The organism is Ilumatobacter sp., from assembly GCF_030065885.1.
Lineage (GTDB): Bacteria > Actinomycetota > Acidimicrobiia > Acidimicrobiales > Ilumatobacteraceae > Ilumatobacter.
In genome coordinates this window covers 1-57,671 of sequence record NZ_JASJCS010000005.1, presented here as the reverse complement: position 1 = coordinate 57,671, position 57,671 = coordinate 1, and the positions used below count along the sequence as shown (strand labels likewise).

At 70.2% G+C, this 57,671-nt stretch carries 52 protein-coding genes (1 of these 52 running past the window's edge); 31 read left to right on the top strand and 21 right to left on the bottom strand.

Annotated elements, in window-relative coordinates; translation table 11 throughout:
* On the bottom strand, positions 1-856 hold the 5' portion of the coding sequence (locus QNJ12_RS02010; protein ID WP_300618209.1) for a cation:proton antiporter. Its footprint begins 386 nt before the window's first position; only the first 856 of its 1,242 coding nucleotides appear in the window; its start codon is at positions 854-856; its stop codon lies off the left edge, out of view.
* Between the two features lie 86 nt (positions 857-942).
* Here QNJ12_RS02010 and QNJ12_RS02005 point away from each other — a divergent pair, with 86 nt between their 5' ends.
* Positions 943-2,124, top strand: a complete 1,182-nt coding sequence (locus QNJ12_RS02005) for an alpha/beta hydrolase (protein WP_300618207.1) — start codon at positions 943-945, stop codon at positions 2,122-2,124.
* Between the two features lie 38 nt (positions 2,125-2,162).
* Here the strand turns inward: QNJ12_RS02005 and fabI are convergent, their stop codons facing one another.
* Positions 2,163-2,942: an enoyl-ACP reductase FabI gene (gene fabI / locus QNJ12_RS02000; protein WP_300618205.1), complete on the bottom strand. Its 780-nt coding sequence runs from the start codon at positions 2,940-2,942 to the stop codon at positions 2,163-2,165.
* Between the two features lie 124 nt (positions 2,943-3,066).
* Between fabI and npdG the strand changes: the two genes are divergently transcribed.
* The 3 genes from npdG to QNJ12_RS01985 all read left to right on the top strand — a co-directional run bounded on the left by npdG (position 3,067) and on the right by QNJ12_RS01985 (position 5,712).
* Positions 3,067-3,744, top strand: coding sequence for an NADPH-dependent F420 reductase (npdG, locus tag QNJ12_RS01995; protein WP_300618203.1), 678 nt, complete (start codon positions 3,067-3,069; stop codon positions 3,742-3,744).
* Between the two features lie 2 nt (positions 3,745-3,746).
* Positions 3,747-4,883, top strand: coding sequence for a cysteine--tRNA ligase (locus QNJ12_RS01990; RefSeq protein WP_300618201.1), 1,137 nt, complete (start codon positions 3,747-3,749; stop codon positions 4,881-4,883).
* Between the two features lie 70 nt (positions 4,884-4,953).
* Positions 4,954-5,712, top strand: coding sequence for a 1-acyl-sn-glycerol-3-phosphate acyltransferase (locus tag QNJ12_RS01985; RefSeq protein WP_300618199.1), 759 nt, complete (start codon positions 4,954-4,956; stop codon positions 5,710-5,712).
* A 10-nt stretch (positions 5,713-5,722) separates the two neighbouring features.
* Here QNJ12_RS01985 and QNJ12_RS01980 read toward each other — a convergent pair whose 3' ends face one another.
* Positions 5,723-6,109, bottom strand: a complete 387-nt coding sequence (locus QNJ12_RS01980; protein ID WP_300618197.1) for a hypothetical protein — start codon at positions 6,107-6,109, stop codon at positions 5,723-5,725.
* 148 nt (positions 6,110-6,257) lie between these two features.
* Between QNJ12_RS01980 and thrS the strand changes: the two genes are divergently transcribed.
* From thrS to QNJ12_RS01930, 10 genes are all read left to right on the top strand, one after another.
* The gene (thrS, locus tag QNJ12_RS01975) at positions 6,258-8,240 is read left to right on the top strand and encodes a threonine--tRNA ligase (RefSeq protein WP_300618195.1); all 1,983 of its coding nucleotides are present in this window, start codon (positions 6,258-6,260) and stop codon (positions 8,238-8,240) included.
* Entirely contained in the window at positions 8,240-8,746 is a 507-nt protein-coding gene (locus QNJ12_RS01970) for an HIT domain-containing protein (RefSeq protein WP_300618193.1), read from the top strand. Before thrS ends, QNJ12_RS01970 begins: the two co-directional genes overlap by 1 nt.
* 12 nt (positions 8,747-8,758) lie before the next feature.
* Positions 8,759-9,355, top strand: a complete 597-nt coding sequence (locus QNJ12_RS01965; RefSeq protein ID WP_300618191.1) for a hypothetical protein — start codon at positions 8,759-8,761, stop codon at positions 9,353-9,355.
* Positions 9,348-10,073 (top strand): CDP-alcohol phosphatidyltransferase family protein, encoded by a 726-nt coding sequence (locus QNJ12_RS01960; protein ID WP_300618189.1) that lies wholly within the window; start codon positions 9,348-9,350, stop codon positions 10,071-10,073. The genes QNJ12_RS01965 and QNJ12_RS01960 overlap by 8 nt, the downstream gene beginning before the upstream one ends.
* On the top strand, positions 10,070-10,999 hold the full coding sequence (locus QNJ12_RS01955; protein WP_300618187.1) for a phosphatidylinositol mannoside acyltransferase: 930 nt from the start codon (positions 10,070-10,072) through the stop codon (positions 10,997-10,999). The genes QNJ12_RS01960 and QNJ12_RS01955 overlap by 4 nt, the downstream gene beginning before the upstream one ends.
* Before the next feature lie 102 nt (positions 11,000-11,101).
* Positions 11,102-13,723 carry an EAL domain-containing protein gene (locus QNJ12_RS01950; protein WP_300618185.1) on the top strand — a complete coding sequence of 874 codons (2,622 nt, stop codon included), beginning with the start codon at positions 11,102-11,104 and terminating at the stop codon, positions 13,721-13,723.
* Between the two features lie 68 nt (positions 13,724-13,791).
* Positions 13,792-14,868 (top strand): glycosyltransferase family 4 protein, encoded by a 1,077-nt coding sequence (locus tag QNJ12_RS01945; RefSeq protein WP_300618183.1) that lies wholly within the window; start codon positions 13,792-13,794, stop codon positions 14,866-14,868.
* A gap of 61 nt (positions 14,869-14,929) precedes the next feature.
* Complete coding sequence (locus QNJ12_RS01940; protein WP_300618181.1) at positions 14,930-15,484, top strand: LemA family protein; 555 nt, start codon at positions 14,930-14,932, stop codon at positions 15,482-15,484.
* 20 nt (positions 15,485-15,504) lie between these two features.
* On the top strand, positions 15,505-16,410 hold the full coding sequence (locus QNJ12_RS01935; RefSeq protein WP_300618179.1) for a M48 family metallopeptidase: 906 nt from the start codon (positions 15,505-15,507) through the stop codon (positions 16,408-16,410).
* Entirely contained in the window at positions 16,407-17,513 is a 1,107-nt protein-coding gene (locus QNJ12_RS01930; RefSeq protein WP_300618177.1) for a DUF3048 domain-containing protein, read from the top strand. Before QNJ12_RS01935 ends, QNJ12_RS01930 begins: the two co-directional genes overlap by 4 nt.
* A gap of 302 nt (positions 17,514-17,815) precedes the next feature.
* Here the strand turns inward: QNJ12_RS01930 and udp are convergent, their stop codons facing one another.
* Positions 17,816-18,583 carry a uridine phosphorylase gene (gene udp, locus QNJ12_RS01925; RefSeq protein ID WP_300618175.1) on the bottom strand — a complete coding sequence of 256 codons (768 nt, stop codon included), beginning with the start codon at positions 18,581-18,583 and terminating at the stop codon, positions 17,816-17,818.
* Between the two features lie 51 nt (positions 18,584-18,634).
* Between udp and QNJ12_RS01920 the strand changes: the two genes are divergently transcribed.
* The 9 genes from QNJ12_RS01920 to QNJ12_RS01880 all read left to right on the top strand — a co-directional run bounded on the left by QNJ12_RS01920 (position 18,635) and on the right by QNJ12_RS01880 (position 28,811).
* Positions 18,635-19,078: a nitroreductase family deazaflavin-dependent oxidoreductase gene (locus QNJ12_RS01920; protein ID WP_300618173.1), complete on the top strand. Its 444-nt coding sequence runs from the start codon at positions 18,635-18,637 to the stop codon at positions 19,076-19,078.
* 86 nt (positions 19,079-19,164) lie between these two features.
* The gene (locus QNJ12_RS01915; protein ID WP_300618171.1) at positions 19,165-19,485 is read left to right on the top strand and encodes a hypothetical protein; all 321 of its coding nucleotides are present in this window, start codon (positions 19,165-19,167) and stop codon (positions 19,483-19,485) included.
* A gap of 138 nt (positions 19,486-19,623) precedes the next feature.
* On the top strand, positions 19,624-20,814 hold the full coding sequence (locus QNJ12_RS01910) for an aminotransferase class I/II-fold pyridoxal phosphate-dependent enzyme (protein WP_300618169.1): 1,191 nt from the start codon (positions 19,624-19,626) through the stop codon (positions 20,812-20,814).
* Entirely contained in the window at positions 20,811-21,770 is a 960-nt protein-coding gene (locus tag QNJ12_RS01905; RefSeq protein ID WP_300618167.1) for a D-glycerate dehydrogenase, read from the top strand. The genes QNJ12_RS01910 and QNJ12_RS01905 overlap by 4 nt, the downstream gene beginning before the upstream one ends.
* A 35-nt stretch (positions 21,771-21,805) precedes the next feature.
* A complete protein-coding gene (locus tag QNJ12_RS01900; protein WP_300618165.1) occupies positions 21,806-23,266 on the top strand; it encodes an FAD binding domain-containing protein in 1,461 nt (486 codons plus the stop codon).
* Positions 23,263-25,500: a xanthine dehydrogenase family protein molybdopterin-binding subunit gene (locus tag QNJ12_RS01895; RefSeq protein WP_300618163.1), complete on the top strand. Its 2,238-nt coding sequence runs from the start codon at positions 23,263-23,265 to the stop codon at positions 25,498-25,500. The genes QNJ12_RS01900 and QNJ12_RS01895 overlap by 4 nt, the downstream gene beginning before the upstream one ends.
* Complete coding sequence (locus QNJ12_RS01890) at positions 25,497-26,552, top strand: amidohydrolase family protein (RefSeq protein ID WP_300618161.1); 1,056 nt, start codon at positions 25,497-25,499, stop codon at positions 26,550-26,552. The genes QNJ12_RS01895 and QNJ12_RS01890 overlap by 4 nt, the downstream gene beginning before the upstream one ends.
* Positions 26,549-27,550: an LLM class flavin-dependent oxidoreductase gene (locus tag QNJ12_RS01885; RefSeq protein ID WP_300618159.1), complete on the top strand. Its 1,002-nt coding sequence runs from the start codon at positions 26,549-26,551 to the stop codon at positions 27,548-27,550. Before QNJ12_RS01890 ends, QNJ12_RS01885 begins: the two co-directional genes overlap by 4 nt.
* A 163-nt stretch (positions 27,551-27,713) precedes the next feature.
* Entirely contained in the window at positions 27,714-28,811 is a 1,098-nt protein-coding gene (locus tag QNJ12_RS01880) for a ferritin-like domain-containing protein (protein ID WP_300618157.1), read from the top strand.
* A 191-nt stretch (positions 28,812-29,002) separates the two neighbouring features.
* Here QNJ12_RS01880 and QNJ12_RS01875 read toward each other — a convergent pair whose 3' ends face one another.
* The 11 genes from QNJ12_RS01875 to QNJ12_RS01825 form a co-directional block, all read right to left on the bottom strand.
* Positions 29,003-30,235, bottom strand: coding sequence for an MFS transporter (locus tag QNJ12_RS01875; protein ID WP_300618155.1), 1,233 nt, complete (start codon positions 30,233-30,235; stop codon positions 29,003-29,005).
* Between the two features lie 24 nt (positions 30,236-30,259).
* Positions 30,260-32,482, bottom strand: a complete 2,223-nt coding sequence (locus tag QNJ12_RS01870) for an NADP-dependent isocitrate dehydrogenase (RefSeq protein ID WP_300618153.1) — start codon at positions 32,480-32,482, stop codon at positions 30,260-30,262.
* A 63-nt stretch (positions 32,483-32,545) separates the two neighbouring features.
* Positions 32,546-33,469: a DMT family transporter gene (locus QNJ12_RS01865; protein WP_300618151.1), complete on the bottom strand. Its 924-nt coding sequence runs from the start codon at positions 33,467-33,469 to the stop codon at positions 32,546-32,548.
* 86 nt (positions 33,470-33,555) lie between these two features.
* The gene (locus QNJ12_RS01860; RefSeq protein WP_300618149.1) at positions 33,556-34,890 is read right to left on the bottom strand and encodes an OFA family MFS transporter; all 1,335 of its coding nucleotides are present in this window, start codon (positions 34,888-34,890) and stop codon (positions 33,556-33,558) included.
* A gap of 92 nt (positions 34,891-34,982) precedes the next feature.
* Positions 34,983-35,819 (bottom strand): alpha/beta hydrolase, encoded by an 837-nt coding sequence (locus QNJ12_RS01855; protein WP_300618147.1) that lies wholly within the window; start codon positions 35,817-35,819, stop codon positions 34,983-34,985.
* Between the two features lie 54 nt (positions 35,820-35,873).
* Positions 35,874-37,019 (bottom strand): acyl-CoA dehydrogenase family protein, encoded by a 1,146-nt coding sequence (locus tag QNJ12_RS01850; protein WP_300618145.1) that lies wholly within the window; start codon positions 37,017-37,019, stop codon positions 35,874-35,876.
* A 59-nt stretch (positions 37,020-37,078) separates the two neighbouring features.
* Positions 37,079-37,951: a haloalkane dehalogenase gene (locus QNJ12_RS01845; RefSeq protein ID WP_300618143.1), complete on the bottom strand. Its 873-nt coding sequence runs from the start codon at positions 37,949-37,951 to the stop codon at positions 37,079-37,081.
* Positions 37,948-38,583, bottom strand: coding sequence for a bifunctional phosphoserine phosphatase/homoserine phosphotransferase ThrH (thrH, locus tag QNJ12_RS01840; RefSeq protein ID WP_300618141.1), 636 nt, complete (start codon positions 38,581-38,583; stop codon positions 37,948-37,950). Before thrH ends, QNJ12_RS01845 begins: the two co-directional genes overlap by 4 nt.
* 64 nt (positions 38,584-38,647) lie before the next feature.
* A complete protein-coding gene (locus QNJ12_RS01835) occupies positions 38,648-39,127 on the bottom strand; it encodes a VOC family protein (protein WP_300618139.1) in 480 nt (159 codons plus the stop codon).
* Positions 39,128-39,172: 45 nt separating this feature from the next.
* On the bottom strand, positions 39,173-40,654 hold the full coding sequence (locus QNJ12_RS01830) for a DUF2207 domain-containing protein (RefSeq protein WP_300618137.1): 1,482 nt from the start codon (positions 40,652-40,654) through the stop codon (positions 39,173-39,175).
* Positions 40,655-40,706: 52 nt separating this feature from the next.
* The gene (locus QNJ12_RS01825; protein WP_300618135.1) at positions 40,707-41,714 is read right to left on the bottom strand and encodes a mechanosensitive ion channel family protein; all 1,008 of its coding nucleotides are present in this window, start codon (positions 41,712-41,714) and stop codon (positions 40,707-40,709) included.
* Positions 41,715-41,863: 149 nt separating this feature from the next.
* Here QNJ12_RS01825 and QNJ12_RS01820 point away from each other — a divergent pair, with 149 nt between their 5' ends.
* The 3 genes from QNJ12_RS01820 to QNJ12_RS01810 all read left to right on the top strand — a co-directional run bounded on the left by QNJ12_RS01820 (position 41,864) and on the right by QNJ12_RS01810 (position 45,771).
* Complete coding sequence (locus QNJ12_RS01820) at positions 41,864-43,153, top strand: chloride channel protein (RefSeq protein WP_300618133.1); 1,290 nt, start codon at positions 41,864-41,866, stop codon at positions 43,151-43,153.
* A 251-nt stretch (positions 43,154-43,404) separates the two neighbouring features.
* Positions 43,405-43,770, top strand: a complete 366-nt coding sequence (locus QNJ12_RS01815; RefSeq protein WP_300618131.1) for a hypothetical protein — start codon at positions 43,405-43,407, stop codon at positions 43,768-43,770.
* Between the two features lie 156 nt (positions 43,771-43,926).
* A complete protein-coding gene (locus tag QNJ12_RS01810) occupies positions 43,927-45,771 on the top strand; it encodes a carboxyl transferase domain-containing protein (RefSeq protein WP_300618128.1) in 1,845 nt (614 codons plus the stop codon).
* 245 nt (positions 45,772-46,016) lie between these two features.
* Here QNJ12_RS01810 and QNJ12_RS01805 read toward each other — a convergent pair whose 3' ends face one another.
* Positions 46,017-46,733, bottom strand: a complete 717-nt coding sequence (locus QNJ12_RS01805; RefSeq protein ID WP_300618126.1) for an MBL fold metallo-hydrolase — start codon at positions 46,731-46,733, stop codon at positions 46,017-46,019.
* 24 nt (positions 46,734-46,757) lie between these two features.
* Here QNJ12_RS01805 and QNJ12_RS01800 point away from each other — a divergent pair, with 24 nt between their 5' ends.
* On the top strand, positions 46,758-48,281 hold the full coding sequence (locus QNJ12_RS01800; RefSeq protein ID WP_300618124.1) for an aldehyde dehydrogenase family protein: 1,524 nt from the start codon (positions 46,758-46,760) through the stop codon (positions 48,279-48,281).
* 50 nt (positions 48,282-48,331) lie between these two features.
* On the opposite strand, the gene QNJ12_RS01795 is transcribed toward QNJ12_RS01800, so the two are convergent.
* Entirely contained in the window at positions 48,332-50,305 is a 1,974-nt protein-coding gene (locus QNJ12_RS01795; RefSeq protein ID WP_300618122.1) for a CAP domain-containing protein, read from the bottom strand.
* Positions 50,306-50,522: 217 nt separating this feature from the next.
* Here QNJ12_RS01795 and QNJ12_RS01790 point away from each other — a divergent pair, with 217 nt between their 5' ends.
* Both QNJ12_RS01790 and QNJ12_RS01785 read left to right on the top strand, forming a co-directional pair.
* Entirely contained in the window at positions 50,523-52,103 is a 1,581-nt protein-coding gene (locus QNJ12_RS01790) for a M1 family metallopeptidase (protein ID WP_300618120.1), read from the top strand.
* Positions 52,104-52,191: 88 nt separating this feature from the next.
* A complete protein-coding gene (locus QNJ12_RS01785) occupies positions 52,192-53,127 on the top strand; it encodes a CPBP family glutamic-type intramembrane protease (protein WP_300618118.1) in 936 nt (311 codons plus the stop codon).
* Here QNJ12_RS01785 and panC read toward each other — a convergent pair.
* Together panC and QNJ12_RS01775 are read right to left on the bottom strand one after the other, a co-directional pair.
* On the bottom strand, positions 53,056-53,898 hold the full coding sequence (gene panC, locus QNJ12_RS01780) for a pantoate--beta-alanine ligase (RefSeq protein ID WP_300618116.1): 843 nt from the start codon (positions 53,896-53,898) through the stop codon (positions 53,056-53,058). The two genes, QNJ12_RS01785 and panC, sit on opposite strands and share 72 nt — an antisense overlap.
* Positions 53,899-53,970: 72 nt before the next feature.
* A complete protein-coding gene (locus QNJ12_RS01775; RefSeq protein WP_300618114.1) occupies positions 53,971-55,008 on the bottom strand; it encodes a P1 family peptidase in 1,038 nt (345 codons plus the stop codon).
* A gap of 33 nt (positions 55,009-55,041) precedes the next feature.
* Here QNJ12_RS01775 and QNJ12_RS01770 point away from each other — a divergent pair, with 33 nt between their 5' ends.
* Positions 55,042-55,689: a DapH/DapD/GlmU-related protein gene (locus QNJ12_RS01770; RefSeq protein ID WP_300618112.1), complete on the top strand. Its 648-nt coding sequence runs from the start codon at positions 55,042-55,044 to the stop codon at positions 55,687-55,689.
* Positions 55,690-55,746: 57 nt separating this feature from the next.
* Here QNJ12_RS01770 and QNJ12_RS01765 read toward each other — a convergent pair whose 3' ends face one another.
* Together QNJ12_RS01765 and QNJ12_RS01760 are read right to left on the bottom strand one after the other, a co-directional pair.
* Positions 55,747-56,298, bottom strand: coding sequence for a hypothetical protein (locus QNJ12_RS01765; protein WP_300618109.1), 552 nt, complete (start codon positions 56,296-56,298; stop codon positions 55,747-55,749).
* A gap of 38 nt (positions 56,299-56,336) precedes the next feature.
* Complete coding sequence (locus tag QNJ12_RS01760) at positions 56,337-57,092, bottom strand: DUF2510 domain-containing protein (protein ID WP_300618107.1); 756 nt, start codon at positions 57,090-57,092, stop codon at positions 56,337-56,339.
* 25 nt (positions 57,093-57,117) lie between these two features.
* Between QNJ12_RS01760 and QNJ12_RS01755 the strand changes: the two genes are divergently transcribed.
* Positions 57,118-57,671, top strand: a 554-nt coding sequence (locus QNJ12_RS01755; RefSeq protein WP_300618105.1) for a histidine phosphatase family protein, incomplete at its 3' end; no start/stop codon positions are given.

Genomic DNA, 57,671 nt, shown 5'->3' with positions numbered 1-57,671 from the left:
CGAACACGAAGAACGCCACCATCGCCAGCAGCGCGCCCGAGTCGGCGGTGTACTCGTCGAGGTGGTCGGCGGTCTCGTCGTCGAGGATCGTGCCGAAGGCGAGCCCCGCGACGAAGGCGGCGATGAACGCGTTGACGTCGAGCTCGGTGGCGGCGACGAACGTCGCGACGGCCAGCGCCAACGTGCCGACCTGCGAGTACACGCCCTCGGTCCACCCCGCCCGCATGGCGAGCCCCAGGACGTACGCGCCCAGACCGCCTGCGACCACACCCGCCACGAGGCCCCCGCCGACCTGGCGGATCACGAACTCGGCCCACTCGCTGCCGCTCCGGGTCTCGTCGAGTGTCAGCTCGGCGAACAGCACGAATGCCGGCACGATCAGACCGTCGTTGAGTCCGGCCTCGACGTTGAGCGCCTGCCGGATGCGTTGCGGCACGGACGGGTCGGCGACGACCGCCTCGCCCACGGCGGCGTCGGTCGGGGCGAGCACGGCCGCGATGAGCGCTGCGGCCCAGAAGGTCGTCCCGAGCAGCCACCACGTCATCACCGTCGACATCGCCACGGTGAGCGGCAGCCCGATCAGCAGCAGCCGCAGCGGCAGCTCGGCGCCGCGCCGCAGCTCGTTGACGTTCATCCGCACGGCGTCGGCGAACAGGATCACGGCGAGCGTGACCTCGGCGAGGATCGCCACCTCGTCGATCGCGATGTCGAGCTCGACGATCTCGAGGGCATCGGTGGCCACGCCCAGTGCGACGAAGACGATCGGCATCGTGACCCACCACGCCGAGACGCGACGGCAGATCAGCGCGTAGCCGACGATGCACACTGCGACCGTCAGGACGTCGGAGCCGGACACGTGGCGACCCTACGGCATGGCTGTGCGGAGGTGGCGAGAGCCAGCCCCGGTCGAGGAGTGGACGGTGGCCGTGTCAGCATGTGGTCATGTCGACGCTCGGCGCCATGGTGCTGCTGGCCGGCGCGCTCGTCGGCCTGCCGCTCACGTGGAACGCGGCCAAGCCGGTCGGCGACCCGACCCGGCGGTACTCGCCGATGTGGTTGCCGGCGATGGTGGTGGCCGAACTGGCGCCGCTGGTGCTCCTGATCCACGTCGCGGTGCTCTCGCTGGGCGTGGCGATGGGTGGCGCCGATCTCGCCGTCGGGCGGTTCGGGCGTGCCGTACTCGTCGCGTCGGCGTTGCTGCTGGTCTGGGCGATCGTCCGGGGCTGGATCGGCGTGTGGCGGCTCCGGCGTCGGGTCGTCGGCGGGGTCCCCCGTGGGCGCGGTCGGGCGTTGCTCACCGGCGTACCGATCACGACGCCCGACGGCGTCGACGAGCACCACCGCGTCGACCGCCCCGGCGCCCGCCCCGTCGACGTGATCCGTGCGAGTTCGGTGCGGTCCGAGCGCCCCGAGCGGCTGTTCGTCTACGTCCATGGCGGCGGCTGGACGGGCGGCGAGCCGCAACGCCAGGCACGCGACCTCTATCATGCGCTGGCGCTGGACGGGTGGGTCGTCGCGTCGGTGCGGTACCCGTTCACGCCGAAGGTCTCTGTCGAGCACCAGATCGAGACGATTCGCGACGCAGTGCGGTGGGCCCGGGCGGAGTTCCTCGGCGGGCCGGCGACTGCGTCGACCGTCGTGATCGGCGGCGGTTCGGCCGGAGGGCACCTGGCCGCAATGGCGGCGCTCACCGCCACCGACGAGGCGGAGCAGGTCGACGCGTGCGTCGGCATCTACGGCGTCTACGACATGGCGAACCGCAATCGCATGCGGGCGCACTGGCACAAGATCCGCGACGAGGTCATGCTCGAGACGGTCGACGACGCAGGGGACCGATACCGGGCCGTGTCACCCCTCGACCGGATCCACGACGAGAGCCCGCCGATGCTGCTCGTCCACGGCACGCACGACACGCTCGTGCCGATCGGGGAGGGGCAGCAGTTCGCGGACGCGCTGCGAGCGGCCGGCCGATCCGTCGAGCTCGTCCCGGTCTACGGCGCCCAGCACGCCTTCGACGCCGTCTCCTCGATCACCAGCCGCACCGCAGCAGCCGTGATCAGAGACTGGCTCCGCAGCACCGTTCTGGTGGGCTCGTACGCAAGCGAGGATCGCAGCGGCAGCTGAACTCGTCGGCTTGCGTGGCGTGTGAGTACCCGTCCGCCTCAGGCACCGACGGCGTGGTAGCCGCCGTCGACGTGGACGATCTCGCCGGTCGTGGCCGGGAACCAGTCCGACAGCAGCGCCACGCAGGCCCGGGCGACGGGCTCGGCGTTCTGGACGTCCCAGCCGAGCGGGGCCCGGCCGTCCCACGTGTCCTCGAAGAGCTGGAAGCCGGGGATCGACTTCGCCGCCATCGTCTTGATCGGGCCGGCTGCGACGAGATTGCACCGGATCTGTTGAGGGCCGAGCTCTTTCGCGAGGTACCTCGACAGGCTCTGCAGTGCCGACTTCGCGACGCCCATCCAGTTGTACGCGGGCCACGCCTGCTGGTTGTCGAAGTCGAGGCCGACGATCGATCCGCCCTGATCCATCAACGGCACGAAGGCGTCGGCCAGCGTCTTGAGCGAGTAGGTCGAGACGTGCATCGCGACCGCCACGTCCTCCCAGGGGGCGTCCATGAAGCCGTCACCCAGGCACGACTCGGGCGCGAACCCGATGGCGTGCAGCACGCCGTCGACGCGCCCCCACTTCGACGCGACGGCGTCGTGCACGCTCTGGACCTGGTCGGGCACGGTGACGTCGAACTCGAACACGTCGATGTCCTGGCCGTTCGACTGCCCGAGCTTGCGGGCGGTGCGGCGCGTGAGGCTGAGCGCACGGCCGGCACCGGTGAGCACGATGTCGGCACCTTCGTCGAGCGCGATCCGCGCCACGCCGAACGCCAGCGATGCATCCGTCAACACGCCGGTGATGACGATCTTCTTGCCGTCGAGCAATCCCATGCGTGCCGAACGTAGCCGCCCACGCGGGGTGCGGCGGCCTTCCCGTCCGGCCCCGTCGTTCCGGGCCGGGACCGTCCCGGCAGCGGGTGCGGACCTCCGCCGGGCGATGTGCAAGGCTCGACACATGCGCATCGGTGTGATCGGCGGCAGCGGACCGGCTGGGAGCGCGCTGGCCGCCCGGCTGGCCAGCGTGGGCTATGCGTCGATGATCGGGTCGCGCTCGAAGTACCGCGCGATGGAGCGTCGAGACGCATTCGTCGAGCAGTATCCCGAGATCGGCGAACTGCTCGGCTACGGCGACAACGCGGCTGCGGCGGAGTGCGAGATCGTCGTCATCGCCACCCCGTGGGACTCGGCGGCCACCATGGCACAGGACCACGAGGATGCGCTGCGCGGCAAGATCGTGGTCAGCATGGCCAACGCGCTCGTGCGGGTCGGCCGCGAGTTCCAGCCGCTCGTCCCGCCACGTGGCAGCGTGACCGCACATGTGCAGGCTGCGGTGCCCGGCAGCAACGTCGTCGCAGCGTTCCACCACCTGCCGGCGACCGAGCTCGGTCACATCGGCGAACCGATCGAGTCCGACGTCCTGATCTGCGGCGACGACCCGGCGGCCGTACGAACGATCAGCGAGATCGTGGCGCACATCCCCGGCTGCCGGCCGCTCGACGCCGGCGAGCTCTCCAACGCGACGGCGATCGAGGCGTTCACCGCCGTGCTCCTGCAGCTCAACGTCAGGTACAAGACGCGCGTCGCCCCCAAGCTCACGGGAATCAAACGCGACCCGCTCGCGGTTGACGCCTGAGCATGTCGACCCTGCGCCTGTACGACACCGCCCGGCGCGCCGTCGTCCCGTTCGAGGCCGGCGAGCTCGTGCACATGTACATCTGCGGGATCACGCCGTACGACGCCACGCACCTCGGGCACGCTGCGACGTTCATCTCCTACGACGTGCTCAAGCGGCACCTCATCGACAAGGGCCACGACGTGCTGTGCGTCCGCAACGTCACCGACGTCGACGACCCGCTGTTCGCCAAGGCACGCGAGCTCGGCGTGCACTACCTCGATCTCGCGGCGGCCGAGGAGGCGCGATTCGAGCGCGACATGGAGGCGCTCAACGCACTCCCCGTCGCGTCGACGCCTCGTGCGTCGTCCGCCATCGCCGACATCCGCGGGTTCATCGGCATGGTGCTCGACCGCGGCTACGCGTACGAGTCGGGCGGATCGGTCTACTTCGACGTGACGAAGTACGACTCGTTCGGCAGCCTGAGCAACTACACCGAGGCCGAGATGCTCGACTTCGCACGGCAGCGCGGCGGCAAGGTTGACGATCCCAACAAGCGCTCGCCGCTCGACTTCGTGCTCTGGCATCCCTCCGAGTCCGACGAGCCCTCCTGGGACACGATGTGGGGCCCCGGCCGGCCCGGCTGGCACATCGAGTGCAGCGCGCTGGCGCTGCGCGAGCTGGGAACGACCATCGACCTGCACGGCGGCGGCGCCGATCTGATCTTCCCGCATCACGAGTGCGAGCGCGCCCAGTCCGAGGCGGCGACCGGCGAACCCTTCGTCAAGCACTGGATGCACACCGCGCTGATCAGCATGGACGGCGAGAAGATGTCGAAGAGCCTCGGCAACCTCGTGTTCGTCGATCGCCTCCGAACCGAATGGGACCCGATGACCATCCGCCTCGGATTGATCGAGCACCACTACCGGACGGAATGGGAGTGGGACGACGGTCTGATGGCGCGCAATCAGGAGCGTCTCGCCGCGTGGCGAGCAGCGGCCGACGGAGCGCCGGTCGATCTCATCGACGAGGTACGCGAGCGGCTCGACGACGATCTCGACTCGCCCGGGGCCGTGGCGGCCGTCGACGCCGCGGCCGCACGCGGTGAGTCGACGCGTGCTGCGGCCGACCTGCTCGGGGTGGTGCTCGATCGGTCCTGAAACCGGCCGTTCACCGGATTTCCATGATTCGTCACCCACAGCCTCCCGGCCCTGCCGTACAGTTGCTTCCATGACGAGTGGTGCCGGCGCCAACAAGCTGCAGTCGCGCACCCGCGCCGTGGCCCGTCCTCTCGCGACGAAGCTGTGGACGATCGAGCAGTCGGGATACGAGCGGCTCCCCGACGACGGTCCGGCCATCCTCTGCCCGAACCACATCAGCTTCCTCGACTCGGCGTTCCTCATGCTGACGCTGCCGCGCAACATCAGCTTCGTCGGCAAGGCTGAGTACCTCGACGACTGGAAGACGAAGTACCTCTTCCCGGCGTTGGGCATGATCCCCATCGATCGCTCCGGGGGCAGCAAGAGCCAGGCCGCCCTCGACACCGCCGAACAGGTCCTCCGGCGCGGCGAGCTGTTCGGGATCTTCCCCGAGGGCACCCGCAGCCGTGACGGGTACCTGTACAAGGCGCGCACCGGAGCCGCACGGCTCGCCATGAAGATCGGCTGCCCCGTGTACCCGGTCGGCATCACCGGGACCGACGAGATCCAACCGCCCGATGCGAAGATGCCGAAGCTGAGGCGTTCGTGCACGATCGAGATCGGCCGCCCGATCCGGCCCGAGCGGTACGAGGGCCGCGGGCCCGAGCATCTGGCCTGGCGATCGATGATGGACGAGGTCATGTTCGAGATCCGCGAGATGACCGGCCAGATCTACAAGAACGTCTACGCCGGGCAATCCGAGGCCGAGGAGGTCGTCCACTCCCAGGTCGGCTCCGTCTCCGAGCACCACGACCCCGCGCCTGACCGGGCACTCGTCGCCGCGGGCTGACCCGTCTGCGTCACGCGCACTCGGCCGTGAGCTCGGCCAGCAACCGCTGTCCGCCGTCGCCCCCGGCACGGAGCTGTGCGATCTGCCGGCACCGAGGTTCGGCGCCGACCGACAGGGCCTCCTCGCAGTCGAACGCAGCGGCCTCGCGGCTGGCCTCGAGCAGCAGGGCGCCGAGTCGCACGCCGGCGTTCCGCACCGCATCGGACCCTGCCCCGAGCTCGGCCACGGACCGGTCGCCGACGTCGTCGAGGAACTGCTGCTGCGCGTCGAACCACGTGACCAGTGCAGGGCAGTCGGTCTCCTCGGCGGTGAGATCAGCGGCGTCACCGGCCCCGTTCCCGCCACACGACGATGCGACGAGCAACGCGAACAGAGCGAGCTCCGGGCGGATGTGCATGCGTCGACCGTAGTGAACCGACATCGACGCCGGCTCGCCGCTCGATCCGCAGCGGCCGGCGACCAGGCCGCGTGCTGCGAGCCGGGGCGGCCGTGCAGCGACAAACGTCGCGTCGGCACGGCGGTCGGCGTCGTAGACTTTTCGAGTCATGTCGAACATCTCCATCTCCCTCCCCGACGGATCCGAGCGCGAGCTGCCGTCGGGGTCGACGGCGCTCGATCTCGCGGCATCGATCGGCAAGCGGCTCGCGAAGGCCGCCGTCGCGGCCACCGTCGACGGCGAGGAGACCGACCTGACGCGTGAGCTGCCCGACGGCGGCACCGTGGCGATCATCACCGGTGACACCGATTCGGGCCGTCACGTGCTCCGTCACTCGACGGCGCACGTCATGGCGCAGGCGGTCACCAGGCTCTTTCCAGGTGCGAAGTTCTCGATCGGTCCGGCGATCGAGAACGGCTTCTACTACGACTTCGACCTGCCTGGCGGCGCGACCTTCAGCGACGACGACCTCGTCGCGATCGAGGCCGAGATGCGCGAGATCGTCAAGGCCAACCAGCCGTTCGTGCGCAGCGAGATGTCGATGGCCGAGGCCAAGGACGTGTTCGCCGACCAGCCCTACAAGGTCGAGATCATCGAACGCGTCGAGTCGGCCGACGCCGACGCCGAGGACGCGGGCGAAGTCGGCGACGGCGGCACCATCAGCGCCTACCGCAACACCGACGAGTTCATCGACATGTGCGTCGGGCCACACGTGCCCACCACCGGCCGCCTCGGTCACTTCAAGCTGCAGAAGGTGGCCGGGGCCTACTGGCGCGGCAACGAGCACGGCCCGATGCTGCAGCGCATCTACGGTACCGCGTGGGAGTCCAAGCAGGCCCTCGCGGAGCACCTCCACCGGCTCGAGGAAGCCGCGAAGCGCGATCACCGCAAGCTGGCGACCGAGCTCGACCTGCTCAGCTTCCCGAGCGAGCTCGGTGGCGGGCTCGCCGTCTGGCACCCGAAGGGCGCCATCGTGCGCAAGCTCATGGAGGACTACAGCCGCGACCGGCACGAGCACGGCGGCTACGAGTTCGTGTACACCCCACACCTCGCCAAGTCGGGCGTGTTCGAGACCTCCGGGCACCTCGACTGGTACGCCGACGGGATGTACCCACCGATGGAGATGGACAACGGCACCTACTACATGAAGCCGATGAACTGTCCGATCCACTGCCTGATCTTCAAGAGCCGGCAGCGCAGCTATCGCGAGCTGCCGCTGCGCTTGTTCGAGCTCGGCAACGTCTACCGCTACGAGCGGGCCGGCACGCTGCACGGGCTGATGCGGATCCGCGGCTTCACGCAGGACGACAGCCACATCTACTGCACCGAGGACCAGCTCGCGGACGAGATCGCCTCGCTGCTCGACTTCGTGCTGTCGGTGCTGCGGGCGTTCGGGTTCCAGGACTTCACCTTCAACCTCTCGACCAAGGATCCCGACAAGTACGTCGGGTCCGACCAGATCTGGGAGCGCGCGACCGCGGCGTTGGCCTCGGCGCTCGAGCGCCACGGGCTCGAGTACGACGTCAAGGAGGGCGACGCCGCGTTCTACGGCCCGAAGATCGACATCGACGTCCGCGACGCGATCGGGCGGTCGTGGCAGCTGTCGACCATCCAGGCCGACTTCCAGCTGCCCGAGCGCTTCGATCTCGAGTACGTCGGCGCCGACAACGACCGGCACCGGCCGATCATGCTGCACCGCGCGCTCTTCGGATCGATCGAACGGTTCTTCGGGGTGCTGATCGAGCACTACGCGGGCAACTTCCCCACGTGGCTGGCACCGCTGCAGGTACGCGTGCTACCGGTCGCCACCGCCCACGAGGAGTACGCCGAGAAGGTCGCCGAGCGGCTGGCCGACGCCGGTGCGCGCGTCGACGTGATCGGCGCCGGCGACGCGCTGGGCAAGCGGATCCGCGCGTCGAAGCTCGAGAAGCTGCCCTACATCCTCGTCGTCGGCGACGACGACGTCGCGGCCGACACCGTGGGGGTGAACCCGCGCGGAGGAGAGGTCGAGCGAGGCGTCGGGGTGGCCGACTTCATCGCCCGGTTCACCGACGAGCTCGCTGCGGCCCACAGCCAGGTCTTCGCTCCCTGATGCTCGAACGCCTCTGGAACGGCTGGCGTGCGAGCTACGTCAGCTCGATCGAGCCGACGCCGCCCGATCCGGACCAGGGGAGCGTCTTCAGCCGGATCCTCTCGTCGGGACTCAGCGACGACGAGGCCAACATCGTCCACCGCGGCCACCGTTGCTTCGCGATCCTCAACGCGTACCCGTACAGCACCGGCCACCTCCTCGTGCTGCCGTACCGCGAGATCGGCGACCTGGAGCAGCTCGACCACGACGAGGCGACAGAGCTGTGGGCGACCGTGACCGATGCCGTGCGCGCCATCAAGGCCACCTATCGGCCCGAAGGTGTCAACGTCGGGCTGAACCTCGGCCGTCCCGCCGGCGGGTCGGTGAGCGAGCACCTGCACGTGCACGTGGTGCCGCGCTGGACCGGCGACTCGAACTTCATGACCGCCATCGCGAACACGCGGACACTGCCGGAACCGCTGGACGACACCGCGCAACGGATTCGGAGTGCCTGGCCGGGCCAGTAGGCTGGCCGCGTCATGACTGCTCCCGATCCCGTCGCTCGTGACGACGTGTCGCCGTCCGACGACGTGTCGCCGTCCGACGGTGGCGCCTCGTCGGCCGACGAGGTCGTGTCATCGTCCGATGACATTCGCGACGAGCTCCCCGACGACCTGGTGCCCTCCGAGTTCGTCGGCGCCTACCAGTTCCCCGACAACTCCCGCCGTCGGATCCCCGGCGCGATCTACCTCGGCCTGGCGGCGATCTGCCTGCTCGTCTACCTGACGAGCCGCGACTCGTCGGCGCTCGTGAACGGTGGCACCGCGTGGGCTGCCGTGCTCCTCGGGGCCGCCGGAGCGATCAACATCTCGTCGGGTTGGCGCATGCGCGTCGACGAGAAGCAGGCACTGGTCGAGGCGCAGCGGGCGATCGGCTTCCCGGTGGGCCACGCGTCGGCTCAGCAGGTGTGGCACGGGCTCCGCAGCCGACCGACGTGGCGGGTGCTCTGCTACTCGGCCGACGAGCCGCCGACGCGCCGTGGGCTCGTCCTCGTCGACGCGGTCGACGGCCACGTCGTCCAGCACCTCGTCGAGGACAACCCCGAGCGGTGGGCCGGACGCCCACCGGGTGACTGACGTGTTCGACGGCAAGTTCAGGGCGCCGGTCGACGCTGCGGTCAAGCCCCTCGGTGCGGCCCTGCGCAAGACCAAGCTGACGCCCGACCATCTGACGGTCGTGGGCCTCGTCGTCGGGGCCGCCGCCGCTGTCGCCGTCGGCGCCGGCAGGCTCCGGCTCGGGCTCGTGCTGGTCATCCTCGCCGCGCTGCCCGACCTCCTCGACGGAGCCCTCGCCAAGGCCTCCGAGGCAGCGAGCCAGCGAGGTGCCTTCTTCGACTCGACGGTCGACCGGATCACTGACGCGCTGCTGCTCGGCGGCATCGCGTACTACTTCGCCGAGACCGAGGATCCGCGGCTCGCCGTGCTGCCGTTCGCCGTGTCCGCGGTGTCGTCGGTCATCTCCTATCAGCGCGCCAAGGCCGAATCGCTCGGTCTCGACGCGAAGGGCGGGTTGATGGAACGCGCCGAGCGCATCGTCGTCATCTGCGTCGGCCTGTTCATCGAGCCGTGGCTCGACGGCGCACTCGTGTGGATCATGTGGGGGATGTTGATCCTGATCTCGATCACGGCGATCCAGCGGTTCGTCAAGGTCTGGCGGCAGGCTGCGGTCGCGCCCGTGACCCAGGCGCGGATCGACCTCCGACGCGAGCGTCGTGAGACCCGGCGAGAGGCGCGCACCGAGCGCCGGCGCACGCGGGTGCCGTTGCGGGAGCGGGTGCCACGGCGCCAGGAGTGACGCCGTCGGCGGCGCCGCGGTCGCGAGGTCGTGACCTGACCGACGCCGTCACCATGGGTGGGTACCGTCTGGCTGCGCTCGCGGCACGGGGCCTGCCGGGATTCGCCGCGCAGGGGATCGCGCCGACGATCGGGCTCGGTGCCAACGTCGCCAGCCCCGAGCGCCGGGCCATGATCACGCGTCACCTCCGACGGGTCGACCCGACCCTCGGGGGGATCCGCCTCCGGCGGGCCGCGCAGGAGGCGTTCGATTCGTACACGCGCTATTGGCTCGAGAGCTTCCGCTTGCCGCACCTGCCGGTCCGCATGGTCGATCGGGGGATGCGCTCTGATGGCTACCAGCACGTGCTCGACGCGCTCGAGCTCGGCAACGGTGCGATCCTGGCGTTGCCCCACCTCGGGGGGTGGGAGTGGGCCGGCCGCTGGCTCGCCGATCGGGGCCACGGTCTCACGGTCGTGGTCGAGGAGATCGAACCACCCGAGCTGTTCGAGTGGTTCGCCGAGTTGCGAGCCGCCCTCGGCATGAACGTCGTCGCCCTCGGTCCCGACGCAGGCCGCGAGGTGCTGCGCGCACTTCGGCGCAACGACATCGTGTGCCTCCTGTGCGACCGTGACATCCAGCGAACGGGTGTCGAGGTCGAGTTCTTCGGGGAGGTGACGACGCTGCCCGCCGGGCCGGCGACGCTCGCTCTGCGGACGGGTGCGCCGCTGCTTCCGACGGCGGTCTACTTCACCGAGCGGACCGACGGGCACTTCGGGTTGGTCCGCCCCCCGGTCGCTGCCGAGCGGAGCGGTGAGGGGCTGCGGGCCGACGTCGCCCACGTCACCCAGGCGCTGGCGCGCGAGCTGGAGGGGCTGATCAGGCGGTCACCGCAGCAGTGGCACCTGTTCCAGCCCAACTGGCCGTCGGACCCCGGATACGAGTGAGCCGGTCGCCGGATCGGACCGACGGGTCGGGATCGGCCCGGGAGAACACGGGTCGAGCGGACCGAACTCAACCCGCATCGCCCGGGAGCCGATGAACAGCTGATGAACCGCTCACGGGTCGCGCCCCTGGGTGTCGCGCTGGTAGGCGCGGCACTCGTCGTGGCATACGTTCTCGCGCCCCCGAGCCGGGCGGCGGAATGGCTGCTCGCAGCTGCCCCGGCACTCGCCGCGCTCGCAGTCTTCACGATGATCGTGGTCAGCAAGCCGGTGCGGCCGGTGCCATGGGCCCTGGTCGCCGTCGGCTTCGTGCTGATGACCGCAGCCACAGCGGTCGGCTCCGCAGAGTGGTACGGGACCGAGCCCTGGTCGTTCCCAGGTGGGTTCCATGCGGTCGGGTTGCTCGCGTATCCTGCGCTCTTCGTCGGAGTCGCGAGCATCACGTCGGATCAGCGCCACTCCCGCGACCTGCTCGCCGGCTCCGAGCCGATCATCTACGCGATCGCCCTGACCGCCCTGATCTGGCTCGGCATCACGGGTCCCTGGATCGAGGACGAGGGATTCCCGCTCGAGGTCGCGGCGTGGATCTGGATCCTGCCGCTGCTGGACGGACTGCTCGCCTTCCTCGCCGCACGTCGCGTGTCGGCCGGCGACGGGAGCAGCCCGGTCTTCGAGATGATGACCTTGGCCTTCGCCTCGCTCGGCGCGGGGCACGCCGCGGCCGGTTGGGTCTCGTACGAGGGCGACTTCGAGCCGTCCTCGCTCGCGGCGGCCGCGCCGATGGTCGGGCCGATCCTGTTCGCCGTGCTCGTCACGCTGCCGTCGCTGCGGGTCGTGATCGTCGACACCGGCGGTCCGGTCCGGGTCCATTGGTCGCAGATCTTCGGGCTCCTCGTCGCGGCGCTGGTGCCACTCGGGGCTTTGATCCTGATGTTGGCGACCGGCCTGTCGTCGACGTCGTCGTTCCTCGTCGTCTCGCTCGCGACGGTGAGCGTCATCGTGCTGGCGCTGGCCCGTATGTGGCGACTCGTCGATCAGGTCCGCCTGCTCACCGAGCAGCGGGGCCACGATCGCCTGGCGGCGATGGTCGAGCACTCGAGCGACGTCGTGCTGCTGACCGACCAGGACGGCCGGGTGAGCTATGCGAGCCCGGGTCTCCGCGCCACGCTCGGCTACGACCCCGAGAGTTGGGCCGGACGCCACCTCGTCGAGATCATCACGCCGGACGAGCGCGACAGCGCCGGCCGGCAACTCGCCCGCCTCGTCGACTTCGGTCACGGCGGCACCGTCGAGTTCGAGGCCACCGTGGTGCACGCCGACGGCCAGGAGCGCAAGGCCGACGTGGTCGTCGCCAACCTGGTGGGCGGCTCGGCCGTCGACGGCATCGTCGCCACGTTCCGCGACGTCACCGAGCAGCGCAACCTCGAGCGCCAGCTCAGCCACCGTGCCTTCCACGACGAGCTGACCGGTCTCGCGAACCGGGCGCTGTTCCTCGACCGGATGGACCACGCGCTCCGCGTCGCACGGCCCGAGGCCGACCCGGTCGTGGTGCTCTTCGTCGACCTCGACGACTTCAAGTCCGTCAACGACGTGCTGGGGCACGGCGTCGGCGACCAGGTGCTCAAGACCGTCGCCGACCGGATCCGCCGGGCGGCCGGCAGCGGTGACACCGCCGCACGGCTCGGCGGCGACGAGTTCGCGATCCTGCTCGAGGACCGCGGCGGCATCGAGCGCGCCATCGACGTCGCTGAGCGGCTCCTCGACAACCTCCGCGAGCCGGTCTCGATCGCCGGGTACGACGTCGCCGTGCTGGCCAGCGTGGGCGTCGCGGTTGCAACACCCGGCATGTCGACCACCAGCCTGCTGCGAGACGCCGACATCGCCATGTACGAGGCCAAGCGCGCCGGCAAGGGGCAGATCCGGATCTTCGATCCGGCGATGCGGCTCGTCGCGACGAAGCATCTCGAGTACCGCGGCGAGCTCGGCGAAGCCCTCGACAAGCAGCAGCTGCGATTGGTGTACATGCCGTTCGTCGACATGCGAAGTGGTCAGGTCACGGGCGCCGAGGCGCTGATCCGCTGGCACCACCCCGAGCACGGCGACGTGCCGGCCGGTGAGTTCGTGCCGATCGCCGAGCGGTCGGGCCTGATCGTCCCGATCGGCTACTGGGTCCTCGAACAGGCGCTGGCCCAGGCGGCGCGCTGGCGCCCCAACCTCTACCTCAGCGTGAACATCTCGGCCGTCCAGATCCGGCAGGCGGACTTCGTCGACCGCGTCGCCGCGATCGTCGACCGCCACCACGTCGACCCGAGCGTCGTCATCTTCGAGATCACCGAGACCGTGCTGGTCGACGAAGGGGATCGGGCGACCGAGACGGTCCGCCGCCTCCGCGAGATCGGGTTCAGGTTCGCCGTCGACGACTTCGGCGCCGGCTACTGCTCGCTGAGCTACCTGCAGCGACACCCGGTCGACCTGCTGAAGATCGACCGGCAGTCGATCGAGGAGTTCGGTCGCGACCCGCGCGGCAACACGCTGGCGAGAACGATCCTGCAGACCGCCGAGTCGCTCGACCTGCTCACGGTCGCCGAGGGCATCGAGACGACCCTGCAACTGCGTGAGCTCCGCCGCTACGGCTGTGACCTCGGGCAGGGCTACCTGCTCTCGCACCCCCTGGAGGCGGCCGAGCTCGACCGGCGCTTCGGGCAGCCCGACGCCGCTCTGGTCTGAACCGCGTCGGCCGGGCTCCGTCGACCGGCCCGCATCGTGGAGTCGATGACTGCGTTACGGTCGCAGCCGTGAGCTTCCGCGTCGGGATGGTGTGCCCGTACAGCCTGTCGATCCCCGGCGGCGTGCAGGCCCAGGTGCTCGGCCTCGCCCGCGAGCTGCGGCGCGCCGGCCACGAGGTCCGGGTGCTCGGTCCCTGCGACGGCCCCCCGCCCGAACCCTTCGTCACGCCGCTCGGCGACAGCCTGCCGACCGCCGCCAACGGCTCGGTGGCGCCGGTCGCGCCCGATCCGTCCGCGGCACTGCGGACCGCCCGCGTCCTCCGCGACGAGGGCTTCGACGTCCTGCACGTGCACGAGCCGCTCGCACCGGGTCCGGCGATCACGACCGTCACGCTCCACACTGCGCCGATCGTCGGCACGTTCCACGCGGCGGGACGATCGAGCAGCTACCGCATCCTCGCGCCGATGCTGAGACGGCTGCTCGACCGCATCGACCACAAGGTCGTCGTCTCGAAGGACGCTCTGGCGCTGGTGCAGGGGTATCTCGGCGGCGAGTACGAGAAGCTGTTCAACGGGGTCGAGACGACCGAGATCCGGGCCGCACGACCGCAGCAGCACGACCGGCCGGCGATCTTCTTCCTCGGCCGTCACGAGGAGCGCAAGGGGCTCGACGTGCTGCTGGCGGCGCTGCGCACCCTCGACCTCGATGTGACCTGCTGGGTGGCAGGTGACGGCCCCGATACCGCTCGGCTGCGCGACGAGTACGGCGACGACCGCCGGCTCGAATGGCTCGGACGCATCTCCGAAGCCGACAAGGTGGCGCGCCTGCGCGGGGCGTCCGTCTTCTGTGCCCCGTCGTTGCACGGCGAGTCGTTCGGGGTGGTGCTGATCGAGGCGATGGCGGCCGGCACACCGGTCGTCGCCAGTGCGCTCGACGGCTACCGCAACGTGGCGACCGACGGCGTCGATGCGGTGCTCGTCCCACCGGGCGACGTCGAAGCCTTGGCGACAGCGCTCCGCCGGGTCCTCCAGGACCGAACGCTCGCCGCGCAGCTCGTCGCGCACGGCACGCGGCGGGCCGACGACTTCGCGATGTCACGGCTCGCCGCCGAGTACGTGGCGATCTACGACCAGCTGGTGATGTAGCGGACGCCGCGCGCCGAGCATCGGCCAACACGCCGGGTCGGCCCCGTACACTGGGCGCCCTATGTGGATCGTCATCATCCTGGTGATCGTGCTGGTCGTGCTTGCTGCATACCTGATCAGCGCCTACAACGGACTCATTCGCCGCCGGAACCAGATCGAGAACGCGTGGTCGCAGATCGACGTGCAGCTCAAGCGCCGCCTCAACCTGATCCCCAACCTCGTCGAGACCGTCAAGGGCTACGCCGCCCACGAGAAGGAGACGCTCGACGCGGTCATCCGGGCCCGCAACGCCGCCGTCGAGGCGCCCGACACGCCCGCCGCGCAGGCCCAGGCCGAGAACATGCTGACCGGCACGCTGCGACAGCTGTTCGCGCTCGGCGAGGCGTATCCCGACCTCAAGGCCAACCAGAACTTCCTGGCGCTGCAGGAGGAGCTGACGGCGACCGAGGGGCGGGTGGCCTACGCGCGGCAGTTCTACAACGACAGCGTGCTGGGCTACAACAACAAGCTCCAGCAGTTCCCGACGATGTACTTCGCCCGGATGCTCAAGTTCGAGCGCCGTGAGTACTTCGAGGCCGACGAGGCCGCCCGCTCGGCCCCGACGGTCGAGTTCTGAGTCGTCGCTGACCCCCCGGCATGTACGAGCTCATCCAATCCAACAAGCGGCGTAGTGTCCTGCTGGTCGTCGGCTTCGTCGTCGTCGTCGGCCTCGTCGGCGCCGCGTTCGGCTTGGCGTTCGGCGGCGGCATCCCGGTCACGATCGTCGCACTCGTCATCGGCGGCGTCGTCGCGTTCGGCAGCTACTGGAAGTCCGATGCGATCGCCCTCGCTGTCAGCCGGGCGAGGCCCGCCGACCCGCAGGAGTACGCCCGTCTCCACAATCTCGTCGAGGGGCTGTGCATCGCGAGCGGCCTTCCGAAGCCGGGCGTGTACATCGTCGACGACCCGGCACCCAACGCGTTCGCCACGGGTCGCAACCCCAAGCATGCGTCGATCGCCGTCACCACCGGCCTGCTCGAGAAGCTGAACCGCGTCGAGCTCGAGGGCGTCGTCGCCCACGAGCTCAGTCACATCCGCAACTACGACATCCTGATCTCGACGCTCGCCGTCACCATGGTCGGCGCGGTCGCGCTGATCAGCGACATCGCGATCCGCGCGATGTGGTGGAACGGCGGCCGCGTCCGGCGCTCGGGTGACCGTGGCAACCACAACAACCCGCTCGCGCTGGTCGGCTTCGCCCTGCTGATCCTCGCCCCGATCATCGCCAAGGTGATGCAGGCCGCGATCTCGCGCCAACGTGAGACCCTCGCCGACGTCAGCGCCTGCCAGATGACGCGATACCCGCCCGGGCTCATCTCGGCGCTCGAAAAGCTCCAGGAAGACACGACGGTGACGCATTCTGCGTCCACCGCTACGGCACACTTGTGGATCGAACAGCCGATGAGCGGAGTGGGCGACCGCGGTCGATTGGGCGGCACGCATCGACTGTTCAACACACACCCGCCGCTCGAAGAGCGAATCGCACTCCTGAGAGAACTGTGAACCGAACCCCCATCCTGACGGGCTCGCTCGTCGCCATCGCCCTGCTCGCCCCCGCCTGCTCGGGGGGTGAGGACGAGGCCGTCGCATCCAGCACCGAGCCGACGGTGCCGCCGACGTCGACCAGCACGTCCACCACGACCACGTTGCCTCCGACGACGAGCACGACGACGTTGCCCCCGGCGCCCAGCACGACGATTCCCGACGTCCCGCGCATGCCGCTCACGGGCGAGCCGATCTCGGACCCGTCCGAGGTGCCCGACCGCCCGGCGCTGGTGGTCAAGATCACCAACGCGCCGCAGTCGGTCATCCCGCAGTCCGGACTCAACCGCGCCGACCTCGTGATCGAGCAGATCATCAACGACAACGTCACCCGGCTCGCTGCGATCTACCACTCCGAGGGCAACGACCCGGTCGGGCCGATCCGCTCGGGACGGGCCCAGGACATCGAGCTGCTGCGGGCGCTCGACCGGCCGCTGTTCGCATGGAGCGGCGGCAACCCGGCGGTGACCCGTGCGGTGCGCGAGTCCGATCTCGTCGACCTGAACGCCGTCTTCTCGAGCGGCTACTACCGCCGACCGGGACGACGTGATGCGAACAACCTCTTCTCGAGCACCGAGGTGCTCTGGGCCCAGACCACCGACGAGGCCGGCCGGCCCCCGCTCCTGTTCTCGTACCTGCGCCCCGGTGAAGAGCTCACCGGCGATCCGGCCACGATCATCGAGATCACCCTCGACTCGACCGAGGTGCGCTGGGAGTACGACCCCGAGTCGGGCCGCTACTTCCGCGAGCAGAACGGTCGTGAGCACACCACCGAGGACGGTGACGACGTCGTCCCGGTGTGGACCGACAACGTCGTCGTGATGCTGGCCGACTACGGGCGGAACGTCTTCGACGGCAACCCCGACGCCCAGGTGCTCGGCTCGAACCCCGTCGTCGTGTTCACCGGCGGCACGTTCCACCTCGGCGTGTGGTTGCGGTTCGAGCCGACGAGCCCGTTCGGCCTGTACGACAACATCGACGACCTCAACGAGATCCGCCTCCAACCGGGGCGCACCTGGGTCGAAGTGCCCCGCAACCAGGCCGAGAACCTCGCCTGGCGCTAGCTGCAACGGGCCACGCACGTGGCCGAGCCATTGGCTCCGGCCCTGCGGGAGCTCGGCTGCGAACCAGTTCTCGCAGAGAACTGGCGCGCTCCTCGCCTCCTCGCCCGTGCGAGCGCGGTCGAGTGGGGCAAGATGACCGGCTTGGCCTGACCGAGTTGCCGTCTCCGCTCTGCCGCCCTTGGCGCCGCCGCTTCGACGCTCACCCACCTCGGCCGTGCGACGCGGTCCCACAACACGGCCGAGCCGGATCGGGTTCGCCCGCACGGCCGACCGCTGTCGTCCGGGTCGGAGAGTGGGGCGTCTCAGCCCGCGGCGAGGGTGCGGGCGGCTTCGACGACCACGCGGACGGCGGCGTCTTCGACCTGGTCGTGGGTCGCCTCGTCGGGGATCTCCTGCACGGTCCGGTTGACGAGCACACCGCTGACCATGCCGGCCCGCCAGCCGTTGGCGGCGCACATCGTGAACAGTGTCGCCCCCTCCATCTCGTAGTTGAGGACGTGCAGGGCCGCCCACTCGTCGCGGCTCCCGCGCAGATGCCGGGGAACGAACCCCGAGACCGTGTCGTATCGCTCTTGGCCCGGGTAGAAGGTGTCGGATGACACCGTGATGCCGACATGTGCCGTGACGCCGGTGTTGCGTGCCGCAGCGACGAGCGCGGTGGTGCAGTCGTGCGAGGCGACGGCGGGGTACTCGAGCGGGGCGAAGTGCTGGCTGGCTCCGTCGAGGCGGACCGCGCCCGTGGTGACGATCACGTCGGCGATGTCGATGTCGGACCGGATCGCGCCGGTGGTGCCGACGCGCAGGAAGGTCCGGACGCCCAGCTGTGCGAGCTCTTCGACGGCGATCGACGTCGACGGTCCACCGATGCCGGTCGAACACACGACGACCCGCGCGTCGCCGGCGTGGCCCAGCGCGCTCGTGTACTCGCGGTTCGCGGCGAGCTGCGTCTGGCCGTCGAACCGCTCGGCGATCTTGCCGACGCGCCCCGGGTCCCCGGGCAGGATGGCGACGGCAGCGTCCTGCAGATCGCCGCGTTCGAGCGCGAGGTGGAAGACATCGGCCATGCCCACACCGTAACCTCGGCCCCGCAGCCGGCGGCGCACGGCTCGTACACTGGTGCGATGCAGATCGAGGGTGAGTACGAGCCGAGCGCGTGGGACTGGGTCCGTGACCAGGTCGCCGAGTACGAGGCGTCCGGCGGCACACGGGCCAACACGCTGCGCGACACCGGCATCCCGATCATCGTCGTCACGATGCGCGGCCACCGGTCGGGGAAGGTCCGCAAGATCGCGCTGATGCGCGTCGAGCACGGCGGCGACTACGCGCTGGTCGCCTCCAAGGGCGGGGCGCCGAGCAACCCGGGGTGGTACGCCAACCTCGTGGCCGACCCCGGCGTCACGATCCAGGACGGTCCCGAGCCGGCGTCGTTCGTCGCCCGCGAGGTCACGGGCGACGAGCGTCAGGCCTGGTTCGACCGAGCCGTCGAGGTCTTCCCGAACTACGCGGAGTACCAGGCGAAGACCGATCGCGTGATCCCGGTCTTCGTCGCGGAACCCACAGGTTGACGCAGCCGTCCCCAGGTAATCCACACGCCAATTCACACGTTTTGGGGGCTGACGTTCCACAGGCGCGCTCGATCAGAATGGTCGCAATGCCTTCCAGCGTCCGCCGTCCCAGTCAGCGGTCCCGCCAGCACGGCGCGGTGCTGCAGCCGGCCGATCGGCGCCACCTCGAACGGGCCGGCTGGCGGACGACGCTCGACTTCCGCGAGAACCACGTTCGCGGGCTCGACGGCCGGCTCCTCCGTGTCGAGCCGGTCTGGATCGCAGAGGCCGAGCGCTACGACGGCGAGGTGTCGGTCGCGGCGGCCGAGGCAGCCACCGCGGAGGAGGCCTGGCAGGCGCTCGCGGCCGACATCGCGTCCGCCCGCGTCCGCACGCTCCAGCGCGTGCGCATCGCCGCCGGCCGCTGACCTCGCGACCGCAACGTCGATCTCGATCCCGTTCCGTATCGCGGAACGGTTCTGCATTGCGGAACAGCGGCGGCGGTTGGTACGGTCGTCGAGCCGCTCGTCCGTTCGATCGGGCGATGATCCCCGGGGGAGGGAACCGTGCAACTGGCCGAACGACTCGAACGACTGGGAACCGAGACGGCTTTCACCGTGTCGCAGGCGGCGGCCGACTGGGCGGCTCGGGGCAACCGGGTCTTCCCGTTCCACCTCGGTGACATGAACCTGCCGACCCCGGCCAACATCGTCGACGCGATGCACCGCGCGGTCGCCGACGGCAAGACCGGCTACTGCCCGGCACCGGGCATCCCCGCCTTGCGAGAGGCGCTCGCGGACGACATCGGCCGAGCGAGGAGCATGCGTGTCGACACCTCGAACGTCGTGGTGCAGCCGGGTGGCAAGCCGGTGATCACCAAGTTCATCCAGACGCTGATGAACCCGAGTGACGGCGTGCTGTATCCCAACCCCGGGTACCCGATCTACGAGAGCCAGATCGAGTATCACGGCGGCACGCCGCTGCCCTACGGCTACGCCGAGACGGAGGCGGGCTTCGCGATCGACCTCGACCGACTCCGCGAGCTCGCCCCCCGAGCGCGCCTGCTGATCTACAACGACCTCCAGAACCCGCTCGGCTGCGAGAGCAGTGCCGACGAACGCGACGAGATCGCTCGTCTCGCCGTCGAGCACGATCTCGCCGTGCTGTCCGACGAGGCGTACTTCGAGATGCGCTACTCGGGCACCTCGACCTCGATCGCGTCGCTCCCCGGCATGCAGGAGCGCACGGTCATCCTCTACACATTCTCGAAGAAGTTCGCGATGACCGGGTGGCGGCTCGGCTGCGCGGTGGCCCCGGTCGCGATCGCCGAGCAGATCGCCAAGCTCAACACCAACGACGAGTCCTGCACGACCCACTTCGTGCAGGAAGCCGGGGTCGAGGCGCTGCGCGACCCGTCCGGATCCGAGGCCCTGCTGAGCGAGCTCGAGCGACGTCGCGACGCCACCGTGGCCGGGCTCGCGGCCGTGCCCGGCGTACGTTGCTCCCGGCCCGAGGCCACGTTCTACGTGTTCCCCAACGTCACCGAGGCGGTCCAGCGGCTCGGGTTCGGCTCGGTGACCGAGTTCGCCACCGCCGCCCTGCACGAGACCGGCGTCTCGTTCTGCACCCGCCACCACTTCGGCACCGCCGCACCCGACGAGACCGAGCACTACGTCCGGCTGGCGTATTCGGGGATCTCGGTCGACGACATCGGCGAGGGGCTCGGCCGTCTGGCCGACTGGGTGGACGCCGCATGAGCCGGATCGTGGTCACCGGCCGCATCCCCGAGGCCGGCCTCGACGTGCTCCGCCGGGCGGGCGAGGTGTGGGCGTGGGACGCCGACGAGCCCATCCCGGACGACGTCCGTGATCGGCAACTCGCGACCGCGGACGCCGCGGTCACCCTGCTCACCGATCGGGTCGACGACGCGTTCCTCGCTGCCGGGCCGGGGCTGCGCGTCGTCGCGAACGTCGCGGTCGGCTACAACAACATCGACGTGGCCGCCTGCCGGGAGCGCGGTGTCGTGGTCACGAACACGCCGGGCGTGCTCACCGACGCCACGGCCGACCTCGCGATGGCGCTGACGCTGATGGTCACACGACGCCTCGGCGAGGGTGAGCGTCTGATCCGGGCGGGAACTCCCTGGCAGTGGGGGATGTTCATGATGCTCGGCAGCGGCCTGCAAGGGCGGCAGCTCGGGGTGATCGGCATGGGGGCGATCGGTGAGGCGCTCGCGGATCGCGCTCGGGCGTTCGGGATGACCATCGCCTACCACAACCGTCGGGCGGTCGACGCGGCGACCGAGGAGCGGCTCGGCGCCCGCCTCGTCGGGCTGCACGAGCTGCTCGAGACCAGCGATGTCGTGTCGTTGAACTGCCCGTACTCCGACGCTACCCATCACCTCATCGACGCGGCCGCGCTCGATCGCATGCAGGAGACGGCGTTTCTCGTCAACACCGCGCGGGGGCCGATCGTCGACGAGGCGGCGCTCGCCACCGCGCTCCGTGACGGTCGCATCGCGGGGGCTGCACTCGACGTGTTCGAGCACGAGCCCGACGTCCACCCCGACCTGCTCGGGCTCGACAACGTCGTGCTCGTCCCGCACCTGGGTTCGGCCACGATCGAGACCCGCTCGGCGATGGCCGAGCTGGCCGCCCGCAACGTCGTCGAGATCCTCGCGGGACGCGAGCCGCTGACACCTGTATCCGCCTGACCGGCCCCCGCCGCTGTAGCGTTCGAGGCGCACCCATGACAACGCTGCACGACGTCCAGCGGGCACCGACCCGGGTGTCTCGCTACGAATCCCCGTCGACGCTGGCGGGCGCATTGACCCTGCTCGACGATCTGCGAGGCCGCGCCCGCATCGTCGCCGGCGGCTCCGACCTCCTCGTCGAGCTCGACCGCGGCGAGCACGCGGAGACCGACGTGCTGATCGACGTCAGCCGGCTGTCGCAACTCGCCACGATCGGCGTCGAGGACGGGATCGTCCGGCTCGGTGCCCTCGTCACCCACAACCAGGTCGTGGCGAGCGCCACCTGCCGCCGCGACGCGTTGCCGCTCGCCCAGGCGTGCTGGGAGGTCGGATCACCCCAGCTCCGCAACCGTGCCACCGTCGTCGGCAACGTCGTCACCGCCAGCCCGGCGAACGACACGATCTCGCCGTTGCTCGCACTCGGCGCGTCCGTCGAGTTGGCCTCCGTCGACGGGACCCGCAGCATGCCGGTCGAGGACTTCATCACCGGGTTCCGCTCCACGGGTCTGGCCCCGAACGAGATGGTCACGGCGGTCACGTTCCCGGCGATGACGGCTCGGCAGCGTGGCATCTTCGTCAAGGCCGGCCTCCGCCGCGCCCAGGCGATCTCGGTCGTCCATCTGACGGCCGTGGTCGAGCTCGGCGACGACGGCGCGGTGGGCGGCGCAACCCTGGCGCTCGGCTCGGTGGCGCCGACGGTCGTCCTCGTGCCCGGCGTCGAGGAGGCGCTGGCGGGCCGCCCGTTGGACGACGGCACCATCGACGAGGCCGTCTCGGCCGCCGTGGCCGCCGCGTCGCCGATCGACGATCTCCGAGCACCGGCCACGTACCGGCTCGACCTCGTTCGCACGATGACACGGCGCGCGCTGGAGGCGATCGCTGCCGACGAGGTCGACCGGTGTTGGCCGCACGACCCCCCGTTGCTGTGGACGCCGGGGTTCGACGGTCGGTACCCGCCGGCCGACGAAGCCGTCTCGCGCACGACCGACGAGCCGATCGTGGCGAGCGTGAACGGCGATCGCGTCGAGGCCGCCGGTGCGGTCGGTGTCACGCTGCTCGAATGGCTCCGCGATCGCGCCGGAGCGACGGGGGTCAAGGAAGGCTGTGCCGAGGGGGAGTGCGGGGCGTGCGCGGTCCGGCTCGACGGCGCCGTGGTGATGAGCTGTCTGGTGCCCGCCGCCCGTGCGCACGGGTGCGAGATCCGCACCGTCGAGGGGCTCGGCACCGACGGCAGGCTGCACGCCGTCCAGGCAGCGTTCGTCGACGCCGGCGCCGTGCAGTGCGGCTTCTGCACACCCGGACTGCTGGTCTCGTCGGCGACCCTCCTCGACGAGGTGCCCGAGCCGACGCTCGACCAGGTGCGAGCCGGCCTGGCGGGCAACCTCTGCCGCTGCACGGGCTACAAGTCGATCGAGGTCGCGGTGACAGCAGCAGCCGAGCGGGGGAGCGAAGCGTGACGATCGGCGCTGCGCCGGCTCGCGTCGATGCGTACGACAAGGTGGTCGGCGCGGCCGACTATCCGGGTGATCGGGCGCCGGCCGGCGCCCTCGTCGCGAAGGCCGTCTTCACCGCCCGCCCGCACGCCCGCCTCGTCTCGCTCGACGCCGCCGCCGCCGAGCAGATGCCCGGCGTCGTCGCCGTCCTGACCGGGGCCGACGTTCCCGTCAACGAGTACGGGCTGACGATGTTCGACCAACCGGTCTTCATCACGGTCGACCACACCGGCCGCAGCGAGGTGCCGTGCGACGTCAGCCGCTGGGAGGCGGACCACCTCGCGCTCGTCGTCGCCGAGACCGCCGAGCAGGCCGATGCCGCGGCGGCGGCCATCGACGCCACGTGGGACGACCTGCCTGTCGTGGCCGACATCGACGCCGCGCTGGCGCCCGATGCCCCGCTCGTGCACGCACACAACGGCAAGCCGACGAACGAGTACCACACGTACAAGATCCGGAAGGGGTCGATGGAGGCGGGGTGGGCCCGTGCCGTCGCCGTCGTCGAGGCGACCTACGAGCTGCCGCACCAGGAGCACGCGTTCCTGCAGCCCGAGGCGGGCGTCGCGTACATCGACGACGACGAACGGGTCACGGTCGAGGTGGCCGGGCAGTGGACCCACGAGGATCAAGAGCAGATCGCCCACGCGCTCGACCTCCCCGCCGAACAGGTGCGGGTGATCTATCCCGCGATCGGCGGGGCCTTCGGCGGCCGCGAGGACATGTCGCTCCAGATCGTGCTCGCGCTCGCGGCGTGGCGACTCGCCGAGCGCGGCGAGCGACGGCCGATCGCCGCGCACTGGTCGCGTGAGGAATCGATCGTCGGCCACCACAAGCGCCACCGTGGCCGCATCAGGGCCAAGTGGGGCGCCGACGCCGACGGCAGGATCGTCGCCGTCGAGAGCGAGGCCTGGCTCGACGCCGGTGCGTACAACTACACGACCAACAAGGTCTTGGGGAACTGCCATCTCGGGCAGGCCGGTCCGTACGAGGTGCCGAACGCCCGGATCGACAGCCACGCCGTGTACACGACCACGGTCCCCGGCGGGGCGTTCCGCGGATTCGGCGGCCCGCAAGCGGCCTTCGTCGCCGAGTCGCAGATGAACAAGCTCGCCGAGCAGCTCGGCATCGACCCCGTCGAGATCCGCCGCCGCAACGCCCTGCGCGACGGCAGCATCGGGATCACTCAGACCGTCATGCCGGCGGGGGTCACGCTGCCCGAGGTCATCGACCGCTGCGCGAGCGAGGCTGCGTTCGATCAGCCGCTCGCGCCGGCCGAGGGCTTCTCGCCGTTCGCCACGCTGGCGCCCGCCAGCAGCGAGCTCGCTCGGGGCCGGGGCTTCGCGTGTGCGTTCAAGAACGTGGGGTTCTCGTTCGGGTTCCCCGAGCGGTGCGAGGCTCGGATCGTGCTCCACGGGGCCGACGACGCCGACCGGCCGGCTTCGGCCGAGGTGTTCCACGCCGGCGCCGACGTCGGGCAGGGTGCGCACACCGCCATCGTGCAGATGGCCGCCGATGCGACGGGTGTGCCGTTCGAGCACGTGCACGGCCGGTTCTCCGACACGTCGTCGTCGGGTGACGCGGGTTCGGCGTCGGCCTCACGTCTGACGTTCATGTCGGGCAACTCGATCCTCGGCGCCGCCGAGGAGGCGGAGAAGTCGTGGCGCGAGGGCCACCGGCCGGCCGTCGGCCACTTCCGGTTCGTGCCGCCGCCGACCGAGCCGCTCGACCCCGACACGGGGGAGTGCGTGCCGAACTTCAGCTACGGCTACGTCGCCCAGGCGGTCGAGCTCACCGTCGACCGGGGCACCGGGCACATCGTGGTCGACCGGGTGGTCAGCACACACGACGTCGGCCGTGCCATCAACCCGCAGTCGGTGGTTGGCCAGGTCGAGGGCGCAGTGGTGCAGGCGCACGGCTACGTGCTCAGCGAGCGGCTCCTCGTCGAGCAGGGCCGGGTGCTCAACCCGCGGCTGAGCGGGTACCTCATCCCGGGCATCGGCGACGCACCCGAGCGGATCGACAGCGTCGTGCTCGAGCTCGCCGACCCGCGTGGGCCGTGGGGGGCGAGAGGCATGGCCGAGATGCCCTACATGACGTATGCACCGGCCGTCATCGCCGCGCTGCACGACGCCACCGGCGTCTGGTTCGACACGTTCCCCTTGACCCCCGACCGTGTGCTCGCTGCACTGGCACCATGACCGAGCCTCCCGAGCTGCGGCCCGACCAGACGACGGGGATGGTGTGCGCCCACCACCACCTGTACTCGGCGCTCGCCCGTGGCATGCCCGCGCCGCCGCGCACCCCGACGTCGTTCATCGAGATCCTCGAACAGGTGTGGTGGCGGCTCGACCGGGCCCTCGACGCCGACACGATCCACTGGTCGGCCAAGCTCGGCGCGCTCGAGGCGCTCGAGCGGGGCTGCACCGCGATCATCGACCACCACGAGTCGCCGAGCGCGATCGACGGTTCGCTGGGCATCATCGCCGACGCCTGCGCCGAGGTGGGCGTTCGCGTGTCGTGCAGCTACGGCGTGACCGACCGGCACGGCGCCGACGGTGCGCGCCGCGGGCTCGCCGAGAACGAACGCTTCCTGAGCGAGGGCGGTCGGGGCTACGTCGGCGTGCACGCCGCGTTCACCTGCACCGACGACACGCTCGAGCGTGCCGCCGATCTCGCGACGCGTTTCGGCGTCGGCGTCCACATTCACGTCGCCGAGGGCGCCGACGATGCCGGCGCCGCCGACCGCCTCCGCCATCTCGCCGACGACCGGTGGCTGCTCATCCACGGCGTCCACCTCGCGGACGATCACGGCCTCGCCGGCACCATCGTCCACAACCCCCGCTCCAACATGAACAACGCGGTCGGCTACGCCCGCCCCACGCGGTTCGCCAACCCGATCGCGCTCGGCACCGACGGCATCGGAGCGGACATGCTCGACGAGTTCCGCGTCGCGTACGCGAGGCTGCGCGAGCACGATGTGCGATCCACTCCAGATCCGGTGTGGGCGATGCTCGACGTCAACAGGCGCCTCTTCCCCGAGGCCGGCGACGACCGCGTCACGTGGTCCTACGAGCCGATGGACCCATGGCGACTGGCGTTCAGCCCGGGTGTTCGACCGCTGCGCATCGAGATCGACGGCGACGTCGTCCTCGAGGACGGGTTGCCGACCAGGGTCGACGCCACCGAGATCCGCGCCAAGGCCGCCGAGGCTGCCGAGCGACTGTTCCAGCGACTGGAGGACATGCCATGACCCGACTCGCCCTGTACCTGCAAGATGCTCACCCCATCCGCGACGCGATGGCCTACACCCAGTACGCCGAGGAGCGGGGTTTCGAGGCGGTCTGGCAGGCCGACTCCCGCCTGGTCCGCGAGGCGAGCGTGCCGATGGCGGCGTTCGCGGCCAGCACCGAGTCGATCAAGGTCGGGTCGGGCGTGATCGACATCTGGAGCCGGAACGCTGCACGACTCGCCTCGATGTTCTCGACGTTGGACGACCTGGCACCTGGCCGCATCATCTGCGGTCTCGGCGCGTGGTGGGATCCGTTGGCGGCGAAGGTCGGCATCGAGCGCGCCCGGCCGTTGACCGTCATGCGCGAGGTCGTCGACGCGGTTCGAGCCCTGCTCGGCAACGAGACGGTCACGATCGACGGTGTCCACGTCCATCTCGACGGCGTCGAGCTCGACTACGTCCACCAGGAGCGACGACCCAAGGACGTGCCGATCTACATCGGTGCGACCGGCATGCAGATGATGGAGCTGACCGGCGAGATCGCCGACGGGGTCGTGCTCAACTACCTCGTCTCGCCGGACTACAACCGGCGCGCGCTCGAGCACCTCGCGGCCGGGGCCGCCAAGGCGGGCAGGACCGTCGACGACCTCGACCGCCCACAGCTCGTCGTCTGCTCGGTCGACGAGGACCGCCAGGCCGCGCTCGACGGCGCACGACTGCTGGTCACCCAGTACCTCGGTCAGCAGCCACACATCATGAAGGCGTCGGGTGTGCCCGAGTCGCTGCTCGACGAGGTCCACAAGGTGCTCACCTGGCCGGCCACGCACGAGCAGGTCGTCGAGGCGTCGAAGCTGGTGCCCGACGACATCGTGCAGATGATCTGCGCGGCCGGTACCGCCGACGAGTGCCGCAAGAAGGTCGCCGAGTACATGGCCAACGGTTGCACCTGCCCGATCCTCTACCCGCTGGGTGACGACGTCCGGCTCATGATCGACACGTTCGCCGGGTGGGAGCCGTGAGCCGCACGGGTGTGGGCGTTGGTGTCGAGCCGGTTCGTCCGGCTCATGATCGATACGTTCGCCGGATGGGAGCCCTGATCGGCGCGTCTCGTCGTTGATCTCGTCGGTCGCAGCGGCGCTGGCCTAGCGTGTTGCTTGCCCTCTACAAGGAGTCGAGCGCGTCATGAGCATCGCCGAGGCCCCCAGCCGCACCGAGATGGACGAGAGCATCCGTCACATCACCGACCACGCCGAGCGGATCATGACGTGGAACTACGACCGCGATCGCGCGCAGCTCGTCACGCTCTACAACAAGGCGATGGCGTCGCAGTGGAACAGCGTCACCGACCTCGACTGGAGCATCGACGTCGATCCCGAGCGGTTGGTCACCGAGCGGCCGAGCGGCGTGCAGCGGATCGTGGCCGAGGCGACCACGATCCCCGGCTCGCCGATCTCGTCGTGGGGTGAGAAGGAGCTGACGCAGGCGGGCATCGAGTTCCTCAAGGCCTCGCTCAGCCAGTTCATGCACGGCGAGCAGGGTGCGATGATGACGGCGGCCAAGATCGTCGAGACGGTGCCGTGGATCGACGCCAAGTACTACGCCTCGACCCAGACCATGGACGAGGCCCGCCACACCGAGGTGTTCGCGAAGTACCTGCACGAGAAGCTCGGCGAGGCCTACCCGATGAACCCGTTCCTCGACGCCCAGATCATGGCGCTGCTCGAGGACTCCCGGTGGGACATCGCCTACCTCGGCATGCAGATCGTGATCGAGAGCCTGGCGCTCGCCGCCTTCGGTGACATGCTCCGCCGCACCGAGGAGCCGCTCCTGAGGAAGTTGCTGCGCTACGTCATGGCCGACGAGGCACGCCACGTCGCGTTCGGCATCATCAGCCTCGGCGAGTACTACGAGCATCTCAGCGAGGCCGAGCTCAAGGAGCGGCAGGAGTTCATGCTCGACAACACCCTCCGCTCCCGCAGCCGTTCGACGACGCCCGAGGTCTGGGAACGGCTGGGTGTCGATGTCGAGGCGGTGGTGCCCTACCTGCTCGAAGCGGCCGGCAACCTCGAGCTCAGCCCGCAGGCGTCGTTCCAGCGCGGCTTCTTCGCCAAGCTGGTGCCCAACACGCGCAAGCTGGGCCTGCTCGACGCCAACGACGGCTACCTCCGCAAGAAGTGGGGCGAGGCGGGTCTGATGGAGTTCGAGTTCGCCGACGACACCGCCACCGACTACGAGCAGTACGACGCGGTCGCGCAGGACCGAGCCGCCGCCGACACCTGAGCGTCACCGGGGCGCCGTCTGCGTGCCGGCGTACGGACCGACGTCCGGCGTCGGCTGGTGGTCGGTGAGGAGGATCGGGTCGTGCGCGGAGGCGTCGAGGGGAGCCCGGCCACGACCGCCACGGCGGGCTTCGCCGCGCCGAATCGGACGAGTCTGATGCGGCGATGTGCCGTCACGGAGCCCACGCAGGCCTACGTCCCAACGGTCGGCTCCGGATGCACGTGCTCGGCGTCGTCCGACGGCGTCGTCACGAGCATCAGCGCGGCAGCGGCCGCTGCGAGGGCGGCGGCGATCAACCAGACCGGCCGGTAGTCGCCGGTCTGGTCGACCACCACGCCGGCGATCGGGGCCGAGATCGTCAGGCCACCGAGGAAGCCCAGCATCACCACGCCCGACGCTCGCCCCGCCTGTGACACGGCGACGAACGTGATGACCGCGAGCATCGCCACTGCGTTCCAGGCCGCGATCCCGATCGCGCTCAGCGGCGGTGAGATCCAGAGCAGCCAGCTCGTCGACGGCGTCGCCGCAGCGAGCGACAGGCAGTACACGACGCCCACCGCGGAGAGCAGTCCGAGCAGGCGGGTGGGCGCGATCCAGGTCTCGGCCCACCTGCCGACGAGCACCCGCACACCCATGCCGAGGAGACCGGCGAGTGCCGTCAACAGCCCCGCGGTCTCGAGCGAGAAACCGACGGACTCCTCGGCGAAGAGCGGGAAGAACCTGCCGACCGCTCCGCCGGCCGTGCCCATCAGCAGCGCGTAGGCGGCAAGCCGCACGATGCGGCGATCGACCGACGTTCGACCCGGTACCGCAGGCGCATCGATCGACCGGCGATCCGTGGGTGCGGTCGCGGCAGCTGCGGGGTCACGGTCGAGCGTTGCATGGGCGACGATGGCGATCAGCGCGAAGAGCGCGGCGTAGAACCACACCGACACGCGCCAGTTCCACGTGCTGGCGATGATGGGCATCGTGGCACCGGACAGGAACACGCCGAGCGTGACACCCGACTGCTTGATGCCCGTGACCGATCCCCGGCGGCCGGCAGGCACCCGGCTCGAGATCACCGCGTTGGTGGCCGGGTTGCCCCAGCCCTGCGGGATCCCGCCGATCACGGCGGCCACGCCGAGCCACCAGACGTTCGGTGCGACGCCCATGGCCGCCATGCCGACGGCGCTGATCGCCAGCACGAGGACGACCGACCGGCGGGCGCCGATTCGATCGGTCAGCGGGCCGGTGAGCAGTGCGGTCGTGGCGCCGACGGCTGTGTTGATCGAGCCGACCACACCGATCTGCGTCCGCGACAGGTCGAGGTCGTCGATGAGCGGCGAGGCCAGCACTGCGAAGACGAAGATCTGGTACGCCGACGCGGTCATCGTGACCAGCAGGGTCAGCGGGAGCATCACCCGCTGTGGGGGTGCGGTCACGAAGCCCCCAGCCGGTTGCTCGGGTCAGAGGGAGGCCAGGATGGCGTTGAACGTCGCACTCGGCCGCATGGCCTCGTCGGCGAGCGCCATGTCGGGCCGGTAGTACCCGCCGACGTCGGTCGGCGTTCCCTGCACGCCGATCATCTCGGCGTTGATCGTCGCCTCGTTGTCGGCCAGCGCCGTGGCGACGGGGGCGACGGCAGCCGCCAGCTCCGCGTCGACGGTCTGCTCGGCGAGCGCCTGCGCCCAGTACGTCGCCAGGTACGCGTGGCTGCCGCGGTTGTCGATCTGGCCGAGACGGCGCGCCGGCGACCTGTTCTCGTCGAGGAGCCTGCCGGTGGCGACATCGAGTGCGTCGGCCAGGATCTGGGCCCGCTGGTTGCCGGTGACCTGCGCGAGGTGCTCGAAGGAGACGGCCAGCGCCAGGAACTCGCCCAGCGAGTCCCAGCGGAGGTAGTTCTCCTCTGCGAACTGCTGGACGTGCTTCGGGGCCGAGCCGCCCGCGCCGGTCTCGAACAGCCCGCCGCCGTTCATCAGCGGCACGATCGACAGCATCTTGGCGCTCGTCCCGACCTCGAGGATCGGGAACAGGTCGGTGTTGTAGTCGCGCAGCACGTTGCCCGTCACCGAGATCGTGTCGAGCCCCTGCCGGATGCGCTCGAGCGAGACCTTGGTCGCCTCGACCGGCGACAGGATGCGGATGTCGAGACCCTCGGTGTCGTGGGCGGGCAGGTACCGCTCGACCTTGGCGATCAGCTGGGCGTCGTGTGCCCGGTCGGCGTCGAGCCAGAACACCGCGGTGGCACCGGTGGCTCGTGCCCGGTTGACGGCCAGCTTCACCCAATCCTGGACCGGCAGGTCGCGGACGTTGCACATGCGCCAGATGTCGCCGGGCTCGACGTCGAACGTCATCACCGCCGTGCCGCCATCGTCGACGACGCGGATCTGGCCGTCGGCGGGGGCCTCGAACGTCTTGTCGTGCGAGCCGTACTCCTCGGCCTTCTGCGCCATGAGGCCGACGTTGGGGACCGAGCCCATCGTCGTCGGGTCGTACGCGCCGTGCGCCTGGCAGTCCTCGACCACCGCCTGGTAGACGCCGGCGTAGCTGGAGTCCGGGATGACCGCCTTGCAGTCCTGCAGCTCGCCGTCCTTGTTCCACATCTTCCCCGAGTCGCGGATCATCGGCGGCATCGAGGCATCGATGATGATGTCGCTCGGCACGTGGAGGTTGGTGATGCCGCGGTCGGAGTTGACCATCGCCATGTCGGGGCGGCGGGTGAGCTGGTCGTCGATCGCGGCCTCGATCGCGGCCCGGCGGTCGTCGGGAAGCGTCGCGATCGCGTTGAGGACGTTGCCCCACCCGTTGTTGGGGTTGGCGCCGGCGGCCTCGAGCTCGGCGCCGAACTGCTCGAAGACGTCGGCGAAGAACACCCGCACAGCGTGACCGAAGATGATCGGGTCGGAGACCTTCATCATCGTCGCCTTCAGGTGCAACGAGAAGAGGAGGCCCTGCTCGCGGGCGTCGTCGATCTGCTCTGCCAGGAACTCGACGAGATGGCGCTTCGACATGAACGTGCCGTCGACCACTTCGCCCGCCTGAACAGGGATCGACTCCTTGAGCACGGTGACGGTGCCGTCGGCTGCAACGTGCTCGATCCGCAGGTCGCCGGCCTCGTTCGTGGTGATCGACTGCTCGTTCGAGCGGAAGTCGTCGTGGCCCATCGTGGCGACGTGTGTCGTCGAGTCGGTCGACCACTCGCCCATGCGGTGCGGGTGCGTGCGGGCGTACGCCTTGACCGCCTTCGGCGCCCGGCGGTCGGAGTTGCCCTCGCGTAGCACCGGGTTGACCGCTGAGCCCTTCACCCGGTCGTAGCGCGCCTTGACGTCCTCGTCCTCGGGGCCGGACGGATCGTCCGGGTAGTCGGGGAGCGCGTACCCCTTCGACTGCAGCTCGGCGATGGCGGCCTTCATCTGCGGGATCGACGCCGAGATGTTGGGCAGCTTGATGATGTTCGCGGCGGGGGTGGTGGCGAGCTGACCGAGCTCGGCGAGGTCGTCGGCGACCCGCTGCTCGTCGGTCAGCCGGTCGGGGAACTGCGACAGGATGCGAGCCGCCAGCGAGATGTCGCGAGTCTCGACCACGACGCCGGCCGCACCGGCGAAGGCCTGGATGACGGGCAGGAACGAGTGGGTGGCCAACGCAGGGGCTTCGTCGGTGTACGTGTAGATGATCTTCGACTCGGTCACGGAGCGAGCGTACCGGGAAGCGTCGGCGACGCCCGAACGATCGAGGACCGGTGTTCGCCCTGCTCAGGGGTGCTCGGGTGCGACCGCCGGCGCCTGGGGCGCACGAACTGGTTCGGGGGTCGGCTGCGTCGCCACGATCGTGGCCAGCGATGCGATCACGACGCAGATCGCGGCGATCTGGACTGCGGTCAGCGGCTCGTCGAGGAAGATCCACGCCGCCAGTGACGACACGACGGGGATCAGCAACGTCAGCGTCGAGCCCAGCCAGAGGGGGACGCGGACGAGCGACCAGTTCATCACCGTGTGGCCGAGTAGCCCGGCACCCAACGTCAACCCCAGGAGCGGGACCCACTGATCGGCCGCGGGGAACGACATGTCCTGGCCGACGACGAGGCCGGTGCCGAGGCAGATCAGACCCGTCCAGACGGCGGTCCCGACCGTGTACTCCTGCGAGGTGAGCGTGCCACGCGACCGCTTCGAGAAGATGAAGTACCCGCTCCATGCGAAGAGCGCGCCGACCGCAGCGAGATCACCCCATCCGTTCCACTCGGGGGTGCCCGACGATTCCACGACGATGACCACCACGGCGACGATCGCGACGGCGGCCGCTGCGATGTCGCGGCCGCGGATCCGTTCGCCGAACAGCTTCGCCGCGAACACCGCCACGACCAGGGGCTGCAGTGCGCCGATCGTGGTCGCGTTGACGACGTTCGTCAGCTTCACGGCGGTGAAGAAGAGCACGACGTCGACGCCGAGGCTGACGCCGCCGGCGAAGCTCGCCCGCAGCGTTGCGGGGGTGACCGGCGTCGATCGCCAGCGCATCCACACGGCGAGGATCAGCGCGTACGTGAGGAACCGCCAGAAGCCGATCGACAGCGCACCCAGGTCGATCGCCTTGACGATCACGCCCGACGAGCCCCAGGCCACGACCGCGACGCCGGTGCCGAGCAACCCGAGCTCGAGGTCGCGGCGCGTCGGCTCGGTCACCAGGGAAGTATGCGCGACCGGTACCGGTCTCCCGGCATCCAGCGACCGCGGCCGTCGAGGCGGCCGCGGTCAGCGTTCGGCGTCGATCACGCCGACTTGGCGTGGTCGAAGAGGTGGGCGTGGTGCAGGAAGCCGTGCACGCTCAGCGGCTCGGTCGCCTCGTCGTGGTTCGGCGGGAACACCATCGCCGTCGCGATCGCACCGACCACGCAGCCGACGCCGCAGATCGTGAACGCGAGGGGGAAGTTGCCGGTGTCGCCGAGCCAGCCGCCGAGGATCGGGAAGACGATGCCGCCGGCGCCGTACGACAGGAACACCCACGGGTAGTTCTTGCCGACCGCGCTGTTGCCGAACTCGTCGGCGGTGAGCGCCGGGAAGAGGGCGAAGTTGCCGCCGAAGTTGAAGCCGATCAGCGTGGCGGCCAGGTACAGCGTCCACTCGTTCGAGGCCATCGGGATGAACAGGATCAGGAACGCGCCCTGTGTCGCTGCCATCGTCACCACCGACCGCTTGCGGCCGAGCTTGTCGCTCAGGACACCCCACAGCACCCGGCCGGCACCGTTCGCGAGGCTGAAGAAGACGGCCATCGCCGTGCCGGCGATCGCGTCGGCCTCGCTCTCGGACAGGCCGTTGTCGGTCAGCACCTCGGGCGGGTAGAGCTTCATCAGCCCGATCGCCATCAGTCCGGCGCCGGCGCTCATCGCGAACGTCAGCGACATCAGGTGGAACTGTGGCATCCTCAGCATCTCGCGGGGCGTGAAGTCCTCCGATCCCTCGCCGGCCGCGACGGGCGGCGTGAAGCCCGGCGGCAGCCACCCCTCGGGCGGCATGGTCATCGCGAACGACCCCAGCAGCACGATCGTCGCGAACGCGACGCCGTAGGCGAAGAACGTCGAGCCGAGCCCGATCTCGTCGATCAGGCCGCCCCACGAGCCGGCGATCTTGATCCAGCCGAGCGCACCGAACCCGAACCCGGCGACCGCCAGGCCGGTGATCGCGCCCTTGTGATCGGGGAACCACCGCATGCCGACGGCGATCGGGACGACGTAGCCGAGCCCGATGCCGGAGCCGCCGACGAGGCCGATACCGAGCAGCACCGGCCAGAAGCTGTCACCGCCCCCGATCGACGCGATCGCGTACCCGACGCCGAGGGTGAGACCGCCTGCCACGGCCAGCTTGCGGGGGCCGAGCTTCTCGAGGTTCCGTCCGGCGAGCACCATCACGATCGCGAAGCTCGCCAAGCCGGTCGAGAACACGAACTGCGTCTCGACGTTGCTCCATCCGGAGTCCTTGAGGTCGGGCGTGAACACCGACCACGCGTAGATCGCTCCGAGGCAGAGTTGGATGAGGACCGCGCCGACCACCACGGGCCAGCGGCGCAAGGGTTGGGACGCGGGAATCGAACGGTCTGGGCTCAGCATCAATTCGAGCGTATGTAAGCGCTTTCGGGCCGCCTAGGGCACTCGGTCCCGTTCTGACCGGGCCGATGTGGGAGCCCCGGCTGCCGGTCGCCTCAGCCGGTCACGCCGTCCAACCATTCGACCAGGTCGTCCAGCACCTCCGCCTGCTCGGGTTCGTTGAAGATCTCGTGGTAGAGGCCCTCGAAGTAGTGGCTCGTCACGTGGGCGTTGGTGGCCAGCCGCTCGAGCTCCCGGGAGCCCTCGATCGGGGTGAGCTGGTCCTCGGTGCCGTGCATGATCAGGACCGGGAGCCGCAGCTCGCCGTAGCGCGCCGGGAATCGGTCCATCGATTCGAGGAGCGCGGCGCCGAGACCGGCCGAGATCTTGCCGGTGAACACGAGCGGATCGTCACGGTATGCCGCGACCACCGCCGGGTCGCGGCTGATCGCGTCGGCGCTGAGGGCCTGCGGGCGGAAGCCGGGCACCACCCTGGCGATCGCCTTGAAGATCGTGATCTGCGGACCCGAGAGGTCGTCGCCCGCCTTCAGCGCCGCGCCGCTGAGGGCCAGACCCGCCACCCCGTCCTGGTGGTCGAGGACGTGCCCGACCGCCAGGTTGCCGCCCATGCTGTGGCCGAGCACGACGAGCGGCAGCTCGGGGTGCTGTTCCTCGACCATCCGCCGGAACTGGGCCAGATCGGTCATCAACTCGTCGTACCGCTTCACGAAGGCCCGCTTGCCGTTCGACTTGCCGTGGCCGCGATGGTCGAGCGCATGCACCGCGTAGCCGGCCCCGGCGAGGCGGTCGGCCACGTGCCCGTAGCGGCCCGAGTGCTCACCCAGGCCATGGATCACGAGGACGACGCCGCGCGGGTCGCCGTCGGGGAGCCACGCCTGCCGGAAGAGCTGGAGGCCGTCGGACGAGACGAAGTAGTCATGTGTGTGCAGCACGGCCACGAGTCTCGCAGCCGGCACCGACGAAGCGGCACTCCCTCCGCTGTCGCCCTACACGCCGAGGGACTTGCCGATGATCTCCTTCATGATCTCGGTCGTGCCGCCGTAGATCGTCTGCACCCGTCCGTCGGCGTAGGCGCGGGCGATCGAGTACTCGTTCATGTAGCCGTACCCCCCGTGCAGCTGCAGGCAGGTGTCGAGGACCCGCTGCTGCAGCTCGGTGCACCACCACTTGCTCTCGGCGGCGTCCTCGGCGCTGAGGGTTCCGGCGTTGAGTTGCTCGATCTGGCGGTCGACGAACGCCCAGCCGATGTCGAGTTCGGTGCGCATCTCGGCGAGCTTGAACCGGCTGTTCTGGAACGAGCCGATCGGTCGCCCGAACGCCTGACGCTCCTTCACGTACTCGAGGGTCCGGCCGAACGCCGACTCGGCGTGGGCGAGACCGGCGGCGGCGAGCGAGAGGCGCTCCTGCGGCAGTTTCGAGACGAGCTGGACGAAGCCGGTGCCCTCGTCGCCGAGCCGGTTCTCGACGGGGACCCTGACGTCGGAGAAGAACAGCTCGGCCGTGTCCTGTGCGTGGAGGCCCAGCTTGTCGAGGTTGCGACCAATTGTGAAGCCGTCGCGGTCCTTCTCGATGACGAGCAGGCTCATGCCGCGGTGCTGCTGGCTCGGATCGGTCTTGCACGCCACGATCACCACGTCGCTCACGATGCCGTTCGTGATGAACGTCTTGGCGCCGTTCACGACGTAGTCGTCGCCGTCACGGATCGCCGTGGTCGTCATGGACGCCAGGTCGGAGCCGATGCCGGGCTCGGTCATGGCGATCGCAGTCACGAGCTCGCCCGAGCAGATGCCGGGCAGCCACCGGGCGCGTTGCTCGTCGTCGCCGGCGAGGAAGTAGGGGAGGCAGACGTCGTTGTGGAGCGTGATGCCGAAGCCCGAGGCGAGCACGTCGGCGTCGCACAGCTCCTCGAGCACGACCATGTTGAACCTGAAGTCGGGTGCGTCACCGCCGCCGTACTCGGCCGGCGCAGCGAAGCCCAGGAACCCGGCCTCGCCCGCGCGCCGGTACAGGTCTCGGTCGACGATGCCCTCTCGTTCCCATCGCTCGTGGTGCGGGACGACCTCGCGGTCGAGGAACGTCCGGAACGAGGCCCGGAACATCTCGTGAGCGTCGTCGTACGGCGTGCGGTCCACGGCGATCAGCTTCCCCGATGTCGAGGTGGTCGGCCGAATCGGCGGTTCGGCACCGCGCGTCAGAACGTGGCGCGCCACTCGGCGAGCGCCGCGCCGATCTCGTCGGGGCTGTCCTCCTGGATGAAGTGTGTGCCCCGAACGGTGATCTCGGTCTGGTTCGGCCACGACCTGCAGAAATCGCGCTGGGCTCCGACGAGGATCGCGCCGGGGTCGGCGTTGACGAACAGCTTCGGGACGTCGCTCGACGCCAGCCAGTCGGCGTACGCCCCGACGATCTCGACCACGTCGGCCGGTGGGCCGTCGAGGGGGATCTCCCTCGGCCACGTGAGCGTCGGGCGGCGGCTCTCGCCCGGTTCTGTGAATCGCGCCCGGTAGACAGCCATCTCCTCGTCGGTCAGGCCGCGCATCACCGAACTCGGCAGCACACGATCGACGAACACGTTCTTGTCGAGCACCATGTCCTCGCCGGCGGCCGAGCGGAACCCCTGGAACAGGGCGCGGATCTGCTCGGGCCAGTCGTCCATCGACATCGGACGCACGATCGCCTCCATGTAGGCGATGCCGGCGACCCGGTCGCGATGGCGATTGGCCCAGTCGAATCCGAGCGCCGACCCCCAGTCGTGGATCACCAGCGTGACGCGGTCGCCGAGGTCGAGCTGGTCGAGCAGACCGTCGAGGTACTCGCGATGCTCGACGAAGCGGTACGACGCCTCACCGACGTCGTCGAGCGGATCGCTGTCGCCCATGCCGATCAGGTCCGGGGCGATGCAGCGGTACGAGCCGCTCAGATGCGGGATGACGTTGCGCCAGAGGTACGACGACGTCGGGTTGCCGTGGAGGAAGAGGACGGGGTCGCCAGTGCCGGCCTCGTGGTAGGCCATGCGCTTCCCGTCGACCGTGACGAAGGACTTGTCGAGCGGTGCGGTGTTCATGATTCGACCGTAGGCGCGGCCAAGGCATCGAGGATCAGCGGAAGCAGCTCGTCGTAGTCGTCGACGGCCGTGTACTCGGGGAACTCGTCGCGGACGTTGGGCGGCGCACGGAACAGGAAGCCCTGGTCGGCAGCGGCGAGCATCGTCGTGTCGTTGTACGAGTCACCGGCCGCCACCACTCGGTACTCGAGCGATCGGAACGCCTCGACCGCGCGCCGCTTCTGATCGGGTTGCCGCAGCCGGTAGTCGGCGATGCGGTCGTCGACGACGACGAGCCGGTGGCAGAACACCGTCGGCATCCCGAGCTGCTCCATCAGCGGCCCGGCGAACTGCTCGAACGTGTCCGACAGGATGATCACCTGCGTCTCGGCCCGCAGGCGATCGAGGAACGCTCGCGCGCCCGGCAGCGGTCGCAGCCCACCGATCACGTCGGCGACCAGGCTCATCGTGAGCCCGTGGCGGGCGAGCACGTCGAGCCGGTACTGCATCAGCACGTCGTAGTCGGGCTCGTCGCGGGTGGTGCGGCGCAGCTCGTCGATGCCGGTGCGGTCGGCGACGGCGATCCAGATCTCGGGGACGAGCACACCCTCGAGGTCGAGGGTGACGAGGGTCTGGCGGTGGTCGGCGGTCATCGCAGGTCAGTCTGGACGACTCGGATCGCGGGGGAGAAACCACCTCCCGAGCCGTTCGACCGGCTCAGCCGATCTTGGAGCCGTACATCTCGCCGAGCGGGTCGCTGATCAACTCGAGCCGCTCACCGTCGGGACCGGCGAAGTACAGCGACGAACCCGAGACCTCCATCGTCTCGACGCCCGCCTCGTACAGCCGGTCCCGGGCCGCCTCCCACTCGGACCGCTCGATCGAGATGGCCAGGTGATGATGTCCGCCCAGCACCTCGCGGTACTCGGCCAGATCGAGTCCGGGGAAGTCGAAGAACGCCAGCGAGTTGCCGTTGCCGATGTCGAAGAAGAAGTGGGTCGAGCCTTCGTAGTCGCGGTTCTCGAACAGCTCGGTCAACGGGAATCCGAGCAGACCGTCGTAGAAGCGGATGGTGGTCTCGACGTCGGCGCAGAGCAGCGCTTGGTGATGCACGCCGCGGGCCGTCGTCGGCGGTCGTTCCTCGACCGGTCGCAGGTACCGGTTGCGCAAGTCGTCCCATTCAGCGGTGCGATCCATCCGCACAGCCTGGCCGACGACGGCCGCTCGTGTCGTCTCGTGCGGTCAGCCGTCACCCCGGGCGGCGGTGCCGACCGGTTCGGACGACCGCACGTAGCCGAGCAGTGGCGTCGCCCTGACACGGGCCTGCGCACCCTGTGGCGCGGCGCTCCGCTCGTTCGCGAGCCACGCCGACACGCTCACCCGGCGACCGTCGTCGACGGCGAGGTACGTCGAGAACCGGTCGCGTTCGGCGAACGGCTTCACGACGTTCAGCAGGAGACCCGGCAGCACCTCGACCGGCCGGCGCGCCCGGACGACGGCGCCGACCCGCTCGCGGGTCGCGATCGAGTCGACCGCGCCGGCGATCACGGCCCAGATGCCACCGAGGATCGGGATCCAGCAGAGGATCGCCAGCACCTCGGCGACGCCCTCGATCAGGTCGACCTGTCCCGGAACGCGTTCGAGCAGGGACTCGAGGGACTCGCCGTCGGCGACCCGCTGGAGGAAGCCGTTCAGCCACCGGCCGGCTGCGACGAGCACGACGCCGACGGCGGCGACCTTGACGGGATGCTGGCCGAACCCGGGCCGCACCGGGTAGTGGACCCGCACGATGTGCGGCCGGCCGCCGGCCTCGGACCACGCGACGCCGTGATCCTCGGGTGCCGCAGGAAGCTCGTCGAGGACGTGTTCGGCGACGCCCATGACCGACGCGTGTGCCAAGGCGAGCTGTTGGGGTGGCGGGGCGAGCACGCTGGCGTGGGCAGGGATCCGGTCGCGGAGCCGCTGCCGGTAGCCGAGCCAGGCGGACGTCCGCTGCGTGCCGACCTCGGTCGGTCGCTGGCTCGAGCCGATCGCGCGCTCGACCGTTCGCCACGCCAGCAGACCCGCTGCGCCGATGACGCCGATCCACACGGCCCGCGATGCCCACGAGTCGGTGAGCGCGATCTCGTCACCGCCGCGCGCCGCGACCCACGCCACGATGAGGCCGGTGACGGCGAGCGCAGCCGGCGGGACCAGCTGCGTCGGCGTGTAGCGCCTGCGGCAGAGACCCTGTTCCTGAGCGTCGGCCGCGACCGACCGGCCGAACCTCGTCCACCAGCGGCGGTTCAGGCGGTGGTGCGACATCGCGAGCGTGTTCGCCGACGCCACGTCGTTGAACGCTCGCGAGGCGAGGTGGTTCAGGACCTGCTGCTCGTAGCTCCGCAGCGAATCGCCGGCCTCCCCGCTGCCGCGGGTCATGACGACCAGTTCCTGATCGGTGGTGGCGACGCGGATCCACCCGCGAGCCGCGAGGTCGAGCGCGGTCGCCGTGACGGCGCTCTTCGGGACGTCGAAGCCGTTGGTGAGCAGCGCGATCACGGCGGGTGTCTCGGCGCTGCCGCCCTGGACCGGCTTCGGGCGGCGCGCCGGGCCCGGCTCGGGTGTGGTGGGCCGCGTCGACCACTCGGCCCACCGGTGGGCGGCCCACCCTGCCACGGTGACGACGATGGCGATCACGAGCGCCGAGGTCGTCGGTCGGTGCAGGAACGCAGTGAGGACCGTCACCGACGGCCTCCTGCCGGTACGCGACCGGGCGAGTCGGGTCGTCGAGTCGGGCTCACGAGGGGTCCGTTGCGTCGGCGTTCGGCGGGACCTTCATCCAGACCGTGCGCTGGGGGAACGGGATCTCGATGGCGGCGCGGTCGAAGACGTGCTTCACGTGCTCACGCATGGCGCGTTGCAGGTTCCACTGGGCGCCGGGCTCGACCTTGACCGTCAGCCGCAGGGTGATGCCGTCGGCGCCGAGTCGCTCGACGCCCAGCACGGTCGGTGCCTCGAGCACCTGCTCCGCGAATTCCTCACGCTCGCAGACCTCCGCCGCAGCTCCGTGGAGCAGCTCGCGGGCCGTTTCGAGATCGGTGTCGTACGCGACGTCGACGTCGATGAGGGCGACCGACCAGAGCTGGCTGAGGTTGCCGACGCGCTGCACGACACCGTTCGGCACGTGCCAGACCGTGCCGTCGAGGCTGCGCAGCACGGTCGTCCGCAGCGACACCTCCTCGACGACGCCGATCGCCTCCCCGAGGTCGACCACGTCGCCGAGTCCGTATTGGTCCTCGATCAGCATGAACAGCCCCGCGATGCAGTCCTTGACCAGGCTCTGGGCGCCGAAGCCGAGAGCAACACCGGCGATGCCGGCGCCGGCGAGCAGGGGCCCGAGCTGGATCCCGACGATGCCGAGGATCGTGATGAGCGCGATGGTCCAGATCGTCACGATCACGGTGCTGGTGAGGACGACCGAGATCGACGCGGCCCTCGACTGCCGACGGGGATCTCGAACCGGCTCGCCGATCGAGTCCGGGAGGTCGATGCCGATGCGTTCGAGGCGTTCCCTGACCGGCTCGGCGGGAGCGACGATGCGGGCCACGAGTCGCGCCACCCAGCGCCGGGCCAGGCGCGTGAGGATCCACGCCAGGACGACGACCACCAGGATCCGCAGCGGCCAGTCGATGAACCACTGGCTCAGGTTGGCGAGGGTCTCGTTCTGGTCGGTCTGGTCGTAGACCCATCGGCACAACGATCCCGACTCTTCCCAGCACTCGTCGGTTGAGGCCGCGACGATCACCTGCTCGACGGTAGCTGCGGCGTGTTCGCCAGTCCGGGACCACCAGCCGGCTGTGCCGAACCGATGCCGGTGCGGCACAGCCGCCGAATGGGCTGAACGCGCGACCAGGCCGCGTCGTACACTGCGTCCGCGTGTGGCGCCGACGGATGATGAGGGCTCTCCGCCCCGATTCGTTCGAGGTGCGACGAGACGAGCTGCGCGAGCTCGTCCGGCGCTCGCGCGAGGTCGTGTTGCTCGCCGCGATCACCGGCGTCGTGACAGGGCTGGGCGTACGAGGGTTCGAGTACCTCGTCGAAGAGGCGTACCACGGCGTGCTGCACGCGCCGCTCTGGCTGAGCGCGATCTCCCCGGCGCTCGGGCTCGTGCTCGCCGCCATCATCCTGCGGGTCGTGGGCGGGGGTGCCTCGCCGGCGACGTCGGACGAGTACCTGCGCGCCTTCCACGATCCCGCGTACCGGCTCCGCCCCCGCCACCTCGGTGCCCGGATCGGCGCGTCGATCGCCACGCTGGGCTCGGGCGGCGCGCTGGGGCTCGAGGGTCCCTCGCTCTACGGAGGCTCAGCGCTCGGCACGATGATCCAGCGCCGCCTACCCCGTCCCTTTCGCGGCACCGATCACCGGACACTGCTCGTCGCCGGAGCGGCGGCGGGCGTCGCAGCGATCTTCAAGGCGCCGGCGACCGGGGCGATCTTCGCGCTCGAAGTCCCGTATCGCGACGACATGGCGCGCCGCATGCTGCTCCCGGCCCTCGTCGCCAGCGCGACCGGCTACCTGACGTTCGTCACGCTGAGCAACACGACGCCGCTCCTCAGCGTCGGTGAGTTCTCGATCCGTTCGTTCGAGCTGATCGACCTGCTGGGCGCGTTGCTCGTCGGGGCGACGTGTGCGGTCGGTGCGAGAGCGTTCGCGAAGATGATGCGCATCGCCAAGGGGTTCTCGCTGCGGGCGCTGCCGGCGCGGCTGTTCGTCAGCGCCGGAGGCCTCGTCGGTCTGTTCTTCGTGACGCGAGAGCTGACGGGGCAGTCGCTGAGCATCGGTGCCGGCTACGAGGTGTTCCGCGAATGGCTCTTCGTCAAACCGGATCTGGCGATCTGGCTCCTCGTCGCCGTGCTCGCGATCCGCTGTCTCGCTGCCGCGCTCACCACGGCCGGTGGCGGCGTCGGCGGGGTCTTCATCCCGCTCGTCGTCGGTGGTGGGATCGTCGGTCGCGGCGTCGCCGAGCTGATCAGCGCCGATCGCGTGGCGTTGTACACGCTGCTCGGCATCGCGGCATTCCTCGGCGCGGGCTACCGCGTGCCGCTCGCGGCCGTGATGTTCGTGGCCGAGACCACGGGCGAGCCGAACTTCGTCGTCCCCGCTCTGTTCGCTGCCGTCGCTGCCGAGCTGGTGATGGGGGAGCAGTCGATCACCGGCTTCCAACGCCGCCCCGGATCCGACTAGCGCCGGTACCCAGCAACGTCTGGGCCGTCTCGAGAGATCCGGCCGTGCCGGCCGGACGGCAAGCATTGCTCACCGGCGAGGCCGGTGGAGGTTCCCGGGAGTTGACAACCTGGGTTGCCGAGATCGGCCCACCTCCGCCCGCGAGCGCAAGCTGAGTTGTCACCTCGATGATCTACCCGTCCCGCACCGCGAGTTGGACCAGCCCGCGGGTCTCGGGCACCGGTCTGGTGCCGTCGTGCCAGGCTTGTGAGATGGATACTCGGAGGATCTCGCCGAACGAGTTGGAGGTGATGCAGGCTTGGCTCGCCCACGACGTTGCCGATGCTGCCGTTCTGCGCACCCAGCTCACGGCGGAGACCGAGGTGTATCGCTCCTGTTCTTGCGGTTGCGGCTCGATCGGGTTCGTCAACATCGACGAGAGCCTTGATCCGGGGGTGTCGATCTTCGATGTGGATGCCGAGATCGTGGACGAGAACGGCGCGACGGTCGGCGGCATGACGCTCCTGATCCGGAACGGGCGACTCCATGACGTCGATGTCCACACGTGGTTGGACCCTCTGCCGTTTCCGACCGTCGAAGAGGTCCGATGGCATCCTCGGACCGGTCGCGACGACTAGACACTGACCTGGATCAGCGACGCATTCCGGCGCGGTGTCGCCCCCGCTTGCCCGAGGACGAGCGTCGGCGAGGAGCAGTTGGCGAGCGGTCTGGCCGGCCGATCGGGTTCGCGTTCGGGGTTCGGATCGACTCGGGCGTCCTGCAAGGATCGGCGGATGACCGAGCCGCCGACCACCGTGCTGTCGGAGTTGCAGGGCACCGTGGTCTCGGTCGAGGTCGCGCCGGGCAGCGTGGTGGCACCCGGCACCGTGCTTGCGCTGGTCGAGTCGATGAAGCTGCATCACGAGGTGGTCGCACCGGCGACGGCCGAAGTCGTGTCGGTCGCGGTGATGGCGGGGTCGACGGTGTACCCGGGCGACGTGCTCGTCGAGCTCGGCCCGGCGGCAGCTCCGGCGACGTCGGCTGAGGACGCACCGCCGGCTGCCGAACCGGTGCCATCGGGGCTGGACCGCCGCGACCTGCGCGACGTCGTCGAGCGACACGAGCTCGGCCTCGATGCGGCTCGCCCGGACGCGGTCGAGCGTCGTCGCAGCAAGCAGCGCCGCACCGCCCGTGAGAACGTCGCCGACCTCGTCGACGAGGGCTCGTTCGTCGAGTACGGGCCGCTCGCGATCGCCGCGCAGCGGAAACGGCGCGACCACGAGGACCTGATCCGCCGCACGCCGGCCGACGGCATGATCGGCGGCATCGGCACGGTCAACGGCGACCTCTTCGACGGCCGCGCCGCCAGGGCGATCGCGGTCTCGTACGACTACACCGTGCTGGCCGGGACGCAGGGCCACCGCAACCACGCCAAGAAGGACCGGCTGTTCGAGCTCGCCGAGCAGCTGCGGCTGCCGATCGTCTTCTTCACCGAGGGGGGCGGCGGCCGGCCGGGCGACACCGACACCAGCGGCGTCACCGGTCTCGACTGCCTCGCCTTCCTGTTCTTCGCCCGCCTGTCGGGGACCGTGCCGCTCGTCGGCGTCAACGCCGGCTACTGCTTCGCCGGGAACGCCGCGATCCTCGGTTGCTGCGACGTGGTCATCGCGACGAAGGATTCGAACATCGGCATGGGCGGCCCGGCGATGATCGAGGGCGGCGGGCTCGGCGTCTACGCCCCGACCGACGTCGGCCCGATCGAGGTACAGCGCAGCAACGGCGTGGTCGACCTCGTCGCCGACGACGAGGCACAAGCGACCGCGCTGGCGAAGCAGTACCTCGGCTACTTCCAGGGCACGCTCGCCGACTGGGAAGCGGCGGACCAGGCCGAGCTGCGCGACGTGGTCCCCGTCGATCGGCTCCGGAGCTACGACGTCCGGGTGGCGATCGAGCTCGTGGCCGACCGTGGCACGGTGCTCGAGCTCCGGCGCGACTTCGGGGTCGGGATGATCACGGCCCTGGCGCGCGTCGAGGGCCGTCCCGTCGGCATCGTCGCCAACAACCCGGCGCACCTGGCCGGGGCGATCGACAGCGACGGTTCCGACAAGGCGGCCCGCTTCATGCAGCTGTGCGACGCACACGGCCTGCCGATCATCTCGCTCGTCGACACGCCGGGGATGATGGTCGGCCCCGACGTCGAGGAGACCGCGCTCGTGCGGCACTGCAGCCGGCTGTTCGTGACCGGCGCCAACCTCTCGGTGCCGCTCGTCTCGATCGTGCTGCGCAAGTCGTACGGGCTCGGCGCCCAGGCGATGATGGGCGGCAGCACCAAGGCACCACTGGCGTGTGTCGCCTGGCCGACGGGCGAGTTCGGCGGCATGGGCCTCGAGGGCGCCGTGCGGCTCGGCTACCGCAACGAGCTCGACGCCTGTGAGGACGAGGCCGCCCGCGAAGCGCTGTTCGACGAGCTCGTTGGCCGCCTCTACGAGCACGGCAAGGCGCTCAGCATCGCCGAGTACTTCGAGATCGACGACGTCATCGACCCCGCCGACACCCGCCGCTGGATCACCACCCTCCTCGAATCCGCCCCACCACGATCGCCGGACGACGCCCCCCGCCCCAACATCGACACCTGGTAGCGTGGGAGCGGCGGCAGCCGACGCAGCCGAGATCGGCCGACCGCGTCGTAGGACCGAGGCGGGCGAGCGTCGAAGCGGCGGCGCCAACGGCGGCGTCGCGGAGACGGCCAGCTCGGGAGGCGAAGCCTGACATGTCGCCGAGCTGGTCGCGCCCGCGCGTGCAGGGAGGCGAGGAGCGCAGCGCAGCGAGCACCGCAGCTCCGGAGGGCGGCCGCTACATCAGCGGCGCCACGTGCGCACCCCGATCAGGATCCCAACAGCTGGTCGAAGACGTAGTTCGACTGCTTGACGGCGCCCATCGTGGCGCTCGACGCCAGCGAGTAGCGATGCCCGGGGTAGAGGATGACGTCGTCGTCGACCTTGGCGAGCTGCTTGAGGCTCTCGATCATCTGGGCGTGGTCGCTGCCGGGGAGGTCGGTCCGGCCGCATCCGTCGAGGAAGAGCGTGTCACCGGACACGAGCTTGCCGCCGACCTCGAAGCACTGGCTGCCCGGGGTGTGGCCGGGGGTGTGGACGAGCGTGATCTCGACGTCGCCGACGGTGACGACGTCGCCCGAGTCGTGGCCGACGAGCACGTCCTCGGTGACGCCGGCCGAGCGCACGACCCACGGGACCTCGTCGCGCTGGACGTGGATCGGGCACGAGACGTGCTCGAGCAGCCCGGCGATGCCGGCGATGTCGTAGCCCATGATCGAACCGCCGATGTGGTCGGCGTGGTAGTGGCTGGCGAGCACACCGGTGACGCGCAGGCCGTCGGCTTCGACCGTCTCGACGAGCCCGGCGGGGTCGTACGCCGGGTCGACCAGCAGGCACTCACCGGTCGCGCGGTCGCCGATCGCATAGACGAAGTTGACCATCTGTGCGGCCATCTGGTCGCCGACCGCGAAGTCGCGTCCCGAGAGCAGCTGGCGGAAGTAGAACCGGTCGTCGCCGTCGTTCCGGCCGTCGTTGGGCTCACCCATCGGGCCAGCGTACGCTTCGCGTCCATGTCGACCTCCACTGCGCCGCGTGCCGGCGTCCTGTCCGAGCTGGCACCCGGCCAGGCCATCGTGTACGGCGGCAACCGGGTGGCGACCGTGTCCGACGAGCTCGCCGCCGCGTTCCGAAGCGGGGATCGGCTCGTGGTCGACCCGAGCAGCGGCTCGCTGCTCCACGTTCCCGAAGCCGAACACGCCGTCGCCACGGGTGCGGTCACCGCCGCGGTCGAGGCGTTCGCCGGCCTCGCGCACAACACCGACGACCAGATCACCGACTTCTTCGAGCGCTTCGCCGACCTGCTCGAAGCCGACGAGTCGTTCGCGCCGATCGCTGCGGCCAACGCCGCCGACGTCGAGCAGGCCGCAGCCCGCAACCGCTCGACGACCCGGCTCGTGCTCGGTGACGCGATGCGCCGCGACATGGTGGCCGGGTTGCGGGCGTGGGCCGAGCTCGACGCCGGCCGCGACCTGCTCGAGCGACACGTCGAACACGACGGATGGACCCTCGAAGCGCGTCGCGCCCCGCTCGGCGTCGTCGGGTTCGTCTTCGAGGGTCGCCCCAACGTCTTCGCCGACGCCGCCGGTGTCGTGCGCACCGGCAACACGGTCGTCTTCCGCATCGGCTCCGACGCGCTCGGCACGGCCCAGGCGATCGTGCGGCACGCGCTCGAGCCGGCGCTCGTGGCGGCGGGTCTGCCGGCGGGCACGATCAGCCTCGTGACCTCGGCGGCGCACGCAGCCGGTTGGGCGCTCTTCTCCGACGAGCGCCTCTCGCTGGCAGTTGCGCGTGGCTCGGGCCCTGCCGTCGCCCAACTCGGCGCTGTCGCCCGCCACGCAGGTGTGCCGGTCAGCCTGCACGGCACCGGGGGAGCGTGGGTCGTCGCCGACGAGACGGCCGACACCGCACGGTTCGCATCGACGGTGACGCACTCGCTCGACCGCAAGGTCTGCAACACGCTCAACGTCTGCTGCATCGTGCGTGAGCGCGCGGCCGAGCTGGTGCCTGCCTTCCTCGGCGCCGTCACGGCCGCCGGCGAGCAGCGGGGCGCCGACGGTCGCGTCCACGTCACCGAGGCTGCCGGGCCGTACGTGCCCGACGGCGACCGCTCACGCCGATCGGCGGTGGTCCGCGCCGACGGCACCCACGACGAACCGTTCGTGTCGACGATCGACGTCGAGAGCCTCGGTCACGAGTGGGAGTGGGAGGGTTCACCCGAGGCGACGCTGCACGTCGTCGACGACGCGGCCGAGGCCGTCCGGCTCTGCAACGAATACAGCCCCCACTTCGTCGCCTCGCTGGTGAGCGAGTCGGCCGACGCACACGAGCGGTTCTGGTCGACGGTCGACGCGCCGTTCGTCGGCGACGGCTTCACCCGCTGGGTCGACGGTCAGTACGCGCTCCGCACGCCCGAGCTCGGTCTGTCGAACTGGGAGGGCGGTCGCATGCTCGGTCGCGGTGGTGTCCTCTCGGGGGACTCGGTGTTCACTATCCGGTACCGCGCGAGGGTGGCCGACGCCGACCTCCACCGCTGATCGTCACTCGATCGGGCGCCTCATGCGGAGCGCCCGGCCGATCGTGGGCGTCAGATCCAGACGCCGTTGATGTCGACGATCAGGTGGGCGTCGTCGAGGGTGTAGACGCACAGCTCGCCGCTCAGCGAGAGCTTGACGATGGCCCCGTTCGCCGCCACCGGCTCCCAGGGCAGGAGGTTGAGGTTCGAGGTCGTCGGGCGCTTCCCGCACGGGTAGACGGTGACGAACGTCGGGCCGTCGGCCATGACGGCGGTGACGTTGATCGACACCGCCTTCGCGTCGGCGGGGACGCCGCGGTTGCCGGCGATGTCGAGGCGGGCCATCTGCCCGGCCTTCACGCGGGTGCCGTTGGTCGTCGAGTTCAGGTCGTCGTGCCGCGAGCGGCTGTCGAAGAGGCGGATCGGGTCGAGGGCGATGAAGTCGTAGCCCGACGTCTCGGCGAAGTACGCGGTCACGTCGATGATGACGTGGGTGTCGCGCAACGAGCGGACGCAGATGCGGCCGCGGTCGTCGAGCGGCGTGACCACCGAGTTCGGCCGCGACTCCATCGGCGTGTAGTTGATCGACGAGATCTGGCTGCCGGTGCTCGATCCGCAGGGGTAGACCTGGAGGAAGCCGTGGTCGGTGGGCTCGGTGACCGTGACGTTCATCGCCACGCTCGGCGCTCCGGCGGGTGCGCTACCGAACTCGCCGGCGATCTGGATCGGCAGCTCGACACCGGCGCGGAGCTTGGTCTCGCCGGCGTCACGGCTGTCGTACAGGCGCTTCGGCGTCAGGGGCTGGAGCCCGTCGCCGCCCTTCGTCGTGTAGTAGCCGTTGATGTCGACGACGATGTCGGTCGACTTCAGCGAGTACAGGCACATGTCGCCCGACTGGAGCGGCACGATCGCCTGGTTGGCGACGACGTCGCCGGGGCCGTAGCCGATCGTGCTCACGGTGGGGAGCTCGGTCGTGCAGTTGAACGCAGTGACGAAGCCGTGGTTCTCGGGGTTGACGGCGACGAAGTTGGCGCTGACGGCGACGACGTCGTCGCCGGCGACCGGGATGCGGGTGATCTTGCCGCCCCGCAGCCGGACCGAACCGAGCGCCTCGCGGCTGTCGACGTGACGGAACGGGTCGACCGACTCGAAGCGGGCCGACGTTGCGGTCGGCTCGGTGTCGGGGAGCTCGGGCACCTCGGCGGACAGGGGCGCATCGCGGTCGACGGTGAACGACCACGTGGTGCTGCCGCCGTCCGAGTTGACGGTCGCGGTGTACGTGCCGTCGGCCAGCGGCTCGCGGGGCATCACGACGACGGCGTTGTCGCCGTCGAGGATGGCCTGCGCCAGGCCGTTGGCGCCGGTGTTGCCCTCGTGCAGGGTGCAGGTCGAGATCGGCCCGTTGGGGCCGCTGAGCGTCGAGTTGGCCGTCGAGAGATCGTTGGGCAGCATCGCGATGAGGGGGAGGCCTGCACTGCCGCTCCACCCGCAGAGGTCCACCGGGTTCGGGTACTCGGTGATGAAGCTGTGCAGCGGCACGGTGGCGCCGTCGCCGGGGAACACGACCGCCGAGGTGGGCTTCGGCTTGCTGTTGTCGATGCCGCGGAGCACGTCGAGGGTGCCGCCGGAGCGCCAGGTGGGTGTCGAGGCGTTCGTGCAGAGCCCGAACCCGCTGGTCGTGAGGTTCGGTCGCAGGATGCCGATCGCGTGGAACGGCCCGGTCATCCAGAGGTCGATGTGGTTGCGAGCCGATGCAGCGATCGAGCTGCTGACGGCGACGTTGCCGTTGTTGCCGGCCAGGTCGCCGCCTGGGGTGTAGCCGGGACGGCCGGGGATCTCGTCGTGCGAGATGCCGTTCTGCAGCATGTAGCACGAGTGCGCCTCGGCCTGAGCCGACCAGGTGGCGTCGGCCGACACGGCGTCGAGACCGGACATCGCCCGGTACGTGTTGACGACGCCGAGCCAGTCGGAGTCGGCGACGGCGTTGACGGAGCTGCCGGTGCTCAGTCCGAAGGTGCCCACGGCGACGCCCATCGCGGCGGCCACGGCGGAGAGCTTCCAACGGCGGGGGCGGCGCGAGACGTCTGAGGTGGGTTCGAGCACGGTTTGTCATCGGTGTCGCAGAGGTCGTCTTGACGGAGGTGTCCGAAGCTTGAGGAAACCTTGCCAAGTCCGGACATAGCCGTGGCAGCCGTCGCCGCTCTGCGGAGGCACCGATCTGCTGCCGACACCGGTGCCGCAGCGCCCGGTACCGTCGCGATCGATGGACGGAGCGAGCAGGCTGACCGGCCCGAGCCTGGTCGTGGTCTGCGCACTGCTGTCGGGTTGCGCATCGCGGGCTGCGCCATCGGTCGTCGACGCACGCGCGTCCTCGCAGACGGCTTTGACGATCGTGATCGCCACCACGCCCGACGGGTCCTCGGCGACGGTGCCGACGACCGGCCCACCGGCGACCAGCGCACCGACGACCAGCCCACCGACGACCGGTGCGACGGCGACCAGCCCTCCGACGTCGCCACCCGTGACCGAGCCACTCTCGCGCTCGACATCGGTCGACGACACCCGAATCCCGGGGCTCGGGTCTGCGGACATCGACGTCGAGCACTACGACGTCGTCATCTCCTACGACCCCGACTCGCTGACCCTGACCGGGGAGGTCGGCGTCGACCTCGTCGTCGCCCGGGCCACCGACCGCATCGCACTCGACGCGAACGGCCTCGTGGTCGCCGACGTCGCCGTCGGCGGGCGGACCGCAGCGTTCGACCACGTCGACGACGAGCTGATCGTCGAGATCGGGCAGCCGCTGGCGACCGGCGAGCGCGTGCGCGTCGACGTCGACTACGAGGTCGCGGTCCCGCCGGGCGGGGGGTTCGGCGATCGAGCCGGGCTGTTCCCGACCGAGGACGGCCTCTGGGCGGTCAACGAGCCCGACGGAGCGAGCACGTGGCTCCCGGTCAACGACCACCCGACCGACAAGGCCACGTGGACGTTCGAGGTCGACGTGCCCGACGAGCTGACCGCGATCGCGAACGGTGCGCTCGTCGGCTCGACCTCGGACAGCGAGACCGCGACCTGGACGTGGCGTCAGGACGAGCCGATGGCGAGCTACCTGATCACGATGCTCGTCGGCGACTACGTCGTCGTCGACGGCGGCACGTCGACGAGCGGCGTCGCGTTGCAGCACGTGGTGCTCGCCGATCGCCGCGAGACGCTCGATCCGTACCTCGACGTGACCGACGAGCAGCTCACGTTCTTCGCCGACCTGTTCGGGCCGTATCCGTTCGACCGGTACGGCCTGGCGCTCGCGGACTCCCAGCGCGGGCTCGCGATGGAGACGCAGGGTCTGTCGCTGTTCAGCGCCGACGACATGTCGGGCGAGCTGGGCTTCTTCCAGCACCTGCTGCTGGCGCACGAGCTCGCGCACTCGTGGTTCGGCAACGCGGTGTCGCCGGCGGATTGGAACGACATCTGGCTGAACGAGGGGTTCGCCACGTATGCACAGTGGCTGTGGCTGGACCACGTCGGGCTGGCCGACCTCGAGTCGAGCGTCGGCCTCGCCTTCCGGCAGCTGCCGAGGACCGGCTGGCCGCTCACCGAGCCCGAGCGGCTGTTCGGCACCGTCGTCTACCAGGGCGGGGGCGCGGTCCTGCACGCGCTGCGGGCGACGGTCGGCGACGACGCGTTCTTCGCGGGGCTGCGGGCATGGGTGGCGACCCACCTCGACGGATCGGCCGGAACCGAGCAGTTCAGGGCCGTCATGGAGGAGGCGGCCGGCGTCGATCTCGGGCCCTTCTTCGAGGAGTGGGTGTACGCCGAGCGGATCCCGAGCGAGTTGCCGGGCTGACCCCCGACCGGTGCCTGCCCCGAGTGGGCCGAGTGGGTGCAGCAAGCTCCGTCGGGCCGTCATGGCTCTACGCTGGTCGCCACTTCCGATGACACAGCTGCCACCACCCACGACGGCTCCGGCCGGTTGGTACCCCGACCCGAGCGGTCAGGGGTACCGCTACTTCGACGGCTCGGTCTGGGCCGCGCCCGAACCCGTCTTCGAGGAAGCCGAGGAGCACCCCGACCTGCCGCTGGGCGCTGCGCTGGGCGCGCTCGCGGTGCTCGTCGCCTCGCTGCTCACCGCGAAGTTCCTGGTCGATGCGCTGATCGACTTCGACTGGCCCGTCATCGTCTACGTCGTCATCCTCGCCACGCTCGGTTACGGCCCGTCGATCGCATGGGGGTGGTACGTCCGGCGCCGGTGGGGGGCGGGTCGGTTCGGCTCGCTCGGGTGGCGATTCAAGTGGAGCGACCTCGGCTGGGGGCCCGTCACGTGGATGTCCGCGGTGTGCGTCCAGCTGGTCGTCGGCGCCGTGATCCTGGTGCTCGACATCCCCGTCAGCAGCAACGTGGACAGCGCGACCGACCTCGAGGCCGACCGTGCGTACCTGGTCGCCACGGCGGTCACAGCCGTCATCGCGGCTCCGATCATCGAAGAGCTCGTGTTCCGCGGCCTCGTGATGCGCGGCCTGCTGAGCCGCATGGGCCCGGTCCTCGCGATCGGCCTGCAGGGTGTCCTGTTCGGGGTCGCCCACGTCGACCCGATCCGCGGCGTCGGCAACGTCGGCCTGGCCATGATGCTGTCGGGCGTCGGCGTCGCCTTCGGCGTGTCGGCGTACCTCACACGGCGGATCGGGCCGACCGTCATCGGGCATGCGATCTTCAACGGAGTCGTGCTCAGCATCCTGCTCTCGGGCATCATCGACGACGTCGACACCGACCTGTCGATGTCGGTCGTCGCGGTCGACGTGTCAGCCGAGGAGCTGGTTGTCGATCAGCCGTACCTCACCGAACCAGGCGGCGGTCAGGATCACAGCGGCTGACCGCACGGCGTCGACGGGTACGAGCGTCACCGCGTCGACGAGCTCGACGTACTCGACGTTCGCTCTCGGCTCGGCGTCGAGGATCGACCTGGCGAGCCCGGTCAGGGCGCCGGCGTCGGCTTCGCCGTCGTGATGCCGCTCGACCGCGGCGCGGAGCGCCCGGTTGACGACGACGGCCGCCGCCCGGTCCTCCGGGGTGAGGAGGAGGTTGCGGCTCGAGAGTGCGAGGCCGTCCGGCTCGCGAACCGTCGGCACGCCGACGATCTCGACGCCCCCGTCGAGGTCCGCCGCCATCTGCCGGACGATCGCCAGCTGCTGGTAGTCCTTCTGCCCGAACATCGCCACGTGCGGGAGCGTCGCCCCGAACAGCTTGGTGACGACGGTGACGACGCCCCGGAAGTGCCCGGGCCGCATCGGCCCCTCGAGACGTTCCGCGAGCGCCCCGGGCTCGACGTGGGTCTGGAAGAGCGGGGGGTACATCGTGGCCGCCGTCGGTGCGTACACGGCGGCGACGCCGGCCTGCCGGCACGCTTCGACGTCGCCGTCGATCGGGCGCGGGTAGGCGTCGAAGTCACTCGGTTCGTTGAACTGCAGCGGGTTGACGAAGATCGTCACGACGACGCGATCGGCACGCTCCTTGCCGGCCTCGATCAGCGCGAGGTGACCGGCATGGAGCGCGCCCATGGTGGGCACGACGGCGATCCTGTTCCCTGCCGAACGCTCGGACTCGGCCCATGTGCGCATCGCGGACGGCGAGGTGAACGTCTCCATCGACGGCGAGCATAAGGAGCCGCGCCGTCGCCGACCCAGCGACCGCGACAGTGGATCGGCTCGGCGTGGTGATCAGAAGGCGGTCGGGCAGACGTCGCGGTACGCCGGCGCGTCGCCGATCGACTCGGCGCTGAGCACCGCATCGGTGCACGCCCGTGCGAACACGTCGGCGGCGACGGCGAACACGGCGTTGAGCTGAGCGGCCCGCGAGTCGCCGGCCCGGACCAGACCTGCGGCGTCGTGGGCGAGCTCGATCGCGCCCGTCGACAGGCCGAAGATCGCGTCGCCGTCGGTGAGCGCGTGTGCCGGGCGGATCGCCCGTGACAGCCCGTCGTGCGACGCCAGTGCGAGCCGGCCCGCCTCGGGGCGCGTGAGCGCGGCGTCGGTCGCGACCACGCCGATCGTGGTGTTGAGCGGCTGCGGTGGGGCGGTCGCGGCGGTCAGCCGCTTTCGCAGCGCCGCCTTGTCGGCCCCGGAGGGGCGCCGCGTGCGGCCGTCGTCGCACCAGGGTCGCGCGCTGGCGGGATCGATCACCGAGCCGGACGCGTTCACCACCGCCAGGGCGGCGACCGTGACACCGAGCGGGTCGACGGCCGCGGACGCCATGCCGACGCCGCCCTGGAGGCCGCCGGCGCGTGCGCCGGTGCCGGCCCCGATGGTGCCGCGCCGATCGCTCCGGCTCGCACGGCGCGCGGCTCGCTCGCCGAACGTCGCATCGGGCCGATTGCGGAACTTCCCGCCGCGGGCGAGGTCGAAGATCACGGCGACCGGGACGACCGGGACCACGTCGTGCTCGCCGGGACCGACCGGGACGCCGAGCCCACGCTCCTCGAGCACAGCCATCACGCCGTCGGCGGCGGCGAGCCCGAACGCGCTCCCGCCCGACAGACAGATCGCGTGCACCCGGTCGACGAGGTTGCCGGGTGCCAGCGCGTCGGTCTCACGGGTGCCCGGCCCACCGCCTCGCACGTCGACGGCCGCGACGGCGCCGGACGGGATGACGACCGCCGTCGTGCCGGTCTGCCACCCGCGCCCGGTTCGCTGGTGATGGCCCACCAGCACGCCGTCGACGTCGCAGATCGAGCCGGGGTCGCGGTGGTCGGAGGGCACGCCGCGACCGTAGCGACCGGTAGCGTGCGCGGCGTGCTGCAGGCCGATCGACCTCCCGACACGGCGGTGCGGCGCGCCAGGTCCGTGCTCACCCGGGCTGCCGGGGAGTTGATCCACCGGGCGCGCGAGACGGGCAACCGGTGGGCGGCGATCGGCCCCGACACCGCTCGCGGTCGCCGGTTCGGTGCGTTCGGTGCCAACAGCGTCATCTGCCACCCGCCGAACACGTTGATGAACGAGCGCTACATCCACATCGGCACCGACACGATGATCGGCCCGGCCGTCACGCTCTCGGCGGGCATGGTGCCCGGGCAGCAGTGCATCACCGACCCGGTGGTCACGATCGGCGACCGCTGCCTGATCGGGCGTGGCAGCGGCATCGTCGGCCACCTCTGCATCGAGATCGGCGACGACGTCTGGACCGGCCACCACGTCTACGTCACCGACCAGAACCACGGCTACGAGGACGTCACCCGCCCGATCTCGCAGCAGCTCCAACCCGAGGCGCCGGTCGTCATCGGCGACGGCGCCTGGCTCGGCCACGGCACCGTCGTGCTGCCCGGCGCCCACATCGGCCGGCACGTGGTGATCGGCGCCAACAGCGTCGTGGCCGGTCAGATCCCGGACTACTCGGTCGCCGTCGGGGCCCCCGCAACCGTCATCAGACGAATCACGAGCTGAGATCAGGGCGGGGCCCCGCCACCGTCGTCAGACGAATCACGAGCTGAGGTCGTTCGATCAGCGGCTGAGGTCGCGCGGCGGCGCGCAGGCCGGCATCTCGTTGTCGCCGGCGAAGGTCTCGAGCCGCTCGCTGACCGGGATGCCCACCGCGGTTTCGTAGAAGGCGAGGTTCTCGCCGGTCTCGCGGAGGTCGTCGGCGTAGTTGCGGCGGTCCTGGAGGTAGGTCCGGTAGTCGTCCTCCCAGAGTGGCACGATGCCCTGGCCCTTCTGATCGGCCGGCTCGATCGCGACCACCTCGTTGAGCATCCGCTCGAGGATGTCGGTCGAGCGGTCGACGATCGTGGCGCGCTCGCGGATCAGCTCGGGGCCGCCGTCGTCGATCCTGCGGAAGTCGGCCAGCTCGAGCCGTTCCTCGTTGGCGCCGGTGCAGATCGTCTCGGCGCGGGCGGCCCACGCACGATCGTCGATCTTGTTGACGGCTTCCTTCGAGGCGAAGAACAGCGCCCAGATCCAGAACACGGCGAACACGACGACGACGACCGTCAGGAACGCTCGGACGAGCTTCCTGCTCGCCGGCTGGGCGGGGGGCTCGACGGGGACCGTCTGCACGGCGTTCACCCTATGGGTGTCGCGTCGCGAGCGCTCGCTCAGGGGTCGATCGGGTCGATCTCGACGCCGAACGGGAACGGCCCCTGCACGACGACCTCGACGTCGCAGTCGCGGCCGCTGCGAGGTGCGGTGGTCGTCACCGTCCAGCCGACGGTCTCGCCGGCCGGGATCGAGTCGAGCGTGAAGATCTCGGTGTCGCGGTCGACGGTGACGAACACCGTGTAGTCGCGGGTGCGTGCGCTCGCGTTGGTCAGCTCGCCCGAGACGACTGCGACGGCGCCGTCGACGTCGCACGACGCAACGTCGGTGACCACGGGGCCCGGGCTGGCGAAGTCGTCGACGGCCCGGTACAGCACGACCGACAGGGCGATCCCGACGACCGCCAGGGCGAGGCCGATCAGCCCGGTGACGATCCCGGTGATCGATGGGCCGCGGCCCACGTGCACGACGTTCGACTTGCGAAGGCCCCGGATGCCGAAGACGATCGCGAGGATCGCCAGGACGAGTCCGACGACGAAGATGAACGGGATCCAGGCGAACAGCATGCCGAGGATCCCGCACACGAGCGCCGCCGTCGCGAGGCCGTTGCGCGCCTGCTGGCCGCCCGGGAACGGCTGTGCGCCCGGCGGTGCGCCGGGGCGAGGGCCGGGATCGGTCCCGAGCGGGTCGACGAACCGTTGGCCGCCCTCGGCGACGTCCGCGGTCCACTGGGTGCCGTTGAAGTACCGGTGCTCGTGACGGCCGAGCGGGTCGGGGAACCACCCTGCGCCGGGAGAACTGTACGAATCGGTCACGGCCCGGCAGAGTACCGTCGCCGCCGTGGAGATCACGTTGATCCGGCACGGCCAGCCCCAGTGGGTCAAGGAGGGCTTGAACGTCGTCGACCCACCACTCACCGAGCTCGGCCACCGGCAGGCCGAGCGGATGGCCACTGCGCTCGGCGGCGAGGAGTTCGACGAGGTGTACGCGTCGCCGCTCACGCGGGCTCGGCAGACGGCCGCGCCGCTGTTCGGGCGACTCGGGAGGGACGAGGCGATCCAGCCGTGGCTCGAGGAGATCCGCGACCCCGGCTGGCACGGCTCGCCGGCCGAGAAGGCCGAGCAGGCGTACCGGGAGATGCGCGAACGCCCGGTCGACGACCGCTGGCACGGGCTCGAGGGCGGCGAGTCGATCCGTGCGTTCACCGACCGGATCCACGAAGGAGCGACGGCCTTCCTCGCCGAGCGCGGCGTGCACCGCAAGGACCACGACCTCCCGGTCTGGACCATCGCCGAGCCGGACGTTCGCATCGCGCTGGTCGCCCACGCCGGTACGAACTCGGTCACGATCTGTCACCTGCTGGGGCTCGAACCGACGCCGTGGGAGTGGGATCG

Coding starts and splice junctions, on each gene's coding strand:
- QNJ12_RS01820 (WP_300618133.1), top strand. CDS start 41,864: ATGAGGGCTCTCCGCCCCGATTCGTTCGAGGTGCGACGAGACGAGCTG.
- QNJ12_RS01940 (WP_300618181.1), top strand. CDS start 14,930: ATGTGGATCGTCATCATCCTGGTGATCGTGCTGGTCGTGCTTGCTGCA.
- QNJ12_RS02005 (WP_300618207.1), top strand. CDS start 943: ATGTCGACGCTCGGCGCCATGGTGCTGCTGGCCGGCGCGCTCGTCGGC.
- QNJ12_RS01900 (WP_300618165.1), top strand. CDS start 21,806: ATGACAACGCTGCACGACGTCCAGCGGGCACCGACCCGGGTGTCTCGC.
- QNJ12_RS01815 (WP_300618131.1), top strand. CDS start 43,405: ATGGATACTCGGAGGATCTCGCCGAACGAGTTGGAGGTGATGCAGGCT.
- npdG (WP_300618203.1), top strand. CDS start 3,067: ATGCGCATCGGTGTGATCGGCGGCAGCGGACCGGCTGGGAGCGCGCTG.
- QNJ12_RS01845 (WP_300618143.1), bottom strand. CDS start 37,951: ATGAACACCGCACCGCTCGACAAGTCCTTCGTCACGGTCGACGGGAAG.
- QNJ12_RS01880 (WP_300618157.1), top strand. CDS start 27,714: ATGAGCATCGCCGAGGCCCCCAGCCGCACCGAGATGGACGAGAGCATC.
- QNJ12_RS01860 (WP_300618149.1), bottom strand. CDS start 34,890: ATGCTGAGCCCAGACCGTTCGATTCCCGCGTCCCAACCCTTGCGCCGC.
- QNJ12_RS01965 (WP_300618191.1), top strand. CDS start 8,759: ATGACTGCTCCCGATCCCGTCGCTCGTGACGACGTGTCGCCGTCCGAC.
- QNJ12_RS01805 (WP_300618126.1), bottom strand. CDS start 46,733: ATGGGTGAGCCCAACGACGGCCGGAACGACGGCGACGACCGGTTCTAC.
- panC (WP_300618116.1), bottom strand. CDS start 53,898: ATGGAGACGTTCACCTCGCCGTCCGCGATGCGCACATGGGCCGAGTCC.
- QNJ12_RS01915 (WP_300618171.1), top strand. CDS start 19,165: ATGCCTTCCAGCGTCCGCCGTCCCAGTCAGCGGTCCCGCCAGCACGGC.
- QNJ12_RS01920 (WP_300618173.1), top strand. CDS start 18,635: ATGCAGATCGAGGGTGAGTACGAGCCGAGCGCGTGGGACTGGGTCCGT.
- QNJ12_RS01985 (WP_300618199.1), top strand. CDS start 4,954: ATGACGAGTGGTGCCGGCGCCAACAAGCTGCAGTCGCGCACCCGCGCC.
- fabI (WP_300618205.1), bottom strand. CDS start 2,942: ATGGGATTGCTCGACGGCAAGAAGATCGTCATCACCGGCGTGTTGACG.
- QNJ12_RS01890 (WP_300618161.1), top strand. CDS start 25,497: ATGACCGAGCCTCCCGAGCTGCGGCCCGACCAGACGACGGGGATGGTG.
- QNJ12_RS01990 (WP_300618201.1), top strand. CDS start 3,747: ATGTCGACCCTGCGCCTGTACGACACCGCCCGGCGCGCCGTCGTCCCG.
- QNJ12_RS01885 (WP_300618159.1), top strand. CDS start 26,549: ATGACCCGACTCGCCCTGTACCTGCAAGATGCTCACCCCATCCGCGAC.
- QNJ12_RS01970 (WP_300618193.1), top strand. CDS start 8,240: ATGCTCGAACGCCTCTGGAACGGCTGGCGTGCGAGCTACGTCAGCTCG.
- QNJ12_RS01935 (WP_300618179.1), top strand. CDS start 15,505: ATGTACGAGCTCATCCAATCCAACAAGCGGCGTAGTGTCCTGCTGGTC.
- QNJ12_RS01785 (WP_300618118.1), top strand. CDS start 52,192: ATGACACAGCTGCCACCACCCACGACGGCTCCGGCCGGTTGGTACCCC.
- QNJ12_RS01950 (WP_300618185.1), top strand. CDS start 11,102: ATGAACCGCTCACGGGTCGCGCCCCTGGGTGTCGCGCTGGTAGGCGCG.
- thrS (WP_300618195.1), top strand. CDS start 6,258: ATGTCGAACATCTCCATCTCCCTCCCCGACGGATCCGAGCGCGAGCTG.
- QNJ12_RS01905 (WP_300618167.1), top strand. CDS start 20,811: ATGAGCCGGATCGTGGTCACCGGCCGCATCCCCGAGGCCGGCCTCGAC.
- QNJ12_RS01835 (WP_300618139.1), bottom strand. CDS start 39,127: ATGGATCGCACCGCTGAATGGGACGACTTGCGCAACCGGTACCTGCGA.
- thrH (WP_300618141.1), bottom strand. CDS start 38,583: ATGACCGCCGACCACCGCCAGACCCTCGTCACCCTCGACCTCGAGGGT.
- QNJ12_RS01800 (WP_300618124.1), top strand. CDS start 46,758: ATGTCGACCTCCACTGCGCCGCGTGCCGGCGTCCTGTCCGAGCTGGCA.
- QNJ12_RS01980 (WP_300618197.1), bottom strand. CDS start 6,109: ATGCACATCCGCCCGGAGCTCGCTCTGTTCGCGTTGCTCGTCGCATCG.
- QNJ12_RS01810 (WP_300618128.1), top strand. CDS start 43,927: ATGACCGAGCCGCCGACCACCGTGCTGTCGGAGTTGCAGGGCACCGTG.
- QNJ12_RS01790 (WP_300618120.1), top strand. CDS start 50,523: ATGGACGGAGCGAGCAGGCTGACCGGCCCGAGCCTGGTCGTGGTCTGC.